Origin of the sequence: Microbacterium sp. NPDC079176, assembly GCF_040686675.1 — a bacterium.
Classification (GTDB): domain Bacteria; phylum Actinomycetota; class Actinomycetes; order Actinomycetales; family Microbacteriaceae; genus Microbacterium.
In genome coordinates, this window is sequence record NZ_JBFBLM010000006.1 from 223,406 (window position 1) to 278,779 (window position 55,374).

General features: G+C 68.0%; 53 protein-coding genes and 2 tRNA genes (2 of these 55 only partly in view). 33 read left to right on the top strand and 22 right to left on the bottom strand.

Features of this window, described 5'->3' with window-relative positions; all coding sequences use genetic code 11:
• The 3 genes in view from AB0P11_RS15980 to ilvC are tightly spaced (at most 25 nt apart) and all read left to right on the top strand, a layout consistent with a single transcriptional unit that may run on beyond the window.
• A protein-coding gene (locus tag AB0P11_RS15980) for an acetolactate synthase large subunit (RefSeq protein ID WP_053095859.1) crosses the window boundary here: on the top strand, positions 1-1,138 show its 3' portion. 665 nt of this gene lie to the left of the window's left edge; only the last 1,138 of its 1,803 coding nucleotides appear in the window; its start codon lies off the left edge, out of view; the stop codon is at positions 1,136-1,138.
• A 2-nt stretch (positions 1,139-1,140) separates the two neighbouring features.
• Positions 1,141-1,650 (top strand): acetolactate synthase small subunit, encoded by a 510-nt coding sequence (gene ilvN / locus AB0P11_RS15985; protein WP_056278631.1) that lies wholly within the window; start codon positions 1,141-1,143, stop codon positions 1,648-1,650.
• A 25-nt stretch (positions 1,651-1,675) separates the two neighbouring features.
• Positions 1,676-2,725 (top strand): ketol-acid reductoisomerase, encoded by a 1,050-nt coding sequence (gene ilvC, locus AB0P11_RS15990; RefSeq protein ID WP_072592268.1) that lies wholly within the window; start codon positions 1,676-1,678, stop codon positions 2,723-2,725.
• Between the two features lie 67 nt (positions 2,726-2,792).
• Here ilvC and AB0P11_RS15995 read toward each other — a convergent pair whose 3' ends face one another.
• Positions 2,793-3,722 (bottom strand): hypothetical protein, encoded by a 930-nt coding sequence (locus AB0P11_RS15995; protein ID WP_363522927.1) that lies wholly within the window; start codon positions 3,720-3,722, stop codon positions 2,793-2,795.
• 77 nt (positions 3,723-3,799) lie between these two features.
• Here AB0P11_RS15995 and AB0P11_RS16000 point away from each other — a divergent pair, with 77 nt between their 5' ends.
• The 3 genes from AB0P11_RS16000 to serA all read left to right on the top strand — a co-directional run bounded on the left by AB0P11_RS16000 (position 3,800) and on the right by serA (position 6,387).
• Positions 3,800-4,321, top strand: coding sequence for a hypothetical protein (locus AB0P11_RS16000; RefSeq protein WP_363522929.1), 522 nt, complete (start codon positions 3,800-3,802; stop codon positions 4,319-4,321).
• On the top strand, positions 4,318-4,668 hold the full coding sequence (locus tag AB0P11_RS16005) for a hypothetical protein (protein ID WP_363522931.1): 351 nt from the start codon (positions 4,318-4,320) through the stop codon (positions 4,666-4,668). The genes AB0P11_RS16000 and AB0P11_RS16005 overlap by 4 nt, the downstream gene beginning before the upstream one ends.
• A 114-nt stretch (positions 4,669-4,782) precedes the next feature.
• Positions 4,783-6,387 carry a phosphoglycerate dehydrogenase gene (serA, locus tag AB0P11_RS16010; RefSeq protein WP_053095864.1) on the top strand — a complete coding sequence of 535 codons (1,605 nt, stop codon included), beginning with the start codon at positions 4,783-4,785 and terminating at the stop codon, positions 6,385-6,387.
• A 72-nt stretch (positions 6,388-6,459) separates the two neighbouring features.
• Here the strand turns inward: serA and AB0P11_RS16015 are convergent, their stop codons facing one another.
• Positions 6,460-7,005 carry a TetR/AcrR family transcriptional regulator gene (locus AB0P11_RS16015; RefSeq protein WP_053095865.1) on the bottom strand — a complete coding sequence of 182 codons (546 nt, stop codon included), beginning with the start codon at positions 7,003-7,005 and terminating at the stop codon, positions 6,460-6,462.
• Between the two features lie 112 nt (positions 7,006-7,117).
• On the opposite strand from AB0P11_RS16015, the gene AB0P11_RS16020 reads away from it, so the two are divergent.
• The 6 genes from AB0P11_RS16020 to AB0P11_RS16045 all read left to right on the top strand — a co-directional run bounded on the left by AB0P11_RS16020 (position 7,118) and on the right by AB0P11_RS16045 (position 13,802).
• Positions 7,118-8,653: an MFS transporter gene (locus AB0P11_RS16020; RefSeq protein ID WP_072591168.1), complete on the top strand. Its 1,536-nt coding sequence runs from the start codon at positions 7,118-7,120 to the stop codon at positions 8,651-8,653.
• A 75-nt stretch (positions 8,654-8,728) separates the two neighbouring features.
• Positions 8,729-9,772: a 3-isopropylmalate dehydrogenase gene (locus AB0P11_RS16025; protein ID WP_363522934.1), complete on the top strand. Its 1,044-nt coding sequence runs from the start codon at positions 8,729-8,731 to the stop codon at positions 9,770-9,772.
• Positions 9,773-9,832: 60 nt separating this feature from the next.
• Complete coding sequence (locus tag AB0P11_RS16030; protein WP_053099091.1) at positions 9,833-10,933, top strand: branched-chain amino acid aminotransferase; 1,101 nt, start codon at positions 9,833-9,835, stop codon at positions 10,931-10,933.
• A gap of 78 nt (positions 10,934-11,011) precedes the next feature.
• Complete coding sequence (locus tag AB0P11_RS16035) at positions 11,012-11,788, top strand: fumarylacetoacetate hydrolase family protein (RefSeq protein WP_187249545.1); 777 nt, start codon at positions 11,012-11,014, stop codon at positions 11,786-11,788.
• Entirely contained in the window at positions 11,785-13,041 is a 1,257-nt protein-coding gene (locus tag AB0P11_RS16040; protein ID WP_363522937.1) for an MFS transporter, read from the top strand. Before AB0P11_RS16035 ends, AB0P11_RS16040 begins: the two co-directional genes overlap by 4 nt.
• Positions 13,038-13,802 (top strand): class I SAM-dependent methyltransferase, encoded by a 765-nt coding sequence (locus tag AB0P11_RS16045; RefSeq protein WP_363522939.1) that lies wholly within the window; start codon positions 13,038-13,040, stop codon positions 13,800-13,802. Before AB0P11_RS16040 ends, AB0P11_RS16045 begins: the two co-directional genes overlap by 4 nt.
• Before the next feature lie 87 nt (positions 13,803-13,889).
• On the opposite strand, the gene AB0P11_RS16050 is transcribed toward AB0P11_RS16045, so the two are convergent.
• Entirely contained in the window at positions 13,890-15,134 is a 1,245-nt protein-coding gene (locus tag AB0P11_RS16050; RefSeq protein ID WP_363522941.1) for an acyl-CoA dehydrogenase family protein, read from the bottom strand.
• Positions 15,135-15,307: 173 nt separating this feature from the next.
• On the opposite strand from AB0P11_RS16050, the gene gltX reads away from it, so the two are divergent.
• A complete protein-coding gene (gene gltX, locus AB0P11_RS16055) occupies positions 15,308-16,813 on the top strand; it encodes a glutamate--tRNA ligase (RefSeq protein ID WP_363522943.1) in 1,506 nt (501 codons plus the stop codon).
• Positions 16,814-16,962: 149 nt separating this feature from the next.
• A tRNA-Gln gene (locus tag AB0P11_RS16060) sits at positions 16,963-17,034 on the top strand.
• Between the two features lie 52 nt (positions 17,035-17,086).
• Here the strand turns inward: AB0P11_RS16060 and AB0P11_RS16065 are convergent.
• Positions 17,087-17,908, bottom strand: coding sequence for a hypothetical protein (locus tag AB0P11_RS16065; protein WP_072591174.1), 822 nt, complete (start codon positions 17,906-17,908; stop codon positions 17,087-17,089).
• 188 nt (positions 17,909-18,096) lie between these two features.
• Here AB0P11_RS16065 and AB0P11_RS16070 point away from each other — a divergent pair, with 188 nt between their 5' ends.
• Entirely contained in the window at positions 18,097-19,062 is a 966-nt protein-coding gene (locus AB0P11_RS16070; protein WP_056279046.1) for a DNA topoisomerase IB, read from the top strand.
• 6 nt (positions 19,063-19,068) lie between these two features.
• Here the strand turns inward: AB0P11_RS16070 and AB0P11_RS16075 are convergent, their stop codons facing one another.
• Both AB0P11_RS16075 and AB0P11_RS16080 read right to left on the bottom strand, forming a co-directional pair.
• Positions 19,069-19,926, bottom strand: a complete 858-nt coding sequence (locus tag AB0P11_RS16075) for a 3-hydroxyacyl-CoA dehydrogenase (RefSeq protein WP_320488108.1) — start codon at positions 19,924-19,926, stop codon at positions 19,069-19,071.
• 35 nt (positions 19,927-19,961) lie between these two features.
• Positions 19,962-20,408 (bottom strand): MarR family winged helix-turn-helix transcriptional regulator, encoded by a 447-nt coding sequence (locus tag AB0P11_RS16080; RefSeq protein ID WP_056278642.1) that lies wholly within the window; start codon positions 20,406-20,408, stop codon positions 19,962-19,964.
• An 82-nt stretch (positions 20,409-20,490) separates the two neighbouring features.
• Between AB0P11_RS16080 and pepN the strand changes: the two genes are divergently transcribed.
• Entirely contained in the window at positions 20,491-22,974 is a 2,484-nt protein-coding gene (gene pepN, locus AB0P11_RS16085) for an aminopeptidase N (protein WP_363522946.1), read from the top strand.
• Here pepN and AB0P11_RS16090 read toward each other — a convergent pair.
• Complete coding sequence (locus AB0P11_RS16090) at positions 22,971-23,849, bottom strand: aminoglycoside phosphotransferase family protein (RefSeq protein WP_363522948.1); 879 nt, start codon at positions 23,847-23,849, stop codon at positions 22,971-22,973. The two genes, pepN and AB0P11_RS16090, sit on opposite strands and share 4 nt — an antisense overlap.
• 1 nt (position 23,850) lies before the next feature.
• On the bottom strand, positions 23,851-24,489 hold the full coding sequence (locus AB0P11_RS16095) for an MBL fold metallo-hydrolase (protein WP_053095878.1): 639 nt from the start codon (positions 24,487-24,489) through the stop codon (positions 23,851-23,853).
• Between the two features lie 153 nt (positions 24,490-24,642).
• On the opposite strand from AB0P11_RS16095, the gene AB0P11_RS16100 reads away from it, so the two are divergent.
• Positions 24,643-24,715: transfer RNA gene (locus AB0P11_RS16100), tRNA-Glu, on the top strand.
• A 52-nt stretch (positions 24,716-24,767) separates the two neighbouring features.
• On the opposite strand, the gene AB0P11_RS16105 is transcribed toward AB0P11_RS16100, so the two are convergent.
• The 4 genes from AB0P11_RS16105 to AB0P11_RS16120 all read right to left on the bottom strand — a co-directional run bounded on the left by AB0P11_RS16105 (position 24,768) and on the right by AB0P11_RS16120 (position 28,272).
• A complete protein-coding gene (locus tag AB0P11_RS16105) occupies positions 24,768-26,015 on the bottom strand; it encodes an MFS transporter (RefSeq protein WP_363522951.1) in 1,248 nt (415 codons plus the stop codon).
• Positions 26,012-26,560 carry a helix-turn-helix domain-containing protein gene (locus AB0P11_RS16110; RefSeq protein ID WP_363522953.1) on the bottom strand — a complete coding sequence of 183 codons (549 nt, stop codon included), beginning with the start codon at positions 26,558-26,560 and terminating at the stop codon, positions 26,012-26,014. Before AB0P11_RS16110 ends, AB0P11_RS16105 begins: the two co-directional genes overlap by 4 nt.
• 78 nt (positions 26,561-26,638) lie before the next feature.
• Positions 26,639-27,718, bottom strand: a complete 1,080-nt coding sequence (locus tag AB0P11_RS16115) for a DUF4349 domain-containing protein (RefSeq protein ID WP_187249556.1) — start codon at positions 27,716-27,718, stop codon at positions 26,639-26,641.
• Positions 27,715-28,272 (bottom strand): RNA polymerase sigma factor, encoded by a 558-nt coding sequence (locus AB0P11_RS16120; protein WP_056278648.1) that lies wholly within the window; start codon positions 28,270-28,272, stop codon positions 27,715-27,717. The genes AB0P11_RS16115 and AB0P11_RS16120 overlap by 4 nt, the downstream gene beginning before the upstream one ends.
• Before the next feature lie 247 nt (positions 28,273-28,519).
• Between AB0P11_RS16120 and AB0P11_RS16125 the strand changes: the two genes are divergently transcribed.
• Positions 28,520-29,524, top strand: a complete 1,005-nt coding sequence (locus tag AB0P11_RS16125; protein ID WP_363522956.1) for a TerC/Alx family metal homeostasis membrane protein — start codon at positions 28,520-28,522, stop codon at positions 29,522-29,524.
• A gap of 51 nt (positions 29,525-29,575) precedes the next feature.
• On the opposite strand, the gene AB0P11_RS16130 is transcribed toward AB0P11_RS16125, so the two are convergent.
• Positions 29,576-30,169 (bottom strand): LON peptidase substrate-binding domain-containing protein, encoded by a 594-nt coding sequence (locus AB0P11_RS16130; protein ID WP_053095883.1) that lies wholly within the window; start codon positions 30,167-30,169, stop codon positions 29,576-29,578.
• Between the two features lie 36 nt (positions 30,170-30,205).
• On the opposite strand from AB0P11_RS16130, the gene AB0P11_RS16135 reads away from it, so the two are divergent.
• The gene (locus AB0P11_RS16135; RefSeq protein ID WP_363522958.1) at positions 30,206-30,703 is read left to right on the top strand and encodes a DUF427 domain-containing protein; all 498 of its coding nucleotides are present in this window, start codon (positions 30,206-30,208) and stop codon (positions 30,701-30,703) included.
• 17 nt (positions 30,704-30,720) lie between these two features.
• On the opposite strand, the gene AB0P11_RS16140 is transcribed toward AB0P11_RS16135, so the two are convergent.
• Together AB0P11_RS16140 and AB0P11_RS16145 are read right to left on the bottom strand one after the other, a co-directional pair.
• A complete protein-coding gene (locus tag AB0P11_RS16140) occupies positions 30,721-32,034 on the bottom strand; it encodes an LLM class flavin-dependent oxidoreductase (RefSeq protein WP_056278651.1) in 1,314 nt (437 codons plus the stop codon).
• Positions 32,031-33,326, bottom strand: coding sequence for a PLP-dependent transferase (locus AB0P11_RS16145; RefSeq protein ID WP_230100555.1), 1,296 nt, complete (start codon positions 33,324-33,326; stop codon positions 32,031-32,033). The genes AB0P11_RS16140 and AB0P11_RS16145 overlap by 4 nt, the downstream gene beginning before the upstream one ends.
• A gap of 187 nt (positions 33,327-33,513) precedes the next feature.
• On the opposite strand from AB0P11_RS16145, the gene leuC reads away from it, so the two are divergent.
• The 6 genes from leuC to AB0P11_RS16175 all read left to right on the top strand — a co-directional run bounded on the left by leuC (position 33,514) and on the right by AB0P11_RS16175 (position 39,872).
• Entirely contained in the window at positions 33,514-34,965 is a 1,452-nt protein-coding gene (leuC, locus tag AB0P11_RS16150; protein WP_056278653.1) for a 3-isopropylmalate dehydratase large subunit, read from the top strand.
• A 2-nt stretch (positions 34,966-34,967) separates the two neighbouring features.
• On the top strand, positions 34,968-35,567 hold the full coding sequence (gene leuD / locus AB0P11_RS16155; protein WP_072591193.1) for a 3-isopropylmalate dehydratase small subunit: 600 nt from the start codon (positions 34,968-34,970) through the stop codon (positions 35,565-35,567).
• Between the two features lie 65 nt (positions 35,568-35,632).
• Positions 35,633-37,000 (top strand): UDP-N-acetylglucosamine 1-carboxyvinyltransferase, encoded by a 1,368-nt coding sequence (murA, locus tag AB0P11_RS16160; protein ID WP_053095889.1) that lies wholly within the window; start codon positions 35,633-35,635, stop codon positions 36,998-37,000.
• Between the two features lie 5 nt (positions 37,001-37,005).
• Positions 37,006-37,761, top strand: a complete 756-nt coding sequence (locus AB0P11_RS16165; RefSeq protein ID WP_053095891.1) for a lysophospholipid acyltransferase family protein — start codon at positions 37,006-37,008, stop codon at positions 37,759-37,761.
• On the top strand, positions 37,751-38,884 hold the full coding sequence (locus AB0P11_RS16170) for an NAD(P)H-dependent glycerol-3-phosphate dehydrogenase (RefSeq protein WP_053095893.1): 1,134 nt from the start codon (positions 37,751-37,753) through the stop codon (positions 38,882-38,884). Before AB0P11_RS16165 ends, AB0P11_RS16170 begins: the two co-directional genes overlap by 11 nt.
• The gene (locus AB0P11_RS16175; RefSeq protein WP_053095895.1) at positions 38,790-39,872 is read left to right on the top strand and encodes a D-alanine--D-alanine ligase family protein; all 1,083 of its coding nucleotides are present in this window, start codon (positions 38,790-38,792) and stop codon (positions 39,870-39,872) included. The genes AB0P11_RS16170 and AB0P11_RS16175 overlap by 95 nt, the downstream gene beginning before the upstream one ends.
• A gap of 11 nt (positions 39,873-39,883) precedes the next feature.
• Here AB0P11_RS16175 and AB0P11_RS16180 read toward each other — a convergent pair whose 3' ends face one another.
• A complete protein-coding gene (locus AB0P11_RS16180) occupies positions 39,884-40,390 on the bottom strand; it encodes a DUF3515 family protein (RefSeq protein WP_363522963.1) in 507 nt (168 codons plus the stop codon).
• A 23-nt stretch (positions 40,391-40,413) separates the two neighbouring features.
• On the opposite strand from AB0P11_RS16180, the gene thiL reads away from it, so the two are divergent.
• A complete protein-coding gene (gene thiL / locus AB0P11_RS16185) occupies positions 40,414-41,409 on the top strand; it encodes a thiamine-phosphate kinase (protein WP_363522965.1) in 996 nt (331 codons plus the stop codon).
• On the opposite strand, the gene rsmD is transcribed toward thiL, so the two are convergent.
• A complete protein-coding gene (gene rsmD, locus AB0P11_RS16190) occupies positions 41,379-41,981 on the bottom strand; it encodes a 16S rRNA (guanine(966)-N(2))-methyltransferase RsmD (RefSeq protein ID WP_363522967.1) in 603 nt (200 codons plus the stop codon). The two genes, thiL and rsmD, sit on opposite strands and share 31 nt — an antisense overlap.
• A gap of 61 nt (positions 41,982-42,042) precedes the next feature.
• On the opposite strand from rsmD, the gene AB0P11_RS16195 reads away from it, so the two are divergent.
• The 6 genes from AB0P11_RS16195 to mutM all read left to right on the top strand — a co-directional run bounded on the left by AB0P11_RS16195 (position 42,043) and on the right by mutM (position 47,154).
• Positions 42,043-44,217, top strand: coding sequence for an ATP-dependent DNA helicase RecG (locus tag AB0P11_RS16195; protein ID WP_363522969.1), 2,175 nt, complete (start codon positions 42,043-42,045; stop codon positions 44,215-44,217).
• Positions 44,218-44,247: 30 nt separating this feature from the next.
• Positions 44,248-44,745 (top strand): pantetheine-phosphate adenylyltransferase, encoded by a 498-nt coding sequence (gene coaD, locus AB0P11_RS16200; RefSeq protein WP_053095905.1) that lies wholly within the window; start codon positions 44,248-44,250, stop codon positions 44,743-44,745.
• Between the two features lie 82 nt (positions 44,746-44,827).
• The gene (locus AB0P11_RS16205) at positions 44,828-45,376 is read left to right on the top strand and encodes a DUF177 domain-containing protein (protein ID WP_053095906.1); all 549 of its coding nucleotides are present in this window, start codon (positions 44,828-44,830) and stop codon (positions 45,374-45,376) included.
• Positions 45,377-45,378: 2 nt separating this feature from the next.
• Positions 45,379-45,588: a 50S ribosomal protein L32 gene (rpmF, locus tag AB0P11_RS16210; protein WP_017830754.1), complete on the top strand. Its 210-nt coding sequence runs from the start codon at positions 45,379-45,381 to the stop codon at positions 45,586-45,588.
• A 17-nt stretch (positions 45,589-45,605) separates the two neighbouring features.
• Complete coding sequence (gene rnc, locus AB0P11_RS16215) at positions 45,606-46,298, top strand: ribonuclease III (protein WP_053095908.1); 693 nt, start codon at positions 45,606-45,608, stop codon at positions 46,296-46,298.
• On the top strand, positions 46,291-47,154 hold the full coding sequence (mutM, locus tag AB0P11_RS16220; RefSeq protein ID WP_056278660.1) for a bifunctional DNA-formamidopyrimidine glycosylase/DNA-(apurinic or apyrimidinic site) lyase: 864 nt from the start codon (positions 46,291-46,293) through the stop codon (positions 47,152-47,154). The genes rnc and mutM overlap by 8 nt, the downstream gene beginning before the upstream one ends.
• Positions 47,155-47,157: 3 nt before the next feature.
• On the opposite strand, the gene AB0P11_RS16225 is transcribed toward mutM, so the two are convergent.
• The 5 genes from AB0P11_RS16225 to AB0P11_RS16245 form a co-directional block, all read right to left on the bottom strand.
• Positions 47,158-48,480, bottom strand: a complete 1,323-nt coding sequence (locus AB0P11_RS16225; RefSeq protein WP_363522972.1) for an FtsX-like permease family protein — start codon at positions 48,478-48,480, stop codon at positions 47,158-47,160.
• Positions 48,477-49,172 carry an ABC transporter ATP-binding protein gene (locus AB0P11_RS16230; RefSeq protein WP_053099093.1) on the bottom strand — a complete coding sequence of 232 codons (696 nt, stop codon included), beginning with the start codon at positions 49,170-49,172 and terminating at the stop codon, positions 48,477-48,479. The genes AB0P11_RS16225 and AB0P11_RS16230 overlap by 4 nt, the downstream gene beginning before the upstream one ends.
• Positions 49,173-49,261: 89 nt before the next feature.
• Positions 49,262-50,341, bottom strand: a complete 1,080-nt coding sequence (locus AB0P11_RS16235) for a GNAT family N-acetyltransferase (RefSeq protein ID WP_363522974.1) — start codon at positions 50,339-50,341, stop codon at positions 49,262-49,264.
• Positions 50,338-51,426, bottom strand: a complete 1,089-nt coding sequence (locus AB0P11_RS16240; RefSeq protein WP_363522976.1) for a GNAT family N-acetyltransferase — start codon at positions 51,424-51,426, stop codon at positions 50,338-50,340. The genes AB0P11_RS16235 and AB0P11_RS16240 overlap by 4 nt, the downstream gene beginning before the upstream one ends.
• Positions 51,427-51,439: 13 nt before the next feature.
• The gene (locus AB0P11_RS16245) at positions 51,440-51,718 is read right to left on the bottom strand and encodes a hypothetical protein (RefSeq protein WP_363522978.1); all 279 of its coding nucleotides are present in this window, start codon (positions 51,716-51,718) and stop codon (positions 51,440-51,442) included.
• Positions 51,719-52,261: 543 nt separating this feature from the next.
• Here AB0P11_RS16245 and smc point away from each other — a divergent pair.
• Positions 52,262-55,374: the 5' portion of a chromosome segregation protein SMC gene (gene smc, locus AB0P11_RS16250; RefSeq protein WP_363522980.1), read on the top strand. It continues 427 nt past the right edge of the window; only the first 3,113 of its 3,540 coding nucleotides appear in the window; its start codon is at positions 52,262-52,264; its stop codon lies off the right edge, out of view.

The window sequence follows — 55,374 nt, forward strand, 5'->3', positions numbered from 1 at the left end:
CAAGAAGCCGGTGCTGTACGTCGGCGGCGGTGTGATCCGCGGTCGCGCGTCTGCCGAGCTGCTCGCCCTCGCCGAGACCACGAATGCGCCCGTCGTGACCACACTCATGGCTCGCGGCGCATTCCCCGACTCCCACCAGCAGCACCTCGGCATGCCGGGCATGCACGGCACCGTTCCGGCGGTGCTGGCGCTGCAGGAGGCCGACCTGATCGTGTCCCTCGGGGCGCGGTTCGACGACCGCGTGACCGGCAAGGCCGCGCTCTTCGCGCCGAACGCCAAGGTCGTGCACGTCGACATCGATCCGGCCGAGATCTCGAAGATCCGCACCGCAGACGTGCCGATCGTGGGCGACGTCCGCGACGTGCTGGTCGATCTCGAGTCGGCGTTCCGCACCGCGATCACCACCACGACCCCTGACACCGAGGAGTGGTGGTCGTACCTCGACGGGCTGCGCAACGAGTTCCCGCTCGGGTACGCGCCGACGACCGACGGCCTCCTCGCTCCGCAGTACGTGATCCAGCGGATCGGTGAGCTGACCGGGCCGGAGGGCATCTACGCCGCGGGCGTGGGACAGCACCAGATGTGGGCTGCGCAGTTCATCAAGTACGAGCGCCCCAACGCCTGGCTGAACTCCGGGGGCGCAGGAACCATGGGCTACTCGGTTCCCGCTGCGATGGGCGCGAAGGTCGCCGAGCCCGACCGTGTGGTGTGGGCGATCGACGGTGACGGCTGCTTCCAGATGACCAATCAGGAGCTCGCCACCTGCACGATCAACAACATCCCGATCAAGGTCGCGATCATCAACAACTCGTCGCTGGGCATGGTGCGCCAGTGGCAGACGCTGTTCTACGACGGTCGCCACTCGAACACCGACCTCAACACCGGTCACGGCACCGTCCGCATCCCCGACTTCGTGAAGCTCGCGGAGGCATATGGCTGCCTCGCGATCCGCGTGGAGAAGGAGGAGGAGGTGGACGCGGCGATCAAGCTCGCCCTCGAGACGAACGACCGTCCCGTCGTCATCGACTTCGTCGTCAGCGCCGATTCGATGGTGTGGCCGATGGTTCCCCAGGGCGTGAGCAACAGCTACGTCCAGTACGCCCGCGAGCACGCGCCCGCATTCGACGAGGAGGACTGACCATGTCGACTCACGTGCTGAGCCTCCTCGTGGAGAACACCCCCGGCCTGCTGACCCGAGTCGCGGGACTGTTCGCACGCCGTGGCTTCAACATCGACTCTCTCGCGGTGGGCGTGACCGAGGTGCCTGGCATCTCGCGCATCACGGTCGTCGTCGACCTCGAGGATCTTCCTCTCGAGCAGGTGACCAAGCAGCTCAACAAACTGATCAACGTCATCAAGATCGTCGAGCTCGACTTCCCGACCTCGGTGCAGCGCGAGCACATGCTCGTCAAGGTGCGCACCGACAACGCGACCAGGTCGAACGTCATCGAGGTGGCGAACCTGTTCCGCGCCTCTGTGGTGGACTACGCCTCCGACGCGCTGGTGATCGAGGTCACCGGTGACCGGGGCAAGGTCGACGCCATGCTCCGGGCCCTCGAGCCTTTCGGAATCAAGGAGATCGCGCAGTCGGGCCTCCTCGCCATCGGCCGCGGAGGCAAGAGCATCACCGAGCGCGTCCTGCGCGGCTGACCAGATTTCACACACGTACACGAACATCAATCAAGGAGAGAAACCAGTGAGCACCGAGATCTTCTACGACGCAGACGCCGATCTGTCGATCATCCAGGGCAAGAAGGTCGCGATCGTCGGCTACGGCTCGCAGGGTCACGCGCACGCGCAGAACCTTCGCGACTCGGGTGTCGAGGTCGCCATCGCCCTCAAGGAGGGGTCGAAGTCGGCGCCGAAGGCGGAAGAGGCCGGATTCGCGGTCAAGACCGTCGCCGACGCGACGCAGTGGGCCGACCTCATCATGATCCTCGCGCCGGACCAGCACCAGCGCACGATCTACAGCGAGTCGATCGCACCGAACCTCACCGAGGGCAAGACGCTCGCCTTCGCGCACGGCTTCAACATCCGCTTCGGCTACATCGATGCTCCTGAGGGCGTCGACGTGATCCTCGTCGCCCCGAAGGCTCCGGGTCACACGGTCCGTCGCGAGTTCGTCGCCGGCCGTGGAATCCCCGACATCATCGCCGTCGAGCGGGACGCATCGGGCAACGCGTGGGCCACGGCGCTCTCGTACGCGAAGGCCATCGGCGGCACCCGCGCCGGCGTCATCAAGACGACCTTCACCGAAGAGACCGAGACCGACCTGTTCGGCGAGCAGGCCGTGCTGTGCGGTGGCGTCAGCCACCTCGTGCAGGCCGGCTTCGAGACGCTCACCGAAGCGGGATACCAGCCGCAGATCGCGTACTTCGAGGTGCTGCACGAGCTGAAGCTCATCGTCGATCTCATGTGGGAGGGCGGCATCGCGAAGCAGCGTTGGTCGGTCTCCGACACTGCTGAGTACGGCGACTACGTCTCGGGTCCCCGCGTCGTGACCCCCGAGGTCAAGGAGTCGATGAAGGCGATCCTCGCGGACATCCAGAACGGCAACTTCGCGAAGCGCTTCATCGACGACCAGGACAACGGCGCGGAGGAGTTCCTGGCACTGCGTGCCAAGGAGGAGACGCACCCGATCGAGGCCACCGGCAAGGAGCTGCGCTCGCTCTTCGCATGGAAGCAGCAGGACGAAGACTACGTCGACGGCAGCGCTGCGCGCTGATCTGAGACGGTCGAAGAGAAGGGGCCCGGTGCGGATCGCACCGGGCCCCTTCTCGCGGTTCTGCGGGTCACTCCGCCGGAGCCTCCTCGACCTCGATCGGGGCGTCGGCGGGGTCGGCCCATACCGGCGCGGGCAGAAGAGTGTCGACCGCTCCGCCCTGGATCTCGCGCAACGCGTCCTCGATCTCGTCGGCGTTCTCGGGCACGGCGAGACCGCAGGTGCGCAGCTCGGAGGCGAACTTCAGCGTGAGGCGGCTCTTGCCGGCCTCCACGGCCTCAGCCGTGGTGCCGGTGCGCTTCTCGCTCCCGGTCTGGATGTCGGAGACCTCATCGCACACGTGGTAGACCGCACCGCCGTCGACCCACACGACCTCGTCCTTTCCGAGCATCAGGATGACCGCCGACTGGTCGGCCGTGTACTTCTCGACGGACGGCGGGTTGAAGTCGACACCGATCACCGTGGCGAGCAGGGCGAGGACCACGCCGACGATGCCGGCCGTCGTCTTCTGCCCCTTGCTCATGTCCTTGTTGAGGAAGATCAGGATCACCAGGGGGAGGAAGGCCACGATCGCGATGATCGCGCCGAGCTGGTTCTGCACGAAGAAGCGCACGGTCTCGGATCGGCGCGCGGGGTCGAGCCTGTTGGCCTTCTTCCAGAGCACCGAGCCGGTGATCGCGAGCGCGGCGATGACCACGAGCAGGACGAGAAGCGTGACGAACGCCCACTGCGGGAACTGCGCCGTGACGCCCTGCTCTTCCAGGAGGCCCGTGTCGGGGTCGCGCACGAGCGTGCCGTCCTCGCCGACGTACTCGCGCTGGCGGAGCAGCCAGAAGATCGACACCGCCTCGGCCGCGATGGCGACACCCCACAGGACCGCGGCGATCCAGCGGAAGGTCGTCGCCCGCGACTTCGCCGCGGCTGTCGGCTTCCATCCCGCGGCGGGCTCGTCGGCTCCGCCCGGTGTGCTCTGGTCGACCCTGTCGTTCTGCTCGGCCACTGGCTTCCCTTCCGGAGAGGGCCGCGGTGGCCCAGATGCCCCCGAGCATAGTGGACGACGTGTCCTACGCTGGGGACATGACTTCCGACTCCGACGATGCCCTGAGCTGGGACGGCGACGACGGCGTCGCGCCGAAGGCGCGCACTCCGAAGCGCCCTGAGAGCGAGGCGTCCACCCAGCGGGATCACGCCGATGATGCGGCGCTGCCGGACGGCTGGAACGCCGTCGGCCGCGGCAGCGAGGCCGTCGGTCGCGTCGAGACCGACGGCACCGTCACGATGCCGGACGAGCAGGAATCAGCACACCTGAGCACCGCGATGCTGCTGACCCTCGGGGTCGTCGGCGGCGTGTACCTCCTGTACAGCATCGGCTGGGTCGTCGGAGGGCTGCGGCTGAAGCCGCTGGCCAATCTGATCGTGGCCGATGCCATGTACGTGCCGTGGTTCGTGCTCGCGGTCGCGGCGCCCGCGCTCTGGTTCCTCGCGGTGTGGGTCTTGACCCGTGCGAAGGCGACGTGGGTCCGGGTCGGACTGCTGCTGCTCGGAGTCGTGCTGCTCGTGCCCTGGCCTTTCGTGACGGTGGGGGTGATCGGATCATGACCGAACAGTCGACCTCTCAGGCGACCTCCGCCTCCCCGCGGTGGCTCAATGCACTCGTGCTCGGAGTCGCAGGACTCTTCTACGCCTATGCGATCTGGAATGCCGTCGCTCACCTCGTCTCCATGGCCCAGAGCGGACTCACCGGCATCGGCTGGGTGACCCTTCTCTTCGGAGTGGTGTTCCCGGCGCTCGTCTTCGTGTTCGCGTACGTGATCGGGCGACGGCGACGCGCGGGCGAGCTCGCTCTGGTGCTGCTGGCGGGTCTCGGCGTCGTGGCGGTGTTCTGGCTGAGCCTGATCGGCTACAGCATCCTCAACATGTCCGATCTCGTGACCGTCGCTCTCTGACAGACGGCGTCACACGGCACGGAGCAGCGGAGCCGCTCGGGTACAGTTGAAGTGATCGCGCCCCCACGGTGTGCGGCGCATCGGCCCCCTGTCGCGCTGCCCCGAAGGATCCCTGTGCCGAAGCCCGTCGTGCTCATCGCTGAAGTTCTCTCTCCCGCCACGATCGAGGCCCTCGGCCCCGACTTCGACGTTCGCAACGTCGACGGCACCGACCGCGAAGCGCTGTTCGCCTCGCTCGCGGATGCCGACGCGGTGCTCATCCGTTCGGCGACGCACATCGACGAAGAGGCGCTCACCCACGCTCCGAAGCTCAAGGTCGTCGCCCGCGCGGGCGTCGGGCTCGACAACGTCGACATCAAGGCAGCCACCGCAGCGGGTGTCATGGTGGTCAACGCGCCGACCTCGAACATCGTCTCGGCCGCCGAGCTGACGGTCGGCCACATCCTCAGCCTCGCCCGTCGCATCCCCGCCGCGCACGCATCGCTCGCGGCCGGTCAGTGGAAGCGCAGCTCGTTCACGGGAGCCGAGCTCTTCGAGAAGACGGTCGGCATCGTCGGCCTCGGACGCATCGGAGCTCTCGTCGCCGCGCGCCTCGCCGCGTTCGACATGCGCGTCGTCGCTTACGACCCCTACGTCACCTCGGCCCGCGCGCAGCAGCTCGGTGTCCAGCTCCTCTCGCTCGACGAGCTCGTCGCAGAGGCGGACTTCCTCACGATCCACATGCCGAAGACGCCGGAGACGACCGGCATGATCGGTGCCGAGCAGTTCACGGCCATGAAGCCCACAGCCTTCGTCGTCAACGTCGCCCGCGGTGGCCTCATCGACGAGGAAGCGCTGCACGCGGCCCTCGTCGCCGGTGAGATCGCGGGTGCGGGTCTCGACGTCTTCACCTCCGAGCCCCCGGCCGAGGGCGGAACTGCTCGTCCGCTGCTCGACCTCCCGAACGTCGTCGTCACTCCGCACCTGGGTGCCAGCACGGAGGAGGCGCAGGAGAAGGCCGGAGTCTCGGTCGCGCGTTCCGTGCGCCTCGCGCTCGGCGGCGACCTCGTTCCCGATGCGGTCAACGTGGCCGGGGGAGTCATCGACCCGTATGTGCGCCCCGGCATCTCGCTCGTCGAGAAGCTCGGCCAGATCTTCGCGGCTCTCGCGACGTCGCCTCTCACGAGCCTCGATGTCGAGGTGCACGGCGAGCTGAACGACTACGACGTGAGCGTGCTGAAGCTCGCCGCGCTCAAGGGCGTCTTCACGAACATCGTCAGCGAGACCGTGTCGTACGTCAACGCACCGCTGCTCGCCGACCAGCGCGGTATCGCGGTCCGTCTGCTCAAGGACGACGTGAGCGACGAGTACCGCAACGTCATCACTCTGGCCGGAGCGCTCTCGGATGGCACGCAGCTGTCGGTGTCGGGCACCCTCACGGGCCCCAAGCAGGCCGAGAAGCTGGTCGCCATCAATGACCACGCCCTCGAGCTGCCGATCGAGAAGCACCACGTCGTGATGCTCTACACCGACCGTCCCGGCATCGTCGCGGTCTACGGTCAGAAGTTCGGCGAGGCCGGCATCAACATCGCAGGCATGCAGATCTCGCGCCTGGGGGCGGGCGATCAGGCGCTCAGCGTTCTCACCCTCGACTCGCCGGTCTCGGACGATCTGCTCGACGACCTGCGCAACGAGATCGACGCGGACCTGTTCCGTCAGATCGAGATCACCGAGGTCTGATCGCAGGGGAGACTCCGACAGAGCGGGAGGAGCGACCGGGAGGTCGCTCCTCCCGCTCTGTCGTTCCCGGACTCAGGGAGCGGTGGCGCGCAGCACGAGCGCGATCAGGTCGGACAGCTCGTCACTTCTCGGCACCAGGCGCTCGGGACCGTGCACATCGAGCGAGTTGTTGAAATACAGACCGTCGCTGAGCAGCATCACGAGATCGAGGCTCGCGGCATCCCGCACATGAGGACGGATCGTGTCCTCCCAGCGGTCGCGGTTGCGTCGCAGCGCGTCGGCAGCGGGTGCCGAGCCGCCTTGGGCCAGGCGGGTGGCGGCGATGAGGACGCGGTCCAGCGCGTCGTCCTCCATCACGGAGGTGCGCACGTAGTACGCGACGGGGCCCTCTTCGGCCGAGGTCATCCGCTCGAGATCCAGAGTGGTGAGCGCATCGAGGCGCTCGATGAGGCCCGCTGCCAGCTCGTCCTTCGAGCCGAAGTGATAGAGGAGGCCGCCCTTCGACACGCCGGCGGCCTTCGCGGTCGCATCCAAAGTGGCCGCCCGCTCACCGTCTTCGATGACGATCGATTCGAAGGCGTCCAGGACGCGTTCGCGGGCGAGGGGAGGTCGGGGCATCGGGGATCCTCTGTTCGTCTCGATTCACAGTAGCGCGGCCGGATGACGATTCTGTTACTATACCATCTGGACGGTTCAGTAACGATGCCGTCGTGATCCTGAGAGGTGTTCCATGACCCGTACTGCGTCGATCCCGACGACAGAGACGGATGCTCCCCGCGTCGGCGCCCGTGGCTGGGCGGCACTCGTCGTGCTCATGCTGCCGGTGCTCCTGGTGTCGGTGGACAACACGGTGCTGAGCTTCGCGTTGCCCGAGATCTCCATCGCGCTCGCGCCCACCGGAGCGGAGCAGCTGTGGATCATCGATGTGTATCCGCTCGTGCTCGCCGGGCTGCTCGTGACCATGGGCACACTCGGAGACCGCTTCGGGCGTCGTCGGATGCTGCTGATCGGCGCGACCGGCTTCGCGGCCGTGTCGGCACTCGCTGCGTTCGCCCCCACGGCAGGTCTTCTCATCGCCGCGCGAGCGCTGCTCGGCTTCTTCGGTGCGATGCTGATGCCGTCGACCCTCTCGCTGCTGCGCTCGATCTTCACGAACCGCGATCAGCGGCGACTCGCCATCGCGGTCTGGGCGTCGGCGTTCTCCGCGGGCTCGGCCCTCGGCCCGATCGTCGGCGGCTTCCTGCTCGAGCACTTCGACTGGGGCTCGGTCTTCCTGATCGCCGTGCCCGTGCTGATCCCGCTCCTCATCGCGGCGCCGCTGCTCGTTCCCGAAAGCCGCGACCCGCACCCCGGACGCATCGACATCGTCAGCATCATGCTCTCGATGGCAGCGATGATCCCGGTCGTCTACGCGATCAAGTCGCTCGCCGTCGACGGCCCCAGCCTCACTGCGGGGGCGTGGGCGCTGCTCGGCATCGTGATGGGGTATCTCTTCGTGCGGCGTCAGCTCGCTGCCGAGGTCCCGATGCTCGACATGCAGCTGTTCCGCCGGGGCTCCTTCTCGGGGGCGATCCTCGTGAACCTCCTGAGCGTCGTGGCGCTCGTGGGCTTCCTCTACTTCGTGTCGCAGCACCTGCAGCTCGTCCTCGGTCTCTCGCCGATGACGGCCGGCGCAGCGCTCGTGCCCGGAATGGCCGCGATGATCGTCGCCGGCCTCTCGGTCGTGCCGATCTCACGGCGAGTGCCACCGCACGTGCTCGTGCCCGCCGGTCTCGCGTTCTCTGTGGCCGGCTACCTCCTGGTCGCGTTCACGACGGCGGATCACGGCGTCGCTCCGCTGATCATCGCCTTCGTGGTGCTGGGCATCGGCATCGGGGCGGCGGAGACGATCTCGAATGAGCTGATCCTGTCCAGTGCTCCGGCCGAGAAGGCGGGCGCGGCCAGCGCCGTCTCCGAGACCGCCTACGAGCTGGGAGCGGTGCTCGGCACCGCCGTCCTCGGCGGCCTGATCACCGCGTTCTACCGCGGGGCGCTGGTGATTCCCTCCGGCATCCCAGCGGAGGCGGCGCACGCCGCGACGGAGACGCTGGCCGGCGCCTACACTGCCGCGAAGGATCTGCCCGCGCAGCTCGGAGACGCGCTGTGGGATGCGGCCGCCGCCGCCTTCGGATCGGGTGTCCTGGTGACCTCGCTGATCGGCGCGGGCCTGGTGATCGTGGCCGGGGTGATCGCCGCCGTCACACTGCGCAAGGCGCCCTCGCACTGACCAGTACGCTGGGAGGACCGGCCCGCTCGGCATGCATCCGAGCGTCGGCCGGTCCATCCCGATGCAAGGAGTGTCATGTCGCGTGTCGTGAAGCTGGCCGTCATCCCCGGTGACGGAATCGGCCCAGAGGTCGTCGCCGAGGCCGAGAAGGTCCTCGACGCGGTCACCGCATCGAGCGATGTGACGTTCGACAAGACGCGCTTCTCGCTCGGCGCCGCCCGATTCCTCGAGACGGGCGACACTCTCACCGACGATGATCTGCAGTCGATCTCCGAACACGACGCGATCCTGCTCGGCGCGGTCGGCGGCACGCCAGGAGACCCGCGCCTGAAGGACGCGAACATCGAGCGCGGCCTGCTGCTGAAACTCCGCTTCACGCTGGATCATTACGTCAATCTGCGTCCGTCCAAGCTCTTCGCCGGTGCCTCGGGTCCGCTCGCGAACGCCGGCGAGATCGACTTCGTCGTCGTCCGCGAGGGCACTGAGGGGCCGTACGTCGGCAACGGCGGCGCGATCCGCAAGGGCACACCGCACGAGGTCGCCAACGAGACGTCCGTGAACACGGCATTCGGTGTCGAGCGGGTCGTGCGATACGCGTTCGATCTCGCCGAACGTCGCAGCAAGAAGATCACCCTCGTGCATAAGACGAACGTGCTCGTGCACGCCGGCGCCATCTGGCAGCGCGTCGTCGACGAGGTTGCGTCCGAGCATCCCGACGTGTCCGTCGACTACCTGCACGTCGATGCCGCGACGATCTTCCTCGTCACCGATCCCTCGCGCTTCGACGTGATCGTCACCGACAACCTCTTCGGCGACATCCTCACCGATCTCGCAGGCGCTGTCACCGGCGGCATCGGACTCGCCGCATCGGGCAACATCAACCCCGACGGCACCTTCCCGTCGATGTTCGAGCCGGTGCACGGCTCGGCTCCCGACATCGCGGGGCAGCAGAAGGCCGACCCCACCGCGGCGATCCTGTCGGTCGCGCTGCTGCTCGATCACCTCGGACTCGGAGCGGAGGCCGCTCGAGTGAGTGCCGCCGTCGAATCCGACATCGCGACCCGCACGGGTGCGCGCACGACCGCGGAGATCGGCTCCGCGATCGCTGCTCTGCTCTGACCGACAGGCGTAGGCTGAGACGGCGCGAGGATGCGCGCCGCATGAGGAATGGATGACGAGATGACGACCATCGACGCCGAGACCACCGTGGCTCCGCTGGAGTTCGCTGTGACCAAGAACCTGACCGCAGCGACGCCCGGTCGGGTCGCCGAGGTTCACGAGAACCCGGGGTTCGGTGTCGTGTTCACCGACCACATGGTCGACATCTGCTGGTCCGTCAAGGGCGGATGGCACCGACCGCGCGTGCAGCCCTACGGACCCATCCCGCTCGACCCGGCCGCGTCCGTGCTGCACTACGCCCAGGAGATCTTCGAGGGCATCAAGGCCTATCGTCACGCCGACGGCTCGATCCACACGTTCCGCCCCGACCGCAACGCGGCACGACTGCAGGCCAGCGCGCGTCGACTCGCGCTCCCGGAGCTGCCCACCGAGTACTTCATCCAGTCGCTGCGCGAGATCATCGCGGTCGACGGTCGCTGGGTTCCCTCAGGTGCCGACCAGAGCCTGTACCTGCGTCCGTTCATGTTCGCCAAGGAGGCCTTCCTCGGTGTTCGCGCGGCTCAGAAGGTCGCGTACTACGTGATCGCCAGCCCAGCCGGAGCGTACTTCACCGGGGGAGTGAAGCCCGTGCGGATCTGGCTCTCCGAGGACTACGCCCGTGCCGGCAAGGGCGGCACCGGCAAGGCGAAGACCGGCGGCAACTACGCCTCGAGCCTGCTCGCGCAGAGTGAGGCGAGCGCGAAGGGCTGCGACCAGGTCGTGTTCCTCAACGAGCAGCGCAACGTCGAGGAGCTCGGCGGCATGAACGTCGTGTTCGTCTTCAAAGACGGCCGCGTCGTGACGCCCGAGTCCGACAGCATCCTCGAGGGGATCACACGCGATTCGCTGCTGCAGCTCGCCGAAGACCGCGGCTACGCGGTCGAGAAGCGTCCGATCTCCATCGACGAGTGGCGCGAGGGTGTGGCCTCAGGCGATATCGTCGAGGTCTTCGCCTGCGGCACCGCCGCCGTCGTGACTCCCATCGGTGCTCTCGTCGGCGAGGGCTTCGATGAGCCGCAGCCGCTCGGCGAACTGGCCCTGTCGCTGCGCGAAGAGCTCACCGACATCCAGTACGGCCGCCGTGAGGACAAGCACGGCTGGCTTCTGCGGCTCGACGCCTGAGCCTTCGTGCTCTCGAGACCCCGCTGCGCTTCCGTGTAGCGGGGTCTCGTCGTGCATCACGCTGGATAGGCTGGTGGCATGAAGATCGCCCGATTCAGCCATGACGACGCCATCCTCTTCGGGATCGTCGATGACACCGACCTCGTCGTCCTCTCCGGAGATCCGCTCTTCGCGGGCTACGAGCCCACGGGTGACCGGGTGCCGATCGCGGACGCGGTGATCCTCGCTCCGGTGATCCCGCGCTCCAAGATCGTCTGCGTCGGCAAGAACTACCACGATCACGCCGCCGAGATGGGCGGAGTCGCCCCCGAGGAGCCGCTGCTGTTCCTCAAGCCCAACACCGCCGTCATCGGCCCGGGAGACGCCATCGTGCGCCCCTCGATCTCGGAGCAGACCGAGTACGAGGGTGAGCTCGCTGTCGTGATCGGTAGGGTCGCGAAGAACGTGAAGGCCGCGGATGCCCTCGATCACGTGCTCGGCTACACGATCGCCAACGACGTCACCGCGCGTGACCTCCAGCGCAAGGACGGTCAGTGGGCTCGGGCGAAGGGCTTCGACACCTTCTGCCCTCTCGGCCCGACCATCAGCACCGACTTCGACCCCTCGGTCGCGACGATCGAGACCCGCGTCAACGGCGAGGTGCGGCAGAAGGCGCCGCTCACCGACATGATCCACTCGGTCGAGGCGATCATCGAGCATGCTTCGGCGGCCTTCACGCTGCTGCCCGGCGACGTCATCCTCACGGGTACGCCGGCAGGTGTGGGGGAGTTCGTCGCCGGGGACACCGTCGAGGTCGAGATCACCGGACTGGGTATCCTGCGCAACACCGTGCGCGACGCCGTGCGCGCATCATGACCGGCGTCGCCCTCACGGCTGCTCAGCAGGCGGCGGTGCAGCGGCGAACCGTGCTGGTTCTCTCCACAGGGCAGGTACTGGGCGGGATCGCCTTCGGGGCGACGGTGTCTCTCGGCGCTCTGCTTGCGGCTGACATCTCGGGCAGCGACGCCCTCTCGGGGCTCGCGACGGCGTCGGTCACCCTCGGCGCCGCGCTGTGCGCCATCCCGCTCGCGCGCCTGGCTGCCAAGGTGGGCCGACGCCGAGCCCTCACCTTGGGAAACCTCTTCGCACTCGTCGGCATCGCGGTGGTGATCCTCGCGGCGTCGGTGCGGGTGTTCCCGCTGCTGCTCGTCGGCATCCTGATGATCGGCGCCGGCAATGCGGGCAATCTGCAGTCGCGGTTCGCCGCGACCGACCTCGCCGCACCACAGCATCGCGGAAGGGATCTCTCGATCGTGGTCTGGGCGACCACCATCGGCGGTGTCGCTGGGCCGTTGCTGCTGGGGCCGGGGGAGATCGTCGGGGCGGCGATCGGCATGCCGCCACAGACCGGTTCCTACGCCTTCTCGTTCGTCGCTCAGTGCGTCGCGCTCGTCCTGTACCTCGTGGCGCTCCGCCCCGACCCGCTTCTGGCAGCGCAGCGGCTCGCCTCGGCGGCCGCGAAGGCGACGGGCGCCGTCGTCGCCGACCGACCTGTGGTCGCGCGCTACGCGATGTTCGCGGTGGCCGGTTCGCACGTGGTGATGGCCTCCGTCATGGCGATGACCCCGGTCCACCTCGCCCAGATGGCGCACGGTGCACACGGCATGGCGCCCACCCCGGCCGATGTCTCGGCTCTCGTGGGCATCACGATCGCCCTGCACGTCGGAGGCATGTACGCGCTGTCGCCCGTCTTCGGCATCCTCGCCGACAGATGGGGCCGGCTGCGCGTGGTTCTGCTGGGGCAGATCCTTCTCGGCGGGGCGCTCGCGTTCGCCGTCTTCGCGAACGATCGGGAGTGGGGCGTGATCGTCGCTCTCATCCTGCTGGGACTCGGATGGAGCGCGGCGACGGTGGCAGGGGCCGCGCTGCTGACCGAGTCGAGTGCCCCCGAGATCCGCACGCGCAGGCAGGGCCGCAGCGATTCGCTGATGAGCCTCTCGGCCGCAGCAGGCGCTGTGCTCGCGGGTGTGGTGCTCGCGAACTTCCAGTACGCAGGGCTCGGGATCGCGGCATCGGTGATCGTCATCGCCATCGTCGCGCTGTCGCCGCTCGGCCGCTCGCGCGGATGAAGGACTGGACGGGCACCGGGCGCGCATACGCCGACTCCTACGCGTCGCTCTGCGTCGGGACCGCGGAGGCCCTGCTCGGAGCGTTCGGAACCCCTGGGAAGCGGACGCTGCTCGACGTGGGGTCGGGCACAGGAATGCTCACGGCCGCATTCGCCGATGCCGGCTGGGATGCGACCGGATGCGAGCCCGAGCCGACGATGCGAGACGTCGCGCTGCGCGAGCATCCCGAGATTCCGGTGCGCGACGGAACGCTGCCTGACCTGCCTTTCGAGGACGGCCAGTTCGACGTCGTCGTGGCGAACTTCGTGCTGAACCACGTCGCCGACCCCCGAGCATCCGCGGCGGAGCTCCTCCGCGTCTCCGCAGATCTGGTGTCGGCGACGATCTGGACGAACTCGCCCACCTGGCTCTGGCGGGAGGTGTGCGAGCGTGCGGCACTCATTCCTGCGACGGGGGAGCGACTGCCGCCGGAGAAGGACTTCGAGCGCACCGTCGACGGCTTCGCGAGGATGCTCGACGACGCGGGCTGGCCGCGCCCGCAGGTGTCTGAGATCACCTGGACGTGGTCGGCCGATGCGACCGCGCTGTGGGCGTCCGCCGAGGGAGGCGTCGGGGGAGCCGGTCAGTTCTACCGTGCGCTCGACGACACCGATCGGCGCTCGTTCCGCGCGGCCTTCGAGTTCGTGTGCGCCGAGCGGTCGATCGCCGGACGCCTGCCGCTGGCGCATGCTGCGGCGGTCGCCGTCGCGCCGCGAGGCTGAGACCGCCCAGGGCAGAATGCCCAGGGCTCCCCGGTGCCGCGACCGCCTCCGTGAGCGCGGCACCGAGGAGCACCTGAATCGCGGCGATCAGGTGTACCAGGTCGGCTCAGGCACCTCGTTGCGCAGCACGTAGTCGCCGACCTCCCGCTTCTTGTACGCGATCGGGTCGTGCAGACTGTGCGTGCGCAGGTTGCGCCAGAAGATGTCGAGGCCGACCGAATTGGCCGAGGCCCTGGCGCCGGTGAGCTCGTAGATCTTCGTGGCGACCTCCAGGCCGTCGTCGACGATGCGCAGCTTCCCCGCCGCGATGCGCACGGCGATCTCGCCACGTCGACGTGCAGTGAGTTCTTCGCGCGGGGCATGCAGCACCGCACTGATCTCGGCGCCCACGGCATCGAGCAGCGCTTCGTCGGCCCACAGCTTCGATGCCAGCTCGCCATAGCCTTCGAGCAGATACCACTCGTCTGTCGCGTGCTGCTTGTCATCGCCGCCGTACGGCCACGGGCGGGTCACAGATCGCGTGTAGGCGGATGCCGTCTGGAGGGCACCCTGTGCGATGCCGAGGTAGAAGTTCGCGAAGACGAGCTGGATGGTCGGCACGTTCAGAGTGTTGTAGGTCAAGGGGCGGAACACCCGGTCGACGAAGCCGGCTGCCGCCGACCAGGGGACTCGGACGTCGCGGATCTCGACCGAGCCCGATTCGGTGAGTCGCTGCCCCAGGTTGTCCCAGTCGTCTCCGAAGACGATCCCCTCCTGAGCCGTGGGGACGATCGCGAAGATGTGCGTCTCGGTGCCTTCGAGGACGCCTTCGAGGACGGTCAGGTCCGAGATCTGGCCGCCAGTCGAGAAGGACTTGCGCCCGGAGAACACGAGATCATCGCCGTCTTCGCGGATCACCAAGTCGGAGTCGCGCGGGTTGACCGCGCCGCCGAAGACGAAGTCGTTCGCGGTGTACAGCTCCTCGACCGCGGCGATCTGCTCTTCGGTTCCGACGAGACGGGCCGCCCACGCCCAGAGGTAGTGATACCCGAGGACCTGTCCGATCGACCCGTCGCCGCGGGCCACCGCCCTGATCACCTTGTAGGCGGTGTCCCAGCTCTCACCGGCGTCGCCGTGGGCGCGAGGGCCGAGCAGGGTGACCAGCCCCGAGTCCTTGAGCAGCTGGACCTCGGCCCGAGGGGTCGCATTCGCGCGGTCCCGCTCGACGGCATCCACCGCGAGGATGTCGGCCACCTCCTCGGCGCGGTCGATCCACTCGAGGCTGGTCTGAGGTCTTGGCGTGCCGCGCCAGCGATCGCTGAGGCCTGTCGTCACTGCATCCGTGATTGTCATGTTGTCACCCTTCCGGTTGGTCGATGCGGCAACGATAGGAGCGCGTCGGCGTCGAATGCGGGTTGTTACCCAGGGTGAGGGACTGTTACCCACGGTGACCCCTCCTGAGCGGCCCGCGACCGCTGGCGATCGGGGAGGTCGAGACGCCACCCGGCAACTAGAATCGAGGGGATATGGCTACCCCGCACCCCCTCACCACGACCGCCAGCGGCTCCGACGTACGCGTCCGCTTCTGCCCCTCGCCCACCGGACTGCCGCACGTCGGCATGGTCCGCACGGCCCTCTTCAACTGGGCGTACGCCCGCCACAACGGCGGGAAGATGGTGTTCCGCATCGAGGACACCGACGCCGCGCGCGACAGTGAGGAGAGCTTCCGCCAGCTCGTCGACGCTCTGACCTGGCTCAAGATCGACTGGGATGAGGGCGTCGAGGTCGGTGGGCCGCATGCCCCGTACCGCCAGTCCGAGCGTCACGACATCTATCGCGGCGTGATCGACAAGCTCCTCGCCTCCGGCGCCCTGTACGAGAGCTTCTCCACGGCGGAGGAGATCGACGCCCGCAACGAGGCGGCCGGACGCGCGAAGCAGCTCGGCTACGACAATCACGACCGGGATCTCACGACCGAGCAGAAGGACGCCTTCCGCGCGGAGGGTCGTCAGCCGGCACTCCGACTGCGCGTGCCTGACGAGGACCTCACCTACGTCGATCTGATCCGCGGTGAGGTGACCTTCCCCGCCGGTTCCTTCCCGGACTTCGTGGTGGTGCGTCCGAACGGGATCCCGCTCTACACGTTCGTGAATCCCGTCGACGACGCGCTCATGGGCATCACGCACGTTCTGCGCGGCGAAGACCTGATGCCCTCCACGGCTCGTCAGCTCGCGCTGTACGCGGCCCTGATCGACGCCGGCGTCACCACGTTCGTCCCGCGGTTCGCTCACATGCCGCTCGTGCTCGGCGAGACGGGTAACAAGAAGCTCTCCAAGCGCGACCCGCAGGCGGATCTTTTCCTGCACAGGGATCGCGGATTCATCCACGAGGGTCTCCTGAACTATCTGGCGCTGCTCGGCTGGTCCATCGGTCACGACCGCGATGTCTTCACGCTCGAGGAGTTCACCGAGGCGTTCGACATCGTGGACGTCAACCCGAACCCGGCTCGGTTCGACCAGAAGAAGGCCGAGTCGATCAACGGCGACCACATCCGCAAGCTCGACGAGAAGGACTTCGCCGAGAGGACGATCCCGTACCTCGCGGCCGCCGGCCTCTTCGACGAGCCGACTCACCAAGAGCTCGTGCTCGCCTTCCGGGTCGCCCCGCTCGTGCAGGAGCGCGTGCAGTTGCTCGGCGACGTGCCCGGCATGGTCGGCTTCCTCTTCTCCGACGACGTCTCGTATGACGCCGACGCGCTCAAGGGGCTCCCTGCGAACGCCGGCGAGGTGCTCGACGCGTGCGTGGTGGCTCTCGAGCCGGTGACCGACTTCACGCCCGAGAAGATTCAGGAGGCTCTCGCAGCGGCGCTCGTCGAGAGCCTCGAGCTCAAGCCGCGTGTCGCCTACGGTCCTCCGCGTGTCGCGATCACGGGACGCCGCATCTCGCCGCCGCTGTTCGAATCCATGGAGCTCCTGGGCAAGGACGAGTCGCTGCGACGGCTCCGGTTGCTGTCGGAGTTCCTGGCCGGCTGAGACGGCCTGGTCGACGAGGGAGAGTCGCCGATGAGTGCTCTCCCTCGTCATCCCCGCCCGCGACGCGCCCGGACGAACGGCGGCGTTTTGGCATTAGGGCCGCGGCTCGGGTAAGCTTGACTCTCGGTGCGAGACTCCGGTTCCGCCCTTGGGGTATGGTGTAATTGGCAACACGGCGGTTTCTGGTTCCGTTGTTCTTGGTTCGAGTCCAGGTACCCCAGCAAGACAAAAACCCCCGCTCAGGCGGGGGTTTTGTCGTTACTGGATGCGTGCCTACTCGCACTCTCCGATGAACCCGAGGTAGCACACCGCTTCGTGCGTGACGGCCGGCTCGTAGTCGTCGTTCGACACCTGACGGGTATCGATCTCAGGCGTCCGGTGAAGGCTGCCATAGCTGCCGAGCGTGGCCACGAAGTAGCCGTCGCCGTCCTGCGCCTTCATCTCGTCTATCGCCGCGCTGTACTCGGCGCACAGGCGGGTCGCGCTCTCGGTGAGCTCGACATCGACGCAGGCTGCCGTGTAGGTCGCGACCATGAGGTTCGTGCAGTCCGTCCAGTCCTGGTTCACGCTGCAGGGGTTCACGTCGTCCATCGTGACGTCGTAGCGCCCGGTCTCGTACTCCTCGCTGCGGAAGGTCTCCGGCTGCTCGGGTACATCGGTCTTGGTCCAGTGTCGCGCCGTGGCGAAGGCGAAGATCACGACGATCGCGGCGATGAGAAGGAGCGCGCCCACGATCGAGAGCGCCACCCAGAGACCGACACGCCTCTTCTGACCCGGAGGGCCGTCGGGCGCGGCCGTGTATCCCGGGTACACCGGCGGGCCTGCTGGCGCCGGGGCCTGCGTGGCGTACACGGGCGCCGTGTCGTATGCGGGAGGAGGTGCGTCGTACGCCGGAGGAGGTGCGTCGTATGCGGGGCCCGTGGGCGGCGGGGGAGCGGTCGGCTGGGTCGACACCCAGTAGGCGTACCAGCTCTGAGCGGACGCGGTATCGTCGGCCACCTGTCGGGCTTCGAGGTCGGTGAGCTGCAACCCGAGTGGGGCGCGCAGATCTGCACGGGTCAGGGACGCACGGAACTCCTCGAATGACATCGCCATAGTCACGAGGATGGCAGACCATCGGGTGCCCGGACAATCCGATCGGCGCGATGCCGCTGCCGACGGAGCATGCCGTCCGGAGGGAGATATCGCCTAGCAGAGCGAGCCCGTGTCGCGCCATGCCCTTCACTGCCGTCGCCGGGCCGGGCATCGTGATCGCAGATGCCCGACGCGGCATGACAGGGAGGATGCCAATGGCACTCACGAGAGTCGTCCCCGGCGAGACGCCGGGAATTCGACGCGTGCGATCGGGCTCCGGCTTCCGATACGTCGATGCCGGCAACACGCCCGTGGCCGAGGCCGATCGAGAGCGCATCCGGGACCTCGCGATACCTCCCGCGTGGAAAGACGTGTGGATCGCCGCCGACCCCCTCGCTCACATTCAGGCGGTCGGCACAGACGATGCGGGCAGACGTCAGTATCTCTACCATCCCCTCTGGCGCACCGGCAGAGATCAGCGCAAGTTCGCCCGGGCGCTGAAACTGGCCGAGGCGCTGCCCGCCGCCAGGGCGAAGGTCACCCGTGCCATCGGTGAACCGGGACTGACACGTGAACGCGCCCTCGCCGTCTCCTTCCGGCTGCTGGACGACGCTGCACTGCGCATCGGCTCGGAGCGCTACCTGGTGAAACACGGCAGTCGCGGCCTGAGCACGCTTCGGCGACGGGACGTGCGGATCGACGGGAGTACGGTCGCGCTCAGCTTCCCTGCGAAGAGCAAGCAGCTCGCCTCGATCGAGATCACCGATGCGCCGCTCGCCGAGGCGCTGTCGGAGTTCGCCGTCGGTTCGCCGAAGGCTCCGCTGCTCGCCTATCGCAAGGGCCGTCGCCGGGTGCGACTCACCTCGAGCGAGGTCAACGACTATCTACGGCAGGTGGCGGGATCGTCGTTCACCGCGAAGGACTTCCGCACGCTGCACGGTACGATCCTCGCGGCGGACGCGCTGGCGCGGATCGGCCGACTCGAGACGAAGACCGATCGACGGCGCGCCGAGCGCCTCGCTGTGCAGGCCACGGCGTCGGCGCTCGGCAACACTCTCGCGGTCGCCCGAGGGAGCTACATCGACCCGCGGGTCTTCCGGCTCTACGCGCGCGGTCGCACTCTCGACCTGTCGGTGTCGCCGGAGACTGCTATCCGCAAGCTCCTCGGGCGGTGAGGGGCGTCAGCTCTCGCGAGGGTAGGTGTAGAAACCCTCGCCCGTCGCGACCCCCAGCTTGCCGTGGTCGATGTACTGCTCCTTGAGCAGGTCTGCGAAGCGCTGCTGCTTCTCGCCGCCCATGCGCGAGATGTTGTAGGCGGTCGTCAGACCGACGATGTCGTAGATCTCGAAGGGGCCTGCCGGCGCGCCCGTGCCGATCCGCCAGGTCGCGTCGATGTCCGCCGGCTCGGCGATGCCGTCGACGAGCAGCTCGGCCCCGGCCTGGAGGAAGGGCACGAGCAGCGAGTTCAGCAGGTAGCCCGCCTTCTCCTTCTTGATCTGGATGGGGACCATCCCGATCTGCGTCGCGAACTCGACGACCGTCTCGTAGACGGTGGGGTCGGTTGCGGGGGTTCCCATGACCTCGGCGGTGTTGTGCGACCAGATCTCGTTCGCGAAGTGGAGGGCGAGGAACCGGTCGGGGCGACCCGTCGATTCCGCGAGCGCGCTCGGCAGGAGGGTCGAGGAGTTGGTCGCGAAGATCGTGGTCGCCGGTGCGGCGTCGGCGAGGGTCCGGTAGATGCTCTGCTTGAGTTCGAGGCTCTCGGGCACCGCCTCGATGATGAGGTCAGCCGCAGCGGCTGCATCCGCGAGGTCCGAGGTGAGCCGGATGCGGTCGATCGCGGCATTCGCGCCGCCGTCAGCGGCATTCTCCACGCCGTCTGCGATGTAGCGCGAGGCGAGACCCTCGAGTCGTTCGGCCGCGCGATCGAGCGCGGACTGATCGATGTCGTATGCGACGACGTCGAAACCGTGGAAGGCGGTCTGGAACGCGATCTGCGATCCGAGCACGCCGGTGCCGAGAACAGTGATGTTCTTCATTTCTCTTCTTCCTCTGGTGGCCTTGTGGGCCGTGGTCAGGCTTGTTCGTCGCCGCTGTCGAAACGCCGGAGATCATGCGCGAAGCGCTGCACCTCGTCATCCGTCCACTGCGCGAGATGGGCGTCGATGACGTCCTGCAGCGATCGCAGTGTGCCGCGGAATGCCTCTTCGCCCTCGGCGGTCAGCTCGAGCGGTCGGCCGCGTCCGGAGTTCGAAGGGGCCTCCTGCACGAGGCCGAGAGACATGAGTGCGGACAGCTGACGTGAAACGGTCGAGCGGTTCAGTCGGAACATCCGGGCGATGTCCGTCGACCGGATCCCGGGCTGGTCGGCGATCGCCATGACGATGGACTGGTCGGTCATCGAGAGCGTCGGCTCTCCCGCGCGGGCGTCGACCAGGCCGCGCCGCGTGATGGCGACGAGCGACTTCAGGACGGCGGCGCTGTCGGTTCGGCGTTCGTCTGACCCAGTCTCATGTTGCATAGCGCAACTCTACGCTCTTCTGTTGCGTGATGCAACGGACGTAGGTTCGGCAGGGCGGGAACGCGGATGAAAGGATGGAGGCATGGACACAGCCAATCTCTCCCGAGAGGAGACCGCGGCACGATCCGCCGCCGTCTCCGTGCGCAGCATCCGCGTAGAACTCGACCTCACGGGTGCGCCGGAGCGGGCACGCAGCGGGTTCTCCACGACCACGACCCTGGATTTCACCGCGACGGCGGACTCGACCTGGGTGGACTTCATCGGAGAGAGCGTCGAGAGGGTCGTCGTCAACGGCGTCGACCGCGATGTCGTCTACGACGGGTCGCGCATCGAGCTGAGCGGCCTCGGGACCGAGAACGTCGTCCGTGTCGAAGCTGTCGCGAGCTACAGCCGATCCGGCGAAGGCCTGCACCGGTTCCACGACCCGGTCGACGACCGCACCTACCTCTACACGCAGTACGAGCCCGCCGACGCGCGACGGGTGATGGCCTGCTTCGAGCAGCCCGACATCAAGGCGCCCTACACGTTCGTGATCGATGCTCCGGCGGGTTGGCAGGTGCTGTCGAACCAGGCGGCGGTCAGCGTCGACGCCGGCGTCGGCGTGCAACGTGTCGAGTTCGCTCCTACGCTTCCGATCTCCAGTTACATCACGTCCATCGCGGCGGGACCCTACGCTCGAGTCGACGGCGAGTGGCAGCGCGACGATCAGCGCATCGCGCTGGGCCTGTTCGCGCGACAGTCCCTCGCGCAGTACCTGGAGTCGGACGAGATCCTCGAGATCACCCGCCAGGGTCTCGATTTCTTCACCGACGCGTTCGCCTACCCCTATCCCTGGGGCAAGTACGACCAGATCTTCGTGCCCGAATACAACCTCGGCGCGATGGAGAACCCCGGCCTCGTGACATTCACAGAGTCCTACCTGTCGCGAGGGGCCGCCACGGATGCCCAGCGTGCCGCTCGCGCGAACACAATCCTGCACGAGATGGCGCACATGTGGTTCGGCGACCTGGTCACGATGAAGTGGTGGGACGACCTGTGGCTCAAGGAGTCGTTCGCCGACTACATGGGTTCGCACGCCTCGGCGGTGGCGACGCGCTTCCACGACGCCTGGGTGAAATTCGCTGCGAACCGCAAAGCGTGGGCGTACCAGCAGGACCAGTTGCCCACGACGCACCCGATCGTCGCGGACATCCCCGATCTCGAGGCGGCGAAGCTGAACTTCGACGGCATCACCTACGCCAAGGGTGCCGCCGTGCTCAAGCAGCTCGTCGCGTTCGTCGGCGACGAGGCGTTCTTCGAGGGCGCGCGGCGGTACTTCGCGGCGAACGCCTTCGGCAACACGACCCTCGAGGACTTCCTCGTGCAGTTGAGCGCGGTCTCCGGGCGGGACATGACCGATTGGTCGCGTGCCTGGTTGCAGACCACCGGGGTCTCGACGCTGTGGGTGGAGCGGGATGCCGACGGCGGCGCCGCCGTCATGCAGAGCGACCCGCGGCCGCACCGCCTGCGTATCGGTCTCTACGATCGTGTCGACGGGAGGGTCGTCCGTCGCGATCAGATCGCGCTCGACATCGACGACGAGCGGACACCGGTGGTCATTCCGGCTGCGGATCTCGTGCTCCTCAATGATGACGACCTCACCTATGCCAAGGTGCGTCTCGATGACGCCTCTCTGGCGACGGTGCGGGAATCACTGTCTTCGCTCGACGATCCTCTCGCCAGGGCTGTCATCTGGTCATCGCTCTGGAACGCCACCCGCGACGGCGAGCTCGCGGCCGCTCGTTACGCCGAGATCGTTCGTGCCCACGCTCCGCGGGAGTCGAACATCGGCCTTCTCGCCGGCATCCTCGCGAATACGCTCTTCGCGATCCGCAACTACGCGAGCGATGACGCGCGACAGCGTGAGTTGACAGCATGGGTCGAGACCGCGTGGACTGCGCTCCAGACGTCCGATGCCGGCAGCGATGCACAGCTCTCCTGGGCGCGTGCGCTCGCATCGGCATCAGCTTTCGACGATGTGCGTGCAGACGACATCCGCGCGATCCTGCATGGCGATGCCCCCGACGGGCTCACGATCGACCCGGATCTGCGGTGGCAGCTCCTCACCGCCCTCGTCACCACGGGACACGCGGATGCCGATGCGGTGGCCGCGGAGCTGGAGTCCGACGACACGGGCAGCGGACGCACCGCTGCCCGCAGGGCCCTGGCCTCGCGTCCCGAACTTGACGTCCGGGCTGCCGCCTGGGACGCGGCGTGGAACGACGGATCGCTCAGCAACGATCATCTCGACGCGGTGATCGGCGGGTTCCGAGCCGGAGGACGCCGCGATCTCATCGAGAGGTTCGATGCCGAGTACTTCGGGCGGATCGGCGATGCGTGGGCGACACGGAGCATCGAGCTGGCGCAACGCCTCGTGGTCGGACTCTTCCCCGCCTCGCCCACACTCGATGCCGTGGATGCGTGGCTCGCGGACAACGACACGGCGCCCGCCGCTCTGCGCCGAATCGTCATCGAACAGCGCGACCACCTGGCTCGAGCTCTGCGCGTTCGAGCCGCGCAGAGCTAGTCCTCTTCGAGCGCGTCGGCCGTGCTCACTCCGACGGCGAAGTACTCGGGCCTGTCATCGCTCTGAGTCATCAGGACGAGGGCGATGTACGCCGCCCAGCCTCTCGCGCGGGTCCAGGTGGCGCCGTCGTAACGCTCCCTCGTCGCTCGCCGGAATGCCTCTCGGCCGCAGGCGTCGAAGAGCATCCAGGCCGAGGCGAGGTCGTAGGCGGGGTCGCCGACCGTGACATCGCCGAAGTCGATGAGCGCGGTGAGCGTGCCGTCGGCGACGAGCACGTTGCCCGGGTGCAGATCGCCATGGATCCAGACCTGCTCCGATGCGGGCGGCGCTGCGAGTGCCGCGGCCCAGGCGTCGCGCAGTGCCGTCCGGCGGTCGAACGCGTCCAGACGTGGCCGAATGGCGGCGTCTCGAGTGGACAGGGCGCGTCCGCGCACCGGGTTGCGGGGAGCATCGACCGGCGCGGCGACGTGCAGCGCGCGCAGGGCGTCCGCGAGTCGGGGCGCCCAGGTCGCGTTGTCCGGGCGGGAGGACGCGAGCGCCGTCGTTCCGGGGATCCAGGGCAGAACGGACCAGGGTCGCGGAAAGTGCGCGCTCGGCTCGCCCACGATCACGGGGACGGGCGCACGGATGCCGACGGCGGCGAGAGCCGGGCCGATCGTGCGCAGGGCACGCTGCTCGTGGGTGATGAGCGGCACCGAGAGATCGCGTCGAGGCAGTCGCACGGCGAGTTCGGAGCCGAGGCGCCACATCGAGTTGTCCCAGCCGTCGGCGAACAGCCTCAGCGGAAGCTCGGCGAGGGCGGGGTCCGTGCTTCGGAGGAGATCTCGTACGCCGCCCTCGTCGAGCGAGTACTCGGCAGAGGGGGAGTCCGCCACGTCAGATGTCGAGCGAGTCGCCCGGTTCGAGTATCGAGAACTCGCCGCCGCCCTGCTCGGTCGCCCACTGCAGCCGCTGCCGGTGCATCGTCTTGCCCGCGACGGACAGCGTCATGTCGTGAGTGCCGAACGCCCGCCGTGGTTTCACGGCCAGGACGTAGTCCATGGCCTCGCCGATCTTCAGCCACGGCGCGCCGAGCGGTGCCGCGAGAGTGCCGACCTCGACGCCCTCGGGGATCGCGTACGAGTCGCCCGGGTAGTAGAAGACATCGTTGATCAGCACGCCGACGTTCTCGACCACCGGCAGTGACGAGTGGATCACCTCATGCGTGCCGCCGAAGAAGCGGAGCGTGAACGCACCGACCTCCACCGTCTCGCCCGGAGCGACCACGGAGATGTCATAGCCGTCGGCCGCGCGCGCGACGCCCGCCGGGGCGTAGATCGGGGTGCCGGGGGCGGCGCGCAGGATCCGATCCAGGTGCTCGGGGGTCCAATGGTCGGGGTGCTCGTGAGTGATCACGACAGCGACGAGACCCGAGAGATCGTTCAGGGGAGAGGTGAACGAGCCCGGGTCGAGGAGAAGGACGTCATCGCCCTGCTGGATGCGAAGAGCGGCATGTTCGAATTTGGTGACGCGCATGAGATGAGTCAACTCCTTCAGGGGCGCCGTGGCAAACCCCTCGGCAGGTGCGCCACGCCCGGGATCTGAAGACCGTCCCGCTCGATTTGGCGACGTGAGAATCGTCGTGGCATACTTGAACAGTTGTCGCGGCACGGAAACGTTCCGCCAGACGGCCCCATCGTATAGCGGCCTAGTACGCTGCCCTCTCACGGCGGTAACGCGGGTTCGAATCCCGCTGGGGTCACAACAAGCGAAAGCCCTCGGTTCTCCGAGGGCTTTCGTCGTCTCCGCATCCATCATGTGGATCCGACGGCTGTACGCAGCGACATGCTCCGGAACGCGGGGTTGGCCAACGGCGCCACCATCGATGCCGTCATCGCTCCACCGAAGAGGGCGAAGGGAACCCAGAGCGCGGTGGTCGACGCGAGCAGACCGAACGCGGCCATCGCGAGCGGCATCAGGCAGTCGTCGCCCAACCGGGTGATGGAGCTCATGCGGCCGAGGTACGCGGTGTCGACGGTTGCCGAGAACGTGGCGCTGAGCAGCACCGATGCGTAGCCGGCGGTCGCACCGATGACGAAGGCAGCGACTCCGACACTCCACGCGGGACCCCAGCCGAGTGCGACGATGGCCAATCCCTGCAGCATCAGAGCACGGAATCCCGCGCGTGCCTCGCGCCGAGGCCGCCACCTGGCGACGGACACGGCGCCGATCGCCGCGCCGAGTCCCAACAGAGCTTCGAACAGCCCTACAGCCGGCGCGCCCCAGCCTTCGTCGTGTGCTCGGAGCGCGAGGCCGATCCCGACGGCCGGACCGACCGCGAGGTTGAGCCCCGAGAGGGCGATGACGAGCGTGCGGGTGGTGGGATGTGCGCCGAGGTGGGCGAATCCACCCGCGATGTCGCGAAGAGCGGACTGTCGGTCTGCCCGTGCGAGCAGGAACCGCGGTCTGAGCCAGATGGCGATGAACGCGATGACGACGGTGAAAGTCACCGCGTTCACCGCCGCGCTTCCGACGAGGCCCGCGGACGCGACGATCACACCGCCGACGGCCGCGCCGGCCATCGTTCCGAGTCGCGATGCGGTCTGCGAGAGAGCGCCGTAGGACGGCAGGTCAGCGGCTCGCACGAGCTGGCGGGCGACGGTGCCCGCCGAGGGCTCGTAGAAGGCGTCGCAGACGCCGAATGCGGTGGCGGCGAGGAGGAGCACACCCACGGTGGGCGGCGCGGAGAGCACCCAGAGCGCCACCGTCACGAGAACGCCCACCCGGACGGCGTTGAACAGCATCATCACTCGGCGCGCGTCCGCGCGGTCGGCGATCATGCCGCCGAACAGCAGGACGACCGCACGAGGCAGAGTGCCGGCGGCGACGATGAGTCCTGCGACCGCAGGCGAGGCCGTCTGCACGGCGGTCCACGCCAGCGCGATCGTCCACAGGGCGTCGCCCGCGTCCGAGAGCGTCTTGACGAGGATCCACGCATGCACTCGATGGTCTCGTCGGAACGCCGGCGGCTCGACGAGCTGCACAGGGTCTGCGGCGGTCATGGTGTCGTCGGGAAGGCGTGCGCGAAGAAGAAGATCGGTGTCCGCTGCTGCCCGTCTTCGAGATCGACCGAGTCGCGCCAGTCCTTCAGCGTCGCCGACAGCCTCGAGCTGAGGTCGCGCAGCTCGTCCGGCGTCGCCCAGGCCGTGGTCTCGGCGTTCGAGGCGTCATAGCCGGCGACGGCCGGATCATCGTGCCGGCGCTGCCAGCGTTGGAGGCGCTCGATCTGCATCCGGATGCTCTGCCGTTGCGCTTCGCGCGCCAGAAGCGCGTCGGCGGGGGAGTCCGCGAAGTCTTCCGCCGACCAGGTCAGGCCGCGACGGGCGATCTTCCACCAGCTCGTGCGCCGGTCGCCCGACGGGTCCTCGGCGCGCTCGACGAGGCCCGCCCGCTCCAGCATGCGCAGATGATGGCTGATGCTGCCGACCTGCGCATCGAGCGACCGGGCGAGTGCCGTCACCTGCGATGTGCCGTACAGCAGCAGGTAGTCGTAGATGCGTCGGCGCAGCGGGTGGTGCACGGCGGTGACGACCGAGATGTCTTCCATGAACGTCACGTTAGAACCGGTTCCCGATTCTCACAAGAGTTCTTGTATACCCCGGAAATCCGAGATTTAACGGGTGATCTAGCTGTCGGTACCCGCCGCGTCGGAGCCTCGACGACCGCGGCGTGCTCGGCGGACGCCCCATATGATCAGCACGACCAGCCCGGCCACGGCGAGCCACGGAAGCAGGAATCCGACAGAGACCACCAGGGCGTTCAGCGAGACCACGAGCCCGTTCCATCCCGCGACGAGCCCATCGGAGAATCCTGCGGGATCGGCCGTCGTCGGCGCGGCGGTGCGGGTCAGCTGCACCGAGAGACTCGACATCGCGACCTGGTCCTCGAGCGAGGCGAGCTGCTGCTCGTACGACTCGAGCTGCGCCTGACGATCGGTCAGCGCCACCTCCGCCTCGATGAGCTCCGCGACGGTGCCGGTCTGGGACATGAGCTCGCTGAGTCGCTGGACGGATGCCCTGGTCGCATCGATGCGCGCTCGCAGATCGATCGCGGTCGAGGTCACATCCTGCTGCGCGATGGAGGAGGAGAGCACCTCGCCGGATTCGGTGAGCTCATCGATGACGGCGGGAAGATCCGCCGACGGCACGCGGATGCTGATCCAGCCGTACTCCGAGTCCGCGGCGACAGGATCGGAGGAGGCGTCCACGGCAGGGGTCCCGCCGATCTCGGTGCTCTCGACGTAGCCGCCATGCGACTCTGCGAGTGCCCCGATGGCGACCGCGGCGTCCGAGACGTCCTTCACCTCCACCGTGGCGTTGGCCGTGGCGATGATCTCACGATCACCCGCTGCGACATCTCCGGCGACCGCGCCCGACTCGGCTGACTCGGTCAGAGCCGAGGGCGCGCTCTGGTCGACGGCGCCCGAGCGAGCGTCCTCGACGACAGTCACGCCCCCGCCGTCGGCCGAGCTCGTCGCCGAACCGCCGACCGCGGTGAGGATGGGCGGGGTGATGAGGACGCCGATGACGAACGCCGCGGCGATGCCGGTGCCGGTGAGCCACCGACGACGACGAACGCGACCGCGCTTCTCTGCAGGCGACTGCCGCGGCAGCTCGGCGGCGATGTCCTCGAACACGGCTCTCTCGATGCGCTCCACTGCGGCATCGGTGAGCTCGGGCAGTGGCTCGGTGGAGGTGTCGTTCATGCGTCGCTCGCTTCCTTCACGGCACCACGCAGTCGGGTGCGGACTCGGGAGAGACGGTTCCGGACGATGGCGTGGCTCACGCCGAGCTCCTCGGCCGCAGCCTGGTAGGCGTAGCCTTCCGCGGCGCAGAGGCGGAAGATCGCGCGATCGAGGTCGCTGAGGGTGCCGACCTCGGCCGCGATCCGCTCTGCGAGGTCCGCGGTGATCACCTGCTCCTCCACGCTGACCGTCGAGGGGAGGGTCTCATCGACCGCATCCGCGGTGTTGGCCTGGTCGCGTCTGCGCTGGCGCAGGCGGTTCGCGGCCTGGAAGCGGCAGATCGTCGCGAGCCACGGGAGGATGGAGTCTCCCTGCAGCTCGAACCCCGGCAGCTTCCGCCACGCCGTGACGAAGGTCTCCTGAGTCACGTCCTCGGCATCCGCGGCGGCGCCGACGATCCCGTGTGCGATCCAGTAGACCGGGCGGGCGTACGCGCGGTACAGCTCGCGGAAGGCGCTCTCGTCACCTGCCGCGGCCCGCGCCGCCACTCTCTGGTCACTCGTCTGCACTGGCATCCCGATTCCGTTCGGTGTCTCTCACCCAGGAAGTGTCGGTCGACGCCCCATCGTCTCAGATCGGTGCCGGCGGCATCCGCAAGCGTCTTCGACTCCGCTACCATTGCTGAGGCGAGAGGGAGTATCCCGCAAGCGCATCCACCGTCATCACGAGCACCGACATCGCTGCTCCGGTCGTGCGACGCACTCTGTGCGTGGGAGAGACTTTCGGCGTTTTTCCGACCCTCCCGAAAGGTGCTGTACGCCCTTGGAAATCCCTGTCTGGTTCGAGATCACCTCGATGATCGTCCTCACGATCATCCTGATCGGCGACCTGCTTCTGATCCGACTTCGTCCCCACATCCCCTCGACCAAGGAGTCGACCCTGTGGGTGGTGTTCTACGTCGGACTCGCGCTGCTCTTCGCGGTTCTTCTCGGAAACGTCGCAGGCTGGCGAAACGCCGGCGACTTCATCACCGGCTGGGCGCTCGAATACAGCCTCTCGATCGACAACCTCTTCGTCTTCGTGCTGATCATGGCGCAGTTCGCGGTGCCGCGACGCTTGCAGCAGCAGGTGCTGATGGTCGGCATCATCATCGCCCTCGTCCTCCGCGGAGCGTTCATCCTCGTCGGCGTCACGATCGTCGAGCACTTCTCGCCGATCTTCTACATCTTCGGTGCCTTCCTCATCTACACCGCGATCAAGCAGGCGATGCCCGAGGGCGAGCACGAAGACGATGTGAAGAAGGAGAACTTCATCGTGCGCCTGCTGCGGCGCCGCATCGACATCAGCGAGGAGTACGACGGCTCGAAGCTGCGCACGACGGTCGACGGCAAGCGCATGTGGACGCCGATGGTCATCGTGTTCATCACGATCGGCGTCACCGACCTGATCTTCGCGATCGACTCGATCCCGGCGATCTTCGAGATCACCACCAACGGGTTCCTCGTCTTCGCCGCGAACATCTTCGCGCTCATGGGTCTGCGCCAGCTCTACTTCCTGCTCGGTGATCTGCTCGATCGTCTGCGCTACCTCCACTACGGGATCGCGGTCATCCTCGGATTCATCGGCATCAAGCTGATCCTTCACGCGCTGCACGAGAACGAGCTGCCGTTCATCAACGGCGGTGAGCATGTCGAGTGGGTTCCCGACATCGACAACATGGTGTCGCTGGGCGTCATCGTCGTGGCGATGACCGTGGCCACCGTCGCCAGCCTCATCGCCTCGTCTCGGGAGAAGCGGGCGCAGCGGGTCAGCCCGACGGTCGAGTGAGGCGGTCGCTCTCCGCGGCGCCCGCGATTCCCGCGACGAGCAGGAGACGTGTCACTCCGCTGTCCAGAGCGCCTCGGCGTCGAGCGTGAGATCGATCACCTGACGCAGTAGAGCGCCCACCGTGGTGGACTGCAGCAGCGTGTACTGGTCGTATTCGCCCAGCGGCGCGATGGCGGCGAGCTGCCAGGCGGCCGCGAGCGGTTCTTCCGACAGCTCGGTGTCGGCGTCCCAGGGCGAGTCGGTGCGTGCCAGCACCCGGCGCACGATCGCCTCGGCTTCGGTGCGCAGGGGGGTGAGGGCATCGTTCCAGGTCAGCTCGGGCAGCGGGGTCACCTCTGCGCGCGGGTAAGGAGCTTCGTCCAGCCACTGCTCGACGGTGAAGCGTGCCGTGCCGACCGCCAGGGTGTGCAGCACCTGGGCATCCGCCGCCACGCTCACCAGGCGCGCCATCGTGCCGAATCCACTGCGGCGGTCGCCACCGCCGACCTCATGTCCGCGCTCGATGAGCACGACGCCGAACTGAGGGTCGTCCTCGTCGAGCAGCTGCCCGATCATGGTGAGGTACCGCGGCTCGAACACGCGGAGCGGGAGCGGGGTGTACGGGAAGAGCACCGACCCCAGCGGGAACATCGGTATTTCTGACATGGCCCCAGTCAACACCGTGCGACGTACAGTGAACAGATGCGCAGACCCCGCCCTCTGATGCCCTCGCCCGGTCAGGAATCCGTCTGGGACTATCCTCGACCGCCGAAGGTCGAGCCCGTGGCTGCGCGCATCACCGTTCGCCTCGGCGGCCAGCTCATCGCCGACACGCGCGACGCGGTGCGAGTCCTCGAGACGAGCCATCCTCCCGTGTACTACCTGCCGATCGCCGACTTCACCGTGGGCTCGCTCTCTGACGCGCCGGGCTCCTCGTTCTGCGAGTTCAAGGGAGCCGCACGCTACCTCGACGTGCGAGGTGGAGCGCAGACGGCGGCCGGGGCCGCCTGGAACTACCCGAATCCCTCTCGAGGTTTCGAGATGCTGGCAGACCGGGTCGCCGTCTATGCGGGTCCGATGGACGAGTGCACGGTGGGGGACGAGGTCGTCACACCGCAGCCGGGCGGGTTCTACGGCGGGTGGGTCACGTCGACGGTCGTCGGCCCCTTCAAGGGTGCACCCGGCACCCTGGGCTGGTGACCCTGCTCGCCTACGCGTCAGAACGCGCGGAGGTTCGCCTGCAGCCCTCCGTCGACGTAGTCCCGGCGCAGGATGCCCCGGCGTCGAAGAACAGGCACGAGTTCATCCAGCGTCCGATGCAGCGTGACGGGGTGGAAGTCGCCCCACAGCAGGACGCCGTCGTTGCCCCACTCGCCGAGCTCTTCGATCAGATCTGCGAACTCCTCGGCAGTGCCGACGAAACCCGAGCGATCGGAGATGCGGCCCGTCCGAGCGAGCGCGGCGAGATGGACTCGTAGAGGAGCATCGTCTCCGCGGTCGCCGATCAGGCGCTGGATGCTCCCGCGCGAGACGTGCTCGCCGAAGATCTCGAGGTCGAGTGGTCTGTCGAGATCGAGCGAGGTCAGATCCGTCTCGAGGTCGCTGGACTGCTTGCGTGCGATCTGCACGAGGGTCGCGTCGTCGGGATGCGCGGAGGCGGCGACGATTCGGTCGGCCTCCTCGGCGGATGATGTGATCACCGGCTGGATCGCGAACAGGATCTTGATGTCGTCCGGCGAGCGTCCGGCGGCGATCGCCGCATCGTGGATCTTCGCTCGATAGGCACGCACCGAGGCTTCGTCCAGCGGCGCGAGGGCGAGCTGCACATCGGAGTTGGCGCCGGCGAATCCGAGGCCGCGGCCGGAGCCGCCGGGGGAGACGATCGACGGCTCCCCGTCGGTGAACGGCACGGCGTTCAACGGGCCGTCGAAGTCGAAGTGCGTTCCGCGGTGCTGCACGGAGCGCAGCTTCGATCCGTCGGCGAACACGTCGGTCTCGCGATCGCGGACCAGTGCACCGTCGTCCCAGCTGCGCCAGAGCGAGCGGATGCCGGCGAGCCATTCTTCGGCGCGGTCGTATGCCGCATCGTGCCCGAGCTGTTCCGCGGCGGAGAAATGTCGCGCACTGCCGGTGTCGGTCACCACGTTGAGCCCGAGGCGGTGGCCACTGAGGTGCTGAAGCGTGGAGAACTGCCGAGCCGCGGTATACGGCAGGTACGCCGCCGGGTTCACGGTGGGCACGACCCCGAGATGCCGTGTCGCCTGGAAGAGGTAGGGAGCGAGCAGCAGCGGGTCGTGCTTGGGGCCGCCGAAGGCATGGCGCACCCGGAGGTCGATCGTGTCGGGAGAGCCGAGCGACGGCGCGTCCTCGATGATGAGGAGGTCGAAGCCTGCCTGCTCGAGCGTGCGAGCCGCCTCCTGGTAGATCTCCGGACGGGTCCAGTCGTAGTCCCAGTCCAGCGACGGATAGCCCCACCCCTGCGGGCCGAAGCCGCGTGCCAGGAACCACCCGAAGTGCTGGGGCCTGGTCATGAGACGGCCTCTCGTGCGGGTTCCAGGACTCGGGCCAGGTCGCCGAGGAGGTCGGCGACGTCTTCGATGCCGACCGACAGCCGCAGGGTTCCCGGCTGCACTCCGAGGACGTCTCGCTCCTCGGGCGTGCGATGCGAGTGGCTGGTGGTCGCGGGGTGCAGCACCAGCGAGCGCACGTCGCCGATGTGGGTCATGTGCGTGAACACGTCGACGCTCTCGACGAAGTCGCGTGCGGCGTCGAGGCCCCCGCGGAGCGTGAAGGTGAAGATCGAGCCGTACCCTCCCGAGAGGTACCTCTCGGCGAGGCCGTGATCGGGATGCGTGTCGAGGCCGACGTAGTCGACGCTCTCGACCGCTTCCTGCGCGGCGAGCCAGCGGGCGATCTCGAGGGCGTTCCGGGACTGCCGCTCGACCCGCAGACCGAGGGTCTCGGCGCCCTGTCCGATCAGGAACGCGTTGAGCGGCGACGGGGACGCGCCGAATCGCGGAGCGACGGACTCGCGCGCGTAGGCGATGCGCGCGTTGCCGCCATGACGCGAAGCCACGCTCGGGAACCCGCCGCGCCCCGGAAGAACGAGATGCGGAGCGTTGTGCCCCGCCTTCGCCGGGTCGAAGCGACCGTCGTCGAGGATCACGCCTCCGAGCACCGACCCGTGACCGGCGAGGAACTTCGAGGCGGAGTGCACCACCATGGCGGCGCCGTGCTCGAGCGGCCGGAACAGGAACGGCGTCGCGAGGGTGTTGTCGACGATGAGCGGGATGGCGAACTCGTCGGCGACCGCGCTCACCGCGGAGATGTCGAGGATGTCGTTGCGCGCGTTCGCGATGGATTCGCCGAACAGCGCCCGGGTGGTCGGGCGGATCGCACCCCGCCAGGCGCCGGGGTCGGCGATGTCGTCGATGAACGTCGTCTCGATGCCGAGGCGAGCGAGGTTGTCGAGCAGAAGCCCTCGCGTGCCTTCGTAGATGTGCGTCGAGGAGACGATGTGATCGCCCGCTCCGGCGACGGTCAGCAGTGCGGTGACGACCGCGGCCTGGCCGCTGGCGACGAGCACGGCCTCTGCGGCGGATTCGAGTGCGGCGAGCTGGCGCTCGACGGCGTGCACCGTCGGATTCCCCGTGCGCGTGTATCCGAACCCCGCGCCGGTGCCGAAGTGGTCGGCGGCGTGGTCGAAGTCGTCGAACTCGAAGCCCGCCGTCAGGTAGATCGGCGTCGCCCTCGACGATGCGGGCCCCTGATTCCGGGCCGCGTGGACCGCTCTCGTGGCGAATCCGGTGCTGTCGTCGGTCATGCGGGTGCCTCTCGAAGGTGTGGGTGACAGTAGCGTGTCACGCGGAGACTCCGGGCGCTGAAGCGGTGGTAATCTGACGTCATGCGGATCGTGCTCCTTCTTAGCGGCCGCGACGAGACCTCGTTCTGAGCCCCTCCTCGTCGCGGAGTCCATCGTGGGCCGAACCGCCAGCTTCAGGAGACACGCAATGAACACCCCCGCAGCAGACACTGCTCCCGTCCGTCCCAGGACCCTCGCCGAGAAGGTCTGGGACGACCATCTCGTCGTCAAGGGCGAGAACGGCGAGCCGGACCTCATCTACATCGATCTGCACCTGGTGCATGAGGTGACGAGCCCGCAGGCGTTCGACGGACTGCGATCGGAGGGGCGACCGTTGCGGCGCCTCGACCTGACGATCGCCACCGAGGACCACAACACGCCGACCTGGGACATCGACAAGCCCATCGCCGACCTCACGAGCCGCACGCAGATCGAGACGCTGCGCCGCAACGCCGCGGAGTTCGGCGTGCGTCTGCACTCGCTCGGCGACGCCGAACAGGGCATCGTCCACGTCGTGGGGCCGCAGCTCGGTCTCACCATGCCCGGCATCACGGTGGTCTGCGGCGACTCGCACACATCGACGCACGGCGCGTTCGGCGCCATGGCCTTCGGCATCGGCACGAGCGAGGTCGAGCATGTCATGGCGACGCAGACGCTGCCGCTGAAGCCGTTCAAGACCATGGCGATCAACGTCGAGGGCACGCTGAGGCCCGGCGTCACCGCGAAGGACATCATCCTCGCGGTGATCGCGAAGATCACCACCGGCGGCGGTCAGGGCTACGTCCTGGAGTTCCGCGGCAGCGCGATCCGGGCGTTGTCGATGGAGGGCCGGATGACGATCTGCAACATGTCGATCGAGGCCGGCGCTCGTGCCGGCATGGTCGCGCCCGACGAGACGACCTTCGAGTACCTGAAGGGTCGCCCGCACGCCCCGAAGGGGCAGGACTGGGACGACGCCGTCGCGTACTGGCGAACGCTGCCGACGGATGAGGGGGCGACGTTCGACGCCGAGGTCTTCATCGATGCCGATGAGCTCGAGCCGTTCGTGACGTGGGGCACCAACCCCGGTCAGGGCAGCTCGCTGTCGGCGGCGGTTCCCGACCCGGCAGAGATCGCCGATGCCAATGAGCGTGCCGCAGCCGAGCGGGCCCTAGAGTACATGGATCTGACGCCTGGCACGCCTCTCAAGGAGGTGCCGGTCGACGCCGTCTTCATGGGGTCGTGCACGAACAGTCGCATCGAGGATCTCCGCGCGTTCGCGTCGATCGTCGAAGGCAAGAAGAAGGCCGACGGCGTCCGCGTCATGGTCGTTCCCGGCTCTGCCCGGGTGCGGCTCGAGGCGGAGGCCGAAGGGCTCGACAAGATCATCAAGGACTTCGGAGCCGAGTGGCGATTCGCGGGGTGCTCGATGTGCCTCGGGATGAACCCTGATCAGCTCGCGCCGGGGGAGCGCTGCGCGTCGACCTCCAACCGCAACTTCGAGGGCCGGCAGGGCAAGGGTGGACGCACGCACCTGGTGTCGCCGCTCGTCGCCGCCGCGACCGCGATCCGCGGCACGCTGTCGAGTCCGAGCGACCTGAACGAGATGGCGGAGGTCTGACCATGGAGAAGTTCACCACCCACACCGGCATCGCCGCCCCGCTGAAGCGCTCGAACGTCGACACGGACCAGATCATCCCCGCCGTGTTCCTCAAGCGGGTCACGAAGACCGGCTTCGAGGACGCACTGTTCCACGGCTGGCGTCAGGATCCCGAGTTCGTGCTCAACCAGCCGGCTTTCCAGGGCGCATCGGTGCTCGTCGCCGGCCCCGACTTCGGCACCGGATCCAGCCGCGAGCACGCCGTCTGGGCGCTGCGCGACTTCGGCTTCGCGGTGGTCCTGAGCCCGCGCTTCGCCGACATCTTCCGGGGCAACTCGGGCAAGCAGGGGCTCCTCGCCGCCACCATCTCCGAAGAGGATCTCGAGCGGATCTGGGCCGAGATCGACCGGAATCCCGGGGCTTCGATCACGGTCGACCTCGAGGCGCGAGTCGCGTCGATCGGTGAGATCCAGGCTGACCTCGGGATCGACGATTACACTAGATGGCGGCTCCTCGAAGGGCTCGATGACATCGGGCTCACCCTGCGCAACGAAGACAAGATCGCGCAGTTCGAGGCCCGTCGCGAGTCGTGGCGGCCCCGGACCCTTCCCGTTCAGCAGTGAACGGCGGGGCGGGGGAGCCGAGGGCGACCCCGCCCCGAATTCCGTTGAATGAAGTGAGGCTCCGAATGACGACACCTGTGCGCGACGCTCTTCCGGACGGAGTCCCCCCACTCACCGGAGACGTCCTCGCCATTCGCGGAGGGCGCCCGCTGCGCGGCCGCGTCGACGTCAAGGGCGCGAAGAACCTCGCGACCAAGGCGATGGTCGCGTCCCTGCTCGGAGAGACCGTCAGCGTGCTGCGCGACGTGCCGGCCATCAGCGACGTCGCGGTCGTCCGCTCGCTGCTCGAGGTCCATGGCGTGCGGGTCTCCGACGGCGATGAGCCCGGAGCTCTCGTCTTCGACCCCAGCGATGTCGAGTCGGCCCACTTCGAGGAGATCGACGCTCACGCGGGTGCCTCGCGCATCCCGATCCTCTTCTGCGGCCCGCTGCTGCACCGTCTCGGTCAGGCCTTCATCCCCGACCTGGGCGGCTGCCGCATCGGCGACCGCCCGATCGACTTCCATCTGGACGCGCTCCGCAAGTTCGGCGCCATCGTCGAGAAGCTGCCGAGCGGCATCCGCCTGTCGACGGGTGGTGCGCGCCTGCACGGTGCGAACATCCACCTCCCGTACCCGAGTGTCGGAGCGACCGAGCAGGTGCTGCTCACGGCCGTTCGCGCCGAGGGCACCACGGAGCTTCGCAACGCCGCCATCGAGCCCGAGATCATGGATCTGATCGCGGTGCTGCAGAAGATGGGCGCGATCATCTCCTACGAGCCGAACCGCGTCATCCTCATCGAGGGTGTCGAGACGCTTCGGGGGTACGACCACCGCTCGATCTTCGACCGCAACGAAGCCGCATCCTGGGCTTCCGCCGCACTCGCCACCGACGGCGAGATCTTCGTGGGCGGCGCGAAGCAGCAGGAGATGCTCACGTTCCTCAACGTGTTCCGCAAGGCCGGCGGATGGTTCGACATCAAGGAGGACGGGATCCTGTTCCGTCGCGACGGCGAGCTCAAGCCGGTCATCGTCGAGACCGACGTGCACCCCGGATTCATGACCGACTGGCAGCAGCCTCTCGTCGTGGCGCTCACTCAGGCCAAGGGCCGCTCGGTCGTGCACGAGACGGTCTACGAGAACCGTCTGGGCTTCACCGAGGCGCTCGTCAAGATGGGCGCCGACATCGTCGTGCACCCCCGCGGACTGCAGGACGGAGCCCGTCGTGTCCCGCGCCGGGACCTCGAGCAGGCCGCCGTCATCACCGGCCCGACGCCGCTGCACGCCGCAGACATCGTTGTTCCCGACCTTCGCGGCGGATACAGCCACGTCATCGCGGCGCTGACCGCCGAAGGCGAGTCGAGGGTGTCCGGAGTGGACATCCTCAGCCGCGGCTACGAGAAGTTCCTCGCCAAGCTCGATGCCGTGGGCGCCGACTTCGACGTCATCCGGTGACCCCGATGGGTTCCCGCTCGACGGAGACCACGCGACCGAGTGCGTTCTGGCCGGTCGCGGCGATCGCCGTGCCGCTGATCTCGCTCGTCGCGAAGCTCCGCATCACGGGAAGCGAGAAGCTCCCGCGTGAGGGAGCGTACGTTCTCGCCCCGAACCACTACTCCGAGTTCGATCCGCTCGTGGTCGCACTCGCGGTGTGGCGCATCGGTCGAGCTCCGCGCTTCATGGCGAAGGAGAGTCTCTTCAAGGTTCCTGTGCTCGGAGCCGTGCTCCGCGCGACAGGAATGGTCCCCGTGGCACGCGCCTCGTCGGCATCCGCGGCGAAGCAGACGCTCAAGCAGTCGGCCGAGCTCGTCGAGCACGGTCGCGGTGTGATTGTCTATCCGGAGGGCACGCTGACGCGCGACCCCGACATGTGGCCGATGCGCGGAAAGTCCGGGGCTGTCCGGCTCGCGCTGACCGACGGCATCCCACTCATCCCGATGGCCCACTGGGGCACCCAGCGGATCATGGGGCGTTACCAGAAGGGGCTCAGCCTCTGGCCGCTGCGCAAGCCCGTGGACGTCGTCATCGGCGATCCCGTCGATCTGTCGGACCTCCGTGGTCGTGCAGGCGAGGCATCTGCGCTGAACGAAGCCACCGAACGACTGATGCAGGCCATCACGGCGCTGCTCGAGGACCTGCGTGACGAGAAGGCTCCGGCCGAGCGCTGGAACCCGTCCGCCCATGGACAGAAGGAGACGGGTCGCCTTGACTCCTAAGCGCAACGCTCCCGCAGGACCACGCGTCGCGGTGATCGGTGCCGGAAGCTGGGGCACCACGTTCGGAAAGATCCTCGCCGACGGCGGGGCGCAGGTCACGATGTGGGCGCGCCGAGCCGAACTCGCCCACGAGATCGACGAGGCCAAGCGCAACTCCCGCTATCTGCCCGGCATCAACCTGCCGCGCACGATGTCCGCGACGCACGAGCTGGCGATCGCGCTCCGCGATGTCGACCAGGTGTACCTCTCGGTGCCGAGTCAGTCGCTGCGGGAGAATCTCAAGGCGCTTCGGCCGCTGCTCGCCGACAACGACGCCAAGATCGTCAGCCTGATGAAGGGCGTCGAGCGCACGACGGGGCTCCGGATGAGCCAGGTCATCGAGCAGGAGCTGCGCTGCGATCCCGACCGTATCGCGGTCGCCTCCGGGCCGAACCTCGCGCTCGAGATCGCTCGCGAGCAGCCCACGGCCGCCGTGATCTCCTCACGCAGTCGGGAGACCGCCGAGGAGGTCGCGCGCGCGGCACGTAACAGCTACTTCCGGACGTTCGTGAACACCGACGTGATCGGCACGGAGTTCGGGGGAGTGCTGAAGAACCTCATCGCGGTGGCCATCGGCATCGTCGACGGCGTCGGGTACGGCGAGAACACCAAGGCGTCGATCATCACCCGCGGGCTCGTGGAGATGACCGATTTCGCCGTCGCCAACGGCGCTCACCCCGAGACCCTGCAGGGACTCGCGGGCCTGGGCGACCTCATCGCGACATGTCAGTCCCCGCTGAGCCGCAACAACACGGCCGGGCGCCTGCTCGGCCAGGGATACAGCTTCCAGGACGTCGTGAAGCAGATGCAGCAGACCGCTGAGGGCCTCGCGTCCGTGGCGCCGGTGCTGCAACTCGCCCGAGAGTCCGACGTGCACATGCCCATCGTCGAGCAGGTGAAGATGGTGCTCGACGGCAAGATGAACCCCCGCGACATCGCACCCCACCTGACGACGGACGACGACACCCCGCAGGGTGAGAGGACCAACCATGGACAAGCAGACGGTGGTGGTGCTCTTCGGAGGGCGCTCCAGCGAGCATTCGATCAGTTCCGCAACGGCGGGCGGAGTGCTGGGCGCGATTGATCGCGATCGGTACGCCGTGATCCCGGTCGGGATCACCCGCGACGGCGCCTTCGTCCTCGAGGACGACGACCCGGCGAAGTTCCCGCTGGATGCCGCTCACCTGCCCGAGGTCGCCGACAACGGCACACGGGTGCTGTGGCCGGAACCCGGCGGAGACCGCAGCCTGCGCGTCGTGCGCACCGACGGCACCACCGAATCCCTCGGCGAGATCGATATCGTGCTGCCGATCCTCCACGGCCCGCACGGCGAGGACGGCACCATCCAGGGGTACTTCGACACCCTCGAGGTCCCCTACGCCGGCGGCGGGGTGCTCGACTCCGCACTGTGCATGGACAAGCACTTCATGAAGATCGCGCTGCGGGCCGCCGGTATCGCGGTGGCGGCCGGATTGACGGTGCGCGCGCGCCAGTGGGAACAGGATGCCGTCGCGATCCGCGACTCGGCGGCGGCGCTCGGCCTGCCGCTCTTCGTGAAGCCGGCTCGCGCGGGATCCAGCGTGGGCGTCTCGAAGGTCGAGAGCGCCGACGAGCTCGATGCGGCGCTGGCGATCGCGTTCGCAGAAGACGACAAGGTCCTGATCGAGGCGGGCGTGGTCGGCCGCGAGATCGAGGTCGCCGTGCTCGAAGGTGCCGACGGCGTCCGAGCGTCGCTTCCTGGCGAGATCGTGCTGACGACTCGAGGGTTCTACGACTTCGAGGGAAAGTACCTCGGCGGCGACGGCGTCGACGTCGTGTGCCCGGCGGAGCTCGAGGATTCCGAGGTCGCGGCCATTCAGGATGCGGCAGTCCGTGCGTTCGAGGCGGTGGACGGGCGAGGTCTTGCGCGCGTCGACATGTTCCTCACTCCTACGGGAGAGCTGGTGGTCAACGAGCTGAACACGATGCCGGGATTCACTCCGATCTCGATGTTCCCGAAGTGCTGGGTGGCCTCCGGACTCAGCTACGGCGACCTGATCTCCGAGTTGATCGAGGCGGGCCTGCGCCGCTGACCCTCGACGGGTCAGCCTTCGGTCGATCCGTCGTCCGGGTTCTCCTCGGTGGGCACCCGGTCGGTGCAGCGTGCCGTGGCGGGCGCGAGGCCCGACTGGATGCTCGTGGAGATGCTCTCGACGACCGTACGGAAGTCGATCTCCTCGCCACGGCGGATGATCACCTCGATGGCGGGCTCGCGACCGTACGTCACGAGGCGCTGCCGGTCTTCCTCCTGATCGAGAACGAGCCAGTCGACGCTGCCGATGGTCGTGCACACCTCTGTCGACGGCGCGGGCGGTTCGACGCCGCAGCGCAGCACGACGGTCGGGTCGCCCCAGGCTCCGGTCGCCTGAGCATCGGTCCACACCCGATCGAGATCGCCGACGGCGTCGGGGAGGAGCACGGACACCTCGGCGCAGGCCGGATCGTTGGCGTCCTCAGCGGGTTCGAGGTGGATCGTCGTCGAGCAGCCGGACAGTGCGGCGAGGAGGACCAGCGAGCCCGCGACGACGGCGAGACGGCGAGAGCGGGGCATGCATCCAGGCTACCTTTGACTGCATGTCCTCCCGACCTCGCGACGATGATCCGACCCTCGGCGAACTGTCGGAGGGGGAGATCCTCAGAGCGATTCTGGTGAGGACCGCGCGGGCCTCTCACACGCTCGTCGGACCCGGCGACGATGCGGCGGTGATCGCCGCTCCCTCGGGTTCGGTGGTCGCCACGACGGACACTCTCGTGCACGGCCCGGACTTCCGGCTCGCGTGGTCGTCGGGGTACGACCTCGGTTGGAAGGCCGCCGCCGTCAACCTCGCCGACGTGGCGGCCATGGGCGCGCGGCCGACGGCGCTCCTGGTGGCGCTGGCCGTTCCCCGAGACCTTCGACTGTCGTTCATCGAGCGCCTCGCAGACGGCTTCCGAGAAGCCTGCGCCGCACTCGCACCGGGATGCGCGGTGGTCGGCGGCGATCTCACGGTCTCGGACGTCCTGACCGTGGCCGTCACCGCGCTCGGCGATCTCGAGGGCCGGCCGCCCGTGACCCGGTCGGGCGCACGGGTCGGTGACGCGGTCGCGGTCGCAGGCGAACTGGGGCACGCCGCTCACGGACTCTCGGTGCTTTTCGGAAGGTTCCGCGAGGGGGAGGCACCGGTCCCCGTCGATGCGTCCCTGCTCGCCCCGGGTGAGAGCGCTGCTCTGGCGGCTCAGCTCCGTCCATCGCCGCCGATCGGTCTCGGCCCTTTCGCTGCCACTGCGGGCGCGACCGCGATGATGGACATCTCAGACGGGCTCGCGCTCGACGCGCGACGGATGGCAGCGGCCTCCGAGGTCACCATCGCACTCGACAGCGCAGCCCTCGGCGACAGCCCCCAGCGAGCTCTCGCCGGTGGCGAGGATCACGCCCTTCTCGCCTGCTTCCCGCCGGGGATCGTGCCGGCGGGCTTCCGCGTCATCGGCACTGTCGTGCCCCGGGGCGAGCACGAGCTGCTGGTCGACGGCGCACCCGCGGATGTCAGCGGCTGGGATCCCTATCGCGACTGGGACTCGGCCTCGGGCTGAGACGACTCCGTCGCGGGAGTGGGCTCGGCCCACCAGAGGGCGGTGTCGCCGTAGGCCTTCTCGCGGATCAGCTCCAGTCCGGCCGCAGCGAGGTCGGGAGGGGTCGATCGCTGGGCGCGCTCGATGATCACGAGGGCGTCGGGAGCGAGAAGCGGCGCGAGCGTGACGAGGTCCGCCGTCATCGCCTCGTCGTCGAGGTCGTACGGGGGATCCGAGAACACGAGGTCGTACGGGCCGGAGGCGCGCAGCAGGAACGATCGGACGGTGCTCTGGTGCACCCTCGCGCTCGGCGCTCCGGCCTTCGCGACGGTGGCGGCGTTGCGGCGGACCACCGACGCCGCCTCTCGGCCGTGCTCGACGAGATCCGCGCTCGTCGCGCCGCGGCTGAGGGTCTCCAGTCCCAGCGCACCCGAGCCGGCATAGAGGTCGAGCACCCGCGCGCCGACGATGGCATCCGCCGACTCCAGCGCTCCGAAGAGCGACTCCCGCACGCGGTCGCTGGTGGGTCTCGTTCCCGCGCGGGGCACGACGAGCCGTGCGCCGCGCGCTGTTCCGGCGATGATCCTCGTCACCCGTTCACGATACGACAGCTGCGGCGCACGTCGTGTCCGTGCGGCCTCCTAGACTCGGATCATGTCGCTCACGCTGGATTCGTCGCTCGAGGAGGCGCTGGGCGCCACGCCGGCGAAGTCTCTCGACAGAGCCTTCAGCATGAAGACGGTCGGCGATCTCGTGTCGCACTATCCCCGACGGTACGCGGATCCGGGCGAGCTGACCCCGATCCGTGAACTCCCTCTGGGTGAGACGGTGACGATCGTCGCCGAGGTGCTGTCCTCCAGCGCCAGGGCGATGCGCAACCGTCGCGGTGCGATGGTCGACGTCGTGATCGGCGACGGCATCGGCAAGATGTCTCTGACGTTCTTCGCGAAGAACCTGGGCGCGGCCAAGTGGCGCTCCGAGGACCTCGCGGTCGGACGTCGAGGCGTCTTCTCGGGCAAGGTCGGCGAGTTCAACGGCATGACGCAGTTCGCGCATCCCGAGTACGAGCTGTTCGACGACGAGGATGCGGCCAGACGCCGGGCGGACGCGCGCGCTGCCGTGCTGATTCCCATCTATCCCGCGACGTCGACACTGCAGACGTGGCAGATCGCGAAGTTCATCACGCGGGCGCTCGACGGCCTCGGCGACGTGCCGGAGCCTCTCGCCCCCGATGTCCGCGCGCGGGAGGAACTTCTGACCGCCCGAGAGGCGCTCGAGCAGATTCACCGCCCGAAGACCCGCAACGACATCGATCCTGCGGTCCGCACCCTGCGGATGCACGAGGCGCTCACTCTCCAGACCGCCCTCCTGCAGCAGCGCGATGCGGTGCGATCGCTGTCGGCGACCGCGCGTCCGTCGAAGCCCGGTGGGCTGCTCGAGCGCTTCGACGCCTCGCTGCCGTACGACCTCACGCCCGACCAGAAGACGGTCGGCGAGCAGGTGGCGAGCGACCTCGTCGCCGCCTGGCCGATGAATCGTCTCGTGCAGGGCGAGGTCGGGTCCGGGAAGACCCTCGTCGCGCTGCGCGCGATGCTCCAGGTGGCCGAGTCCGGCGGTCAGGCGGCGCTGATCGCCCCGACCGAGGTGCTCGCAGGGCAGCACCTGCGATCGATCGCGAAGATGCTCGGGCCGCAGATGTCGCCGCTCGTGATGCCCACCCTGCTCACCGGTCAGATGCCGGCCGCCGAGCGTCGCAAGGCTGCGCTCCGCGTCGCCTCCGGACAGGCGCTGATCGTCGTGGGCACGCACGCGCTCCTCGGCGAGAAGACGACCTTCGCTGATCTCGGTCTCGTCGTCGTCGACGAGCAGCACCGGTTCGGAGTCGAGCAACGAGAGGCGCTCCGCGCGAAGGGGTCCAGCCCGCACGCGCTGGTTCTCACCGCGACCCCGATCCCGCGGACGGTCGCGATGACGGTGTTCGGCGATCTCGATACCTCTGTGATCCGCACGATGCCCAAGGGACGAGCCGGAATCGAGTCCTTCGTCGCTCCGCTCGCAGAGCATCCCGGCTGGTTCAATCGAGTCTGGGAGCGCGCCGCCGAGGAGATCTCTCAGGGCCGACAGGTGTTCGCGGTATGCGCGGCGATCGACACGACCAAGAAGACGGCGGAAGCGGGGGAGCAGCCCGTGATCCCGCCCGAGGGTGCACCAGGTCCTCGCTGGGGCGTGGTGCAGCTCGATGAGGCCCTGGCGACGCACCCCCGGCTCGGGAACGTCCGACGGGCCGTGCTGCACGGTCGCATGCCGTCCGACGAGAAGGACGCCGTCATGCAGTCCTTCGCGCGCGGCGAGATCGACCTGCTGGTGGCGACGACCGTGATCGAGGTCGGCGTCGACGTCCCGAACGCCTCGACCATGATCGTTCTCGACGCCGATCGGTTCGGGGTGTCGCAGCTGCACCAGCTGAGGGGCCGTGTCGGTCGAGGAGGCGTTCCAGGGCTCTGCCTGTTGGTCACCGAAGCCGAAGAGGGGTCAGTGGCGCGCGAACGCGTGGACGCGGTGGCAGCGACTCTCGACGGATTCGCTCTCGCGGAGGTCGATCTCGAGCTCCGCGGTGAAGGTGACGTGCTCGGTGCCGCACAGGCTGGAGCTCGGTCCTCCCTGAAGCTGCTGCGGGTCGTCAAGGACTCGGGCCTGATCGTCCGAGCCCGGGAGCTCGCGGAGGGCATCCTCTCCGACGACCCGGATCTGCGGGCGAATCCCGGACTCCGCTCGGCGATCGAGCGACGCGTGAGCGACGACGACCGGGCGGCACTCGCGAAGAACTGACCGCGGCATCGCGTGCTTTAGGCTGGGGGCATGAGCAGCCGGATCGCCGTCGTCCCTGGATCGTTCGATCCGCCGACCCTGGGTCATCTCGACGTGATCCGTCGCGCAGCCAAGCTGTACGACGAACTCCACGTGCTCGTGGTGCACAACCCCGGCAAAGAGGCGCTGCTCCCGATCGCTCAGCGGATGTCGCTGCTCGAGCAGTCGATCGCTGAGGACGGGATCGGCGACAACGTCGTCGTGGGCTCCTGGAGCATGGGGCTGCTCGTGGACTACGCCCGCGACGTCGGTGCGGGAGTTCTCGTGAAGGGGATCCGTTCGCAGATCGACGTCGCGTACGAATCCCCGATGGCGATCGTCAACCGTCACCTCGCCGACATCGAGACGGTCTTTCTCCTGCCCGACCCCGCGCATGCCCTGGTCTCCAGCTCCCTGGTCCGCCAGGTGGCGGGCCTCGGCGGTGACGTGTCGCCGTTCGTGCCGCCGGCGGTCGCCTCCTTCCTCGACACCGGATCACGCGGGATCTGATTTCCGGAGGCGCCGTCTCCACACAGCGCGGAACCAGCCTCCATCCCGCAGGAGCCGGTACCATTGCCGGGTGCGTTCCCGAATGAATGGTCCCTTCGTCCTGCCCGTCCGTGACATCGTCCGCAAGCCGGGCGAGATGCGCGAGCACGAGTTCTCGGTGACCCTCGGCGAAGGCTGGGGAGAGGGAATCGTCGCGTATGAAGCCGGTTCTGCGCTCGACCTGGACGTGCGTCTCGAGTCGGTTCACGAGGGCATCCTGGTCTCCGGAACCGCCGATGCTGAGTACTCCGGCGTATGCGGAAGATGCCTGATCGACATCACCCGGCCCGTCGAAGTCGAGTTCCAGGAGCTTTTCGCGTATCCTGGTGAGGAAGAAACTGACTTCGAGGTTCAAGACGACCACGTGGATCTTGAAACTCTAGTCAGGGATGCGGCCGTATTGGCGCTTCCATTTCAGCCGGTGTGTCAGCCGGATTGCCCCGGGCTCGACCCGGAGACGGGCGAGAGGCTGACCGCGAGCACCGGGACGGAGCAGGTGGCTCCCATCGATCCTCGGTGGAGCGCGCTCCAGCAGATCACAGACCAAGACGGTGAGGCACAGAGCCGAGCCGCCGAGAAAGAAGAGAGCTAGTCATGGCTGGTAACCCCCCGAAGCGCAAGGTATCCCGTTCGAACACCCGCTCGCGCCGCGCGCAGTGGAAGGCGGCGCCCGTCGCACTCGTCAAGACCATCGAGAACGGTCAGGTCGTCTACAGCCGTCCTCACCAGGCCAAGGTCGTCACCGACTCGCAGGGCACCGAGCTCTTCCTCGAGTACAAGGGTCGCAAGGTCGCCGACGTCTGAGTCGCGACTTCACGATTGTGACTGAGGTCCCTGGGGGGACGAGACCGCTCCCAGAGAAGCTCCGCGTCGATATCGACGCGGAGCTTCTGGAGTTGGCGCTCACCCATCGCTCCTATGCCTACGAGCACGGCGGCATCCCCCATAACGAACGTCTCGAGTTCCTCGGCGACTCCGTTCTCGGACAAGCCGTGACGGTGATGCTCTTCACGACCCATCCGGGGCTGGACGAGGGGGAGTTGGCCAAGCGGCGCGCGAGCGTCGTCTCGACGGTCGCTCTCGCCGAGGTCGCGAGAGCGATCGATCTCGGCAGCCATCTGCTGCTGGGACGCGGTGAGGAACAGACGGGCGGTCGCGACAAGGACTCGATCCTCGCCGACACGATGGAAGCCGTGATCGGCGCGACGTATCTGTCAGCGGGTCCTGAGGCGGCGACCGAGCTCGTGCTCCGGCTGACCGCGCCGCTCCTCGCCGACCCCGAGCGCTACGGCGCGGCGATGGATCCGAAGACGAGCCTGCAGGAGCTGGCTGCGCGAGTCGGTGCGACTCCGCCCCAGTACTCGGTGGAGGCGAGCGGCCCCGACCACGATCGTCGATTCCTCGCAACCGTGGTCGTCGGCGATCTGGCGATGACCGGCAAGGGCAGCAGCAAGAAGACGGCAGAGATGGCCGCCGCGCTCAGCGCGTGGCGACTGCTCAACGAGCGTGCCTGAGCTTCCCGAGGTCGAGGTCGTCCGGGCGGGTCTCGCTCCCGCGGTGATCGGCTCGCTCATCACGGCCGTGAGCGTGTTCGATGAACGAGCTCTCACACGGCATGCGGCCGGGCCGTCCGACTTCGCCGCGCGCCTGGAGGGACGCAGAGTCACTGCAGCCGACCGACGGGGCAAGTTCCTCTGGCTGCCGCTGGACACCGCTGATTCCGCGTTGATCGCGCACCTCGGAATGAGCGGACAGATGCTGCTGCGCGCGCCGGACGCCGAGGCGGAACGCCACGAGCGCATCCGGATCAGCATCGAGCATCCTCGTCATGGCGAGCTCGCGATCGTCTTCGCCGACCAGAGGACTTTCGGGTCGTTGGCGGTCGACGGTCTGGTGCCGGACGGACCGACGTGGATCCCGACTCAGGTCGTGCACATCGCCCGTGATCCGATAGACCCGCTGTTCGACGACGATCGCTTCCTGCGTGCACTCCGCACACGTGGCAGTGCGATCAAGCGAGTGCTGCTCGATCAGCAGACGATCAGCGGCGTGGGCAACATCTATGCGGATGAGGCGCTGTGGGCGGCGCGCATCCACCCGGCGACGCTCGCGAGTGCCCTGTCGACGCAAGCGAGCAGGCGCCTCCTCGCCGAGATCAGAGTGGTGCTCGTGAAGGCCCTTGCAGAGGGCGGCACGAGCTTCGACTCCCAGTACGTCAATGTGAACGGTCAGGCAGGCTACTTCGCCCACTCGCTCAACGCGTACGGTCGAGGCGGACAGCCGTGCCCGCGCTGCGGCACTCTGATCCGCCGGGAGGCTTTCATGAACCGCTCGAGTCATTACTGTCCGCGCTGCCAGCGGCGTCGCTGAGACTCACACCATCTCGAACGACCGGGCGAGCAGCGGCCGCGTCGCTCGAGTGCTCATCCAGACGATTCCGATCCCCACGGCCAGTACGAGCGCGATCGTGAGGAGAGACTCGGGTGCCGCGACCAGGGCGATCCCCAGCAGCGGGAAGACCAGCACGCCGGCACAGGTGGCCGAGCCGATCGCGGTCACGAGGAGTGGAGACATGATCGCCCGGCGGCGTGCGCTGTCGACGATCGCGAGCGGCACGCCCAGCCGGTACAGACTCCGGTGGAGTTCCTGCTGATCGAGAACGGCCGCGGCTTGATTGACCCCCACGGATGCCGCGACCATCAGGAATGAAGCGACGAGGGTGATGACGAGGCCGGTGCGCATGTCCGCGGCGAGGGCCGCATCCGCGGACGTCGTGTCGCCGCTGTTCATCACATTCATCAGGGAGACTCCGGTTCCTGCGAACACGGCCATGAAGCTCGCCATCGCGATGCCGCTCACCTGACGCCACGCGGCTTTGGGGGAGTCCAGCACCAGATGGGCGGCGAGCAGCCGATCTGCGTGCTCGGCCTTGCGCAGCTGACGGCCGGCGGCGACCTTCAGGACCCATGGTCCGATCACGTTGAGCACCGCCAGGGAGACGGCGAACAACAGGGCGAGGACGGCGATGGTCGCCGCGAGTCCTGCGACGGAAGGGAAGACCGTGACAAGGACGAACACGAGCGCAAGAACGGAGACTGCGATGATCGCGCGGAACCAGTGCGCGGTGGAGACGGTCGTCCGCAGGCGCACGCCGAGGGGCGAGATGATCACGCGCCGGAGCCCCAGCACAGCACTCGCTGCCGCCACGAGAAGGACGCCTCCCACGACGGCGAGAACGCTGAAGGGCGAGAGCATGATCGCCTCGACGCCGAGAGCCGTGCCACGGAACGGGATGAGTCCGACGAGAGGGGTGAGGGCGAGATGGACGACGGCTCCGGCGACGGCACCGGCGGCCGCGACGATCATGGATTCGATGACCGTAGCGACGCCGACGCCCAGAGGCGTCACGCCGAGAAGCCGCAGGGTCGAGAGACGCTCGTCACGGCGGCGGGCTGAGAGACGGGCGGCCGCCCCGCCGAGATTCATCAGCGGGACGATGAGGAGCACGAGCGCGATCGCGGCCAACGCCTGGTACACCGGCGCGTACTCATCGGTCCAGGTCCAGAACGACTGAGCCCCGCCCACGACGGTCAGCACGAGGGCTGTGACGATGCCGAAAGCGATGAGCGGAAGCGCGAGCACCGCTTTCTCTCCCGTCCCGGCGCGAAGAAGCACAGCCAGGACGCGGGCGTTCATGCCGTCACCGCCGACGAGATGATCTGGCCGTCGCGCACGGAGACGATCCGCGAGCAGCGCGCCGCCACGTCTGCATCGTGTGTCACGACGAGCAGCGTGCGCCCTTGGCCCGTCGTCGACCACAGCAGCGCATTCATCACGTCTTGCGACGTGTGCGAGTCGAGGGCGCCGGTCGGCTCGTCGGCGAACACGAGTTCCGCACCCGTCGCCTGAGCCCGTGCGATCGCGACGCGCTGCGCCTGCCCGCCGGACAGCTCGCCGATTCGGCGGTCCTCCATCCCGGCCAGCCCGAGCGCGGCGAGCCAGGACGCCGCGTGAGCGGTGGCCTGTGCTCTCTTCACTCCGTTGATCATCGATGCGAGCGCCACGTTCTCGACCGCCGTGAGCTCCGGAATGAGCAGACCCTGCTGGAAGACGAACCCGAACCGCTCTCTCCGCAGCCGGGAACGAGCGGATTCTCCGAGTCCGGCGAGTTCCACCGCCTGACCGACCGAGGGCTGGAACGACACGGTGCCCGAGTCCGGACTGATGATGCCGGCGAGGACATGGAGGAGAGTGGTCTTGCCCGACCCGGAGGCACCCATGATGGCGACCGACTCGCCGCGGTGGATGGTGAGATCCACCCCGGCGAGTGCGCGGGTCGTTCCGTAGGACTTGGTCAGAGAGCGTGCGTCGAGGACCGTCGTGTTCATGCATCCAGCCTCGCGGCCATACGGAGACCGCTGCGTCGGCCGGGCGGATGATCCGTGGCCGGCCGTGTACACCGCTCGGATGATCTCGATCAGATCCGCTTCTGCCACGCTCCCGCATAGGAGACAGGCGCGAAACCGATCGCCTCGTTGATGCTCAACATGGGACGGTTCTCCTCTGCGTTGAACGTCGAGACCGTCGGGGTGAGCGGCATGAGCTCTCTCCAACGGAGGAGATTCGCGCACTTGACGATCGTGCCGAGACGGTGCCCGCGGTGCTCGCGAGACACCAGAGTGCCGAGCTGGTGGGTCACTCCTGCGCGGTCCGCCCCGACGAGCAGCTCGTTGTAGGCCACCATGTCGCCACTGGGCACATGCTGCACCGCGACGATCGACAGAGCCTGACCGGCCCCCGTGAGCCGTCGCTCACGTCGCACGACACGTTCCGCATCCCACTCCTCGGCGACGAAGTCCATGTCGCCGCTCGGGGCGTCGGTAGACAGGCGAGCGAGGATCGCCGCGTACCCGTCGCGGAACTCAGGCGGTGTCGGCGCCATCCACTGGAGCACCCGGTAATCGTCGCCGGCGGCGGTCTTCGCCGATTCCAGAGCGGCCAGCAGCGGGGCGGGGTCGGAGCGCAGATCGAGCTCGCTGTTGCGTTCGACCTGTTCGAACTCGTATCCGCGGGCGACGAGAGCGTCCGACAGCGGAATCGCCGGAATGCGACCCCACCCTGTTCGCGGTGTGATCATCCGGTCCGACTCCATGGGCCTGTGCAGCGTCCAGGTCTGCACCAGAGAGCGGCCGTGTGCGCGCGCCTCCGACTCGGCGAGCGACAGGAGAGCGTCTTCGACACCGCGTCCCCAGTGCTTCTCCGGCACGAGGAGGTCCGCCTCTGCGGCGTTCGCGTCCGCCTCCTGAGCGTAGGAGAGAGTGATCATGCCGACGATCTCGGTTCCGAGCCTGGCGACGAACCCGGTCTGCAGGGTATCGCTGGGATCCTGCCACGATGCGAGCATCTGCGCGGCATCGGGGGCGATGTCGGGCAGACCGACCAGCTCCTCGCAGATCTGCCTGTTGAGCTCTCCGTATGCGCGGAAGTCCGCGGCATCCTCGGCGTCCAGCGCGCGGGGGACGGCCAGAGGTGTGATCGTCAGTGTGCTGGTCGTCATGACAGCTCCTTCTTCCACGCGCCTTCATAGGCGACGGCGGTGAATCCCATCGCCTCGTTGATGGCGAGCATCGGCCGGTTCTCCTCGGCGTTGTAAGTGATCACGTCGCGTGACGCGGGAGCGATGCCTGTCCACGACAGGAACGCTTCGCACTTCACGAGTTGCCCCAGACGATGGCCGCGGTGCTCGGTGAGCACCAGGGTGTCGTGCTGGTGTGTGGTGGCGGTGGGATCCGGACCGATTCCGAGTTCGGTGAATGCGGTGAGCTCGCCTGTCGGGATGTGCTGCGCGACAGTGACCTGCATGATCTGGCCCATCTCCGCGACTCTCTTCTCCGTGGCGACCAGACGCTCTGCGTCCCAGGCCTCCTCGTCGGTCTCGAGATCGGCCGAGGGGGCGTCGGTCGACATGCGCGACTTGAGCCATGCGTAGCCGTCGACGTGCTCCGGTGGCGTCGGAAGCATCCACTGGAGCACGCGATAGTCCTGTGAGAGCGCTCGCGCGTCCTCGCGCAGCTCCTCGGCACGCTGAACCGTCTCCTGGGTGACCGCGAGGCGGCTCACCCGATAGACCTGCTCGAGGGTGAATCCACGGCGGATGAGGAATCGTGCGACGTGATCGTCCGGAACGCTGCCGAAGCCCGTCTTCGCCTGCAGCCTGGGTCCGTCGCTGGCCGGCTGCTCCGTCCAGTTCTGAATGACCGCGCGGCCGTGGAGACGGGCGAAGGCCTCGACGTGCGGCAGGATCGCGGTTCCGATCCCCTGACCCCAGACACGGGGGTGGATCTCGATCGCGGCGATCGCCACACGCGACCCCTCCTCATGAGGAATGTCGATGACTGTGCGCCCGACGATCTCGCCTCCGACGCGCACCGCCCACACGGCAGTCGTGCGCTCTTTGCGAGAGCGCAGGATCGGAAGCAGCGCCTCTGGCGTCAGATCCTGCTCGGTGCGTCCGGTGAGTTCTCGGTAGACGGCGTTGCGAACACGGGCGAGCTCACGGAATTCGGCGGCGTCAGCCGCATCCGCTCGTGCCGGCAGCACGAGCGGATGCAGCGACGCATCAGGGGTGAGCGGAATGCTCATGGTGATCTCCAGGTCAGCGCAGCTGACGCTGCAGGTCGTAGGTGAGCAGGGCGTAGGTCTCGCCCGGCGTGCGATCACGTCGATCGAGACGCAGCGCATCCGCTTCGGCGGCGGCGATACGACGTACCGGGCGAGGGCGCTGTGCCCTCTGGAGCAGCCAGAGGCCGATCCGGAGAGAGAGACGATCTGCCAGCGCGAGGCGCCGCAGCTCATCGGGTGCGGGGATGTGGAGGACCTGCTGGTCCTCGGTATCCGGAGGGTGGAGGATGCTGCGGTACAGCGTGGTGTTCACGATGATTCCTTCGAGATGAATGGTGGTGATGGGTGCGGCGAACGCGGCCGCCGGGCCTTCGGTGAAGGGCGGCGGTGCGCGGTGAGAGTCGAGAGCCCGGTGCGCCCGAAGGCGAGCGCCGGGATCGGCGGAGAGCCGTGATCCGGAGAGGATCAGAGGGCGGAGCGCGGAGTAGAGCGGGCGAGAAGCCCCGTCACAGGTCGGAGACCGGTGGATGGTTCGGGGCAGAGTTCTCGGGCTGCGGTTCTACGAGAGAGCGCTTCGACGGACGCCGGCGGTTACCGAGTGCGCAGAGCGCGGCGCGAATGGCGCGGCGAGGCCAGTGGCCTGAGCAGTGAGCTGAGTGATCATCGGTAACCTCCTTTCGTGTGGCGATCCGGAGGTTACGGTAGCGAAACCCGGGCGTGTCCGTCAAGCATGACCGGCGTGGATCGGCGTGTCGCGCGGAATTCCGGTTCACTGCGAACCCGCGCGGGATGCCCGTTCTGAGCCGTCATTCCGGTAGCGTATGGGCGTGATTCACCCCCGAGACGCGGTACGCGCATGCATCTGAAGAGCCTGACCCTCAAGGGGTTCAAGTCCTTCGCGCAGCCGACCAGCTTCGTCTTCGAGCCGGGTGTCACCTGCATCGTCGGACCCAACGGGTCAGGCAAGTCCAACGTGGTGGACGCCCTCGCGTGGGTCATGGGCGAACAAGGGGCCAAGACGCTGCGCGGCGGCAAGATGGAAGACGTCATCTTCGCAGGCACCTCGACCCGGGGGCCGCTGGGCCGCGCCGAGGTGCAGCTGACGATCGACAACAGCGACGGAGCACTGCCGATCGAGTTCGCCGAGGTCACGATCAGCCGGACTCTGTTCCGCAACGGATCGAGCGAGTACGCGATCAACGGAGAGAACTGCCGCCTGCTCGATCTGCAGGAGCTCCTCAGCGACTCGGGGCTGGGACGCGAGATGCACGTCATCGTCGGACAGGGCCGGCTGGACACAGTGCTCCAGGCATCGCCGGAAGATCGTCGTGGCTTCATCGAAGAGGCCGCCGGCATCCTCAAGCATCGGCGGCGCAAGGAGAAGACCCTTCGCAAGCTCGATGCGATGGAGACCAACCTCACGCGATTGAGCGACCTCGCGGGTGAGATCCGCCGTCAACTGAAGCCGCTGGGACGCCAGGCCGAGATCGCGCGAGAGGCGCAGACGATCGCCGCGGTCGTCCGCGATGCCAAGGCCCGGATCTTCGCCGACGACGTCGTGGCGCTGCGCACCGCCCTGGCCGATCACACGCGCACGGAGAACGAGAGACATACCGAACGACTGGTGCTGTCCGATCAGGCGGAGGCGGTGCGGGCGAACATCGCACGGCTCGAGCAGGATCAGAACTCGGCCGCGGTGGATCAGGCGAGAAGCGTCGCCTTCGGTCTCGAGCAGGTGCAGGAGCGGATGCGCGGGCTTTACACTCTGGCCAATCAGCGGCTCGCGTTGCTCGGCTCGGACGACGATGACGCGGCAGTGACCGCCGTCACGGTCACGCAGAGCACGATCGACGAGGCGAAAGATGAGATCACCGTGATCTCCGCGGGCCTCGGTGACGCCCAGGAAGCGGCGACCGTGGCGAGCCGCGAGGTGATGCTCGCGCGCGCCGAACTCGACACTCTCGACGTCGACATCGCCGAACAGAGCGCGCTGGTGTCGGAGTACGACATGCGCATCAGTTCGCTGCGTGGCACAGCCGATGCGGCCGCGTCCGCTCTCGCTGCCGTGCGGGGCGCGGTTCTTCGACAGGAGAACGCTCTCGAGGCGGCGAACGCGCGCCGTCGTGACGCAGCGGAAGCCCTCGAGGCGATCGCCGATGCAGAGGCGCCTGAGGGCACGGCAGCCGAGCATTCCGCAACGTACGAGAGCGCGCAGCGGGCTGCGACGGCGGCCGAAGCCGAGCGGGAGACACTCCGTGAGCGGCTGCACGCGGCGGAACGCGAGGTCGACGCGCTCACCGCGAAGTCGGCGGCGCTCGGGAGCGCGCTCGCGATCTCCGGAGGAGCCGCGGAGATCGTGAAGACCGGCGGTCCGGGGATACGCGGACTCGTGGGCGACTCGGTGCAGGTCAGGAGCGGATTCGAAGCTGCCGTCGCGGCGGTGCTGGGTCCCCTCGCCGAAGGCGTCCTCGTCGACGGCGCGGACGATGCGTTCGACCTCGCCGGCGACGCGTCGGAGCAGCGACGGGGAGTGGTCGATTTCGTGATCGCCGACTCCGCGCGTCCGTCGATCGAGCTGCCCGCCATCGATGGGGTGACCCGCGCGGTCGACACGGTCACGGCGCCGGACGGCGTCCTCGGCATCCTGTCGCACGTGGTCATCGCAGACAGCCTCGACGCAGCGCGTGCCGCGCGACTGTCACTCGATCTCGCCGGCGACACCACCACCACGATCGTGACCACCGCCGGCGACGTCGTCACCGCTCAGACTCTGCGCACGGGTTCCGGCGGCGAACGCTCGCGCCTCGAGCTCGCCGCCGAACGAGACGCGGCGAACGACCGCCTGGCCGAAGTGCAGGTCATCGTCGACTCGCTGCGGGAGGCGCGTGAGGACGCGAACGAGTCCGTCGAGACATCCCGTCGTCTGGCGAAGGACGCGCTCCGGGCGCTCCGCGAGCACGATGCCGCGCTGGCGACGCACGCCGAGCAGGTCAACCGCATCACGGTCACCCACGAGTCGGCGGTCGCCGAGTGCGAGCGACTCGAGAACGGGCTCGCGCAGGCGCAGAGCGCGGTGCAGGAGGCCGAGGCCGCGTCGGAGGCAGCCAAGGCCGAGTGGGACGCCGCTGTCGCGGCGCCGCGGCCCGTGCTCGACGCCTCAGCGCGTGACGGACTGCTCGAAGCGCTCGAGATCGCACGCGAGGGCGAGGTCAGGGCTCGACTGGAGATCGAGACGCTGCGTGAGCGCGTGCGCGCTGCCCAGTCCAGGGTCGTCGGTCTCGAGCGGCAGCGCGAGCAGGAGCGGGACGCGGCTGCCGAGGCAGCGCGCCGGGCCGTCATCCGCCGTGCGCAGCGCGAGGCGGCATCCGGCGTCGCGCTAGAGCTCCCGCGCATCCTCGATTCGATCGATCGGTCCGTCACCGAGGCACGCGTCGCGCTGGCCGAGGCGGAGTCGGCGCGATCGGCGCAGAACCAGGAGTTGACGGCTCTGCGCGCGCAGGAGACCTCGCTCCGGGAGAGGTTGGCCGGCCTCACCGAGAGCGTCCACGGTCTCGAGCTGCAGATCCATGAGAAGAAGCTGCACCTCAACAGCCTCCTAGAGCGGGTGGCGTCGGAGCTCGCGCTCGACGAAGATATTCTCGTTGCGGAATATGGTCCCGACCAGCTCGTTCCGCGGGACCCCGCTGCGGAGCCCGCCGATGACGAGCAGCTCGACACGGCGATCCCGTTCGATCGACGGATTCAGCAGCGTCGACTGGCTGATGCGGAGCGCAAGCTCGCTCAACTCGGACGCGTGAACCCGCTCGCGCTGGAGGAGTTCGCGGCACTCGAGCAGCGCCATGCATTCCTCACCGAACAGCTCGCCGACCTGACCCAGACCCGTCAGGATCTGCTCACGATCATCGCCGATCTCGACGAGCGGATGCAGACGATCTTCGCGAGCGCGTTCGAAGACACGAGGATCGCGTT

What these genes read in the sequence shown, in the direction of transcription:
- rpmF (WP_017830754.1), top strand. Translation starts at nt 45,379, where the DNA reads ATGGCTGGTAACCCCCCGAAGCGCAAGGTATCCCGTTCGAACACCCGC.
- AB0P11_RS16175 (WP_053095895.1), top strand. Translation starts at nt 38,790, where the DNA reads ATGGACAAGCAGACGGTGGTGGTGCTCTTCGGAGGGCGCTCCAGCGAG.
- AB0P11_RS16115 (WP_187249556.1), bottom strand. Translation starts at nt 27,718, where the DNA reads ATGAACGACACCTCCACCGAGCCACTGCCCGAGCTCACCGATGCCGCA.
- AB0P11_RS16025 (WP_363522934.1), top strand. Translation starts at nt 8,729, where the DNA reads ATGTCGCGTGTCGTGAAGCTGGCCGTCATCCCCGGTGACGGAATCGGC.
- AB0P11_RS16065 (WP_072591174.1), bottom strand. Translation starts at nt 17,908, where the DNA reads ATGGCGATGTCATTCGAGGAGTTCCGTGCGTCCCTGACCCGTGCAGAT.
- ilvN (WP_056278631.1), top strand. Translation starts at nt 1,141, where the DNA reads ATGTCGACTCACGTGCTGAGCCTCCTCGTGGAGAACACCCCCGGCCTG.
- AB0P11_RS16095 (WP_053095878.1), bottom strand. Translation starts at nt 24,489, where the DNA reads ATGCGCGTCACCAAATTCGAACATGCCGCTCTTCGCATCCAGCAGGGC.
- leuC (WP_056278653.1), top strand. Translation starts at nt 33,514, where the DNA reads ATGAACACCCCCGCAGCAGACACTGCTCCCGTCCGTCCCAGGACCCTC.
- AB0P11_RS16145 (WP_230100555.1), bottom strand. Translation starts at nt 33,326, where the DNA reads ATGACCGACGACAGCACCGGATTCGCCACGAGAGCGGTCCACGCGGCC.
- AB0P11_RS16230 (WP_053099093.1), bottom strand. Translation starts at nt 49,172, where the DNA reads ATGAACACGACGGTCCTCGACGCACGCTCTCTGACCAAGTCCTACGGA.
- AB0P11_RS16045 (WP_363522939.1), top strand. Translation starts at nt 13,038, where the DNA reads ATGAAGGACTGGACGGGCACCGGGCGCGCATACGCCGACTCCTACGCG.
- AB0P11_RS16075 (WP_320488108.1), bottom strand. Translation starts at nt 19,926, where the DNA reads ATGAAGAACATCACTGTTCTCGGCACCGGCGTGCTCGGATCGCAGATC.
- AB0P11_RS16070 (WP_056279046.1), top strand. Translation starts at nt 18,097, where the DNA reads ATGCCAATGGCACTCACGAGAGTCGTCCCCGGCGAGACGCCGGGAATT.
- AB0P11_RS16235 (WP_363522974.1), bottom strand. Translation starts at nt 50,341, where the DNA reads ATGACGACCAGCACACTGACGATCACACCTCTGGCCGTCCCCCGCGCG.
- AB0P11_RS16035 (WP_187249545.1), top strand. Translation starts at nt 11,012, where the DNA reads ATGAAGATCGCCCGATTCAGCCATGACGACGCCATCCTCTTCGGGATC.
- AB0P11_RS16165 (WP_053095891.1), top strand. Translation starts at nt 37,006, where the DNA reads ATGGGTTCCCGCTCGACGGAGACCACGCGACCGAGTGCGTTCTGGCCG.
- AB0P11_RS16225 (WP_363522972.1), bottom strand. Translation starts at nt 48,480, where the DNA reads ATGAACGCCCGCGTCCTGGCTGTGCTTCTTCGCGCCGGGACGGGAGAG.
- AB0P11_RS16110 (WP_363522953.1), bottom strand. Translation starts at nt 26,560, where the DNA reads ATGGAAGACATCTCGGTCGTCACCGCCGTGCACCACCCGCTGCGCCGA.
- AB0P11_RS16195 (WP_363522969.1), top strand. Translation starts at nt 42,043, where the DNA reads ATGTCGCTCACGCTGGATTCGTCGCTCGAGGAGGCGCTGGGCGCCACG.
- AB0P11_RS16030 (WP_053099091.1), top strand. Translation starts at nt 9,833, where the DNA reads ATGACGACCATCGACGCCGAGACCACCGTGGCTCCGCTGGAGTTCGCT.
- AB0P11_RS16005 (WP_363522931.1), top strand. Translation starts at nt 4,318, where the DNA reads ATGACCGAACAGTCGACCTCTCAGGCGACCTCCGCCTCCCCGCGGTGG.
- AB0P11_RS16000 (WP_363522929.1), top strand. Translation starts at nt 3,800, where the DNA reads ATGACTTCCGACTCCGACGATGCCCTGAGCTGGGACGGCGACGACGGC.
- AB0P11_RS16020 (WP_072591168.1), top strand. Translation starts at nt 7,118, where the DNA reads ATGACCCGTACTGCGTCGATCCCGACGACAGAGACGGATGCTCCCCGC.
- AB0P11_RS16140 (WP_056278651.1), bottom strand. Translation starts at nt 32,034, where the DNA reads ATGACCAGGCCCCAGCACTTCGGGTGGTTCCTGGCACGCGGCTTCGGC.
- AB0P11_RS16130 (WP_053095883.1), bottom strand. Translation starts at nt 30,169, where the DNA reads ATGTCAGAAATACCGATGTTCCCGCTGGGGTCGGTGCTCTTCCCGTAC.
- AB0P11_RS16135 (WP_363522958.1), top strand. Translation starts at nt 30,206, where the DNA reads ATGCGCAGACCCCGCCCTCTGATGCCCTCGCCCGGTCAGGAATCCGTC.
- AB0P11_RS16205 (WP_053095906.1), top strand. Translation starts at nt 44,828, where the DNA reads ATGAATGGTCCCTTCGTCCTGCCCGTCCGTGACATCGTCCGCAAGCCG.
- AB0P11_RS16180 (WP_363522963.1), bottom strand. Translation starts at nt 40,390, where the DNA reads ATGCCCCGCTCTCGCCGTCTCGCCGTCGTCGCGGGCTCGCTGGTCCTC.
- AB0P11_RS16240 (WP_363522976.1), bottom strand. Translation starts at nt 51,426, where the DNA reads ATGAGCATTCCGCTCACCCCTGATGCGTCGCTGCATCCGCTCGTGCTG.
- AB0P11_RS16105 (WP_363522951.1), bottom strand. Translation starts at nt 26,015, where the DNA reads ATGACCGCCGCAGACCCTGTGCAGCTCGTCGAGCCGCCGGCGTTCCGA.
- thiL (WP_363522965.1), top strand. Translation starts at nt 40,414, where the DNA reads ATGTCCTCCCGACCTCGCGACGATGATCCGACCCTCGGCGAACTGTCG.
- AB0P11_RS16050 (WP_363522941.1), bottom strand. Translation starts at nt 15,134, where the DNA reads ATGACAATCACGGATGCAGTGACGACAGGCCTCAGCGATCGCTGGCGC.
- murA (WP_053095889.1), top strand. Translation starts at nt 35,633, where the DNA reads ATGACGACACCTGTGCGCGACGCTCTTCCGGACGGAGTCCCCCCACTC.
- AB0P11_RS16015 (WP_053095865.1), bottom strand. Translation starts at nt 7,005, where the DNA reads ATGCCCCGACCTCCCCTCGCCCGCGAACGCGTCCTGGACGCCTTCGAA.
- AB0P11_RS16120 (WP_056278648.1), bottom strand. Translation starts at nt 28,272, where the DNA reads ATGCCAGTGCAGACGAGTGACCAGAGAGTGGCGGCGCGGGCCGCGGCA.
- leuD (WP_072591193.1), top strand. Translation starts at nt 34,968, where the DNA reads ATGGAGAAGTTCACCACCCACACCGGCATCGCCGCCCCGCTGAAGCGC.
- pepN (WP_363522946.1), top strand. Translation starts at nt 20,491, where the DNA reads ATGGACACAGCCAATCTCTCCCGAGAGGAGACCGCGGCACGATCCGCC.
- coaD (WP_053095905.1), top strand. Translation starts at nt 44,248, where the DNA reads ATGAGCAGCCGGATCGCCGTCGTCCCTGGATCGTTCGATCCGCCGACC.
- AB0P11_RS16080 (WP_056278642.1), bottom strand. Translation starts at nt 20,408, where the DNA reads ATGCAACATGAGACTGGGTCAGACGAACGCCGAACCGACAGCGCCGCC.
- AB0P11_RS16040 (WP_363522937.1), top strand. Translation starts at nt 11,785, where the DNA reads ATGACCGGCGTCGCCCTCACGGCTGCTCAGCAGGCGGCGGTGCAGCGG.
- gltX (WP_363522943.1), top strand. Translation starts at nt 15,308, where the DNA reads ATGGCTACCCCGCACCCCCTCACCACGACCGCCAGCGGCTCCGACGTA.